We start from the raw sequence: 57671 nt of genomic DNA, 5'->3' as shown, positions 1-57671 counted from the left end.
AGAAATTACTCGGTTGACTCATGGCAATGAAGAGTTTGGTGAGGCGCATTGGATATTCGGGCAACGCAGATGGCAGCCAGTCGGCGATGGTTTGATCATTGCCGTAGCGACCCGGGATGATCGAGATGTGCTGGTAACAGTGGATAGCAGCGGCAATAATAGCAACGGCCATAACTGTATGGTACTGGATCAAGGATTTTCGGCATGTAGCCACTTACAGATAGTTGATGCCAATGAGCTATTATTCATTGCACACTATTCAGACCGTTGCGCTGAAATTGTCAGTTTAAGCATTCCGTCCGGAAACATTCGGCAATCGCTCCTGCATTGCTCTAATAAGCGACATCCATGTAGCGAGAAGACTTTGCCGATAATGTTATCGGGCGCTGATTCTGATGGTCATGGCGGTCACGGCCAGGGCCACAGTGAACCCAGGTTAATCAAATTTCCAACCGTGGAGAGGGGCGCAGAGAGAGCCGCAGAGATAGATATGGCTTATGGCTATTTCTATCCGCCCTATAACCCAATGTATTGCGCCCCTGAAAACACATTGCCACCGCTGATGATCGTTATCCATGGCGGCCCTACAAGCAGAGCGACCTCAGAGTATTCGAGCCTGAAGCAATATTTTTGCTCCCTGGGATTCGCGCTCCTGGATATCAATCATCGTGGCAGCACGGGACTGGGCAGAAAATACCGGCAATCGCTGTTGGGGAATTGGGGGGAATTCGATGCCGACGATATTGCCAGCGCAATTGATTTCGTAGGCAGTAAAAAATGGATCGACAAGGATCTTGTGTTTATCCGCGGCAGCAGTGCCGGCGGGTACGCCGTGCTTCGAGCGTTGACCAGATTTCCCCATCGGTTCGCCGGCGGCGCATGTTATTATGGCATTGGAAATTTAGTTGCATTAAGCCATAGCACCCACAAATTTGAATCGAAATATACCGACCGACTGGTTGGTGAAAGATTCGACCCCGAAACATCCATGAATCCTGAAAGTCGGTTTATGGCACGCTCCCCAATTTTTCAGATTGATAAATTGTCCAGCCCGCTTATCTTGTTTCAAGGCGCACAAGACAAGGTTGTTCCGCCCGGCTTGTCCCGTGAGGTGGTTGAGCGACTGAAAACAAAAGGTATAAAACATAGCTATACAGAATATCCAGGAGAAGGGCATGGTTTTCGTCAAACTCAAACAAGGATGGACGCATTACGCAAGGAAACCGCGTTTTTTGCTAAAATAATCAGGCGCGCGCAATCAAACAGCAAAAAAGATAATTTTGCATAGGTTCGGCATCCCTGATGAAAATATCGCTGCAGGATATTTCCTCCGGCTGCCGCTGGAATAACCAAAGTTTATAGCGATGTATTTTCACTCTCTATTTTCTTTCTGGGCAATATGGGATAATGACTAAAATTAATACGCGCGGTTAGAGAGCATTCATGGTAACCATTTTAATTCTTTTGTTATTGGTGTTTGGGTTTTTATGGCTAAAGCTGCCATTTAAAAACTGGCTGATTACGGCCTTAGGTGTACTGTTGGTAACGATGATATTCGGCATTACCAATTTATTCTTTTCACTGATATTCATCGTTATTTTCTTGGCGATGATGGGCTTGCTGTATTTCGCGCCCGGAGCCAGAAAGCAGTTTGTCAGCGCCAGATTATTTGGCCTGGTAAAGCAGAGGATGCCGCCGATTTCTCAAACAGAACGAGACGCAATCGATGCCGGAACGGTGTGGTGGGACGCGGAATTATTTTCGGGAAATCCAAATTGGGAAGTCCTGTTTGGGGCCAAAACACCCAGTCTCACTGAACCGGAGCAGGCGTTTATGGATGGCCCCGTTGAAAGGCTATGCGCCATGACCGATGATTGGCAGATTACTCACGAGTTGAATGACCTGCCGGACACCGTTTGGGACTTTATTAAAAATAATAATTTTTTCGGGCTTAATGCTGCAAAGGAATATGGCGGTTTGGCGTTCTCTGCATATGCTCAGTCTTGCATCGTGCAAAAACTGGCGACTCGGAGCGGCACCGTTGCAGTGACGGTTATGGTGCCGAATTCTCTCGGCCCCGCGGAGTTGTTGCTGCACTATGGCACCGACCAGCAGAAGGCATACTACTTGCCGCGTTTGGCAAGCGGCGAAGAAGTCCCGTGTTTTGGACTCACTAATCCCTGGGCCGGGTCCGATGCCGTGGGTATGCCGGATTGTGGCGTGGTGTGCAAGGGTAAATACAAGGGTAAGTCGGTGTTGGGATTTCGGGTTAATTGGGAAAAACGATATATCACCCTTGGCCCGGTTGCAACATTGTTGGGACTGGCATTTAAAGCCTACGACCCCGATCATTTATTGGGGTCTGAGCGGGAGCTCGGCATTACCTGTGCGCTGGTGCCGACCAAGACCAAAGGGGTGTCTATTGGAAGCCGGCATCTGCCGCTGAATGGGTCGTTCCAAAATGGCCCAAACTGGGGCAAGGACGTGTTTATTCCGATGCAATGGATTATCGGGGGTCAGGAAAAAGTGGGTCAAGGCTGGCGCATGCTGATGGAATCCCTGGCCGCGGGAAGGGGAATATCCTTGCCGGCGGCCGCGGCTGGTGCGGCAAAGGTGTCGGCGCGGACCAGTGGCGCCTATGCCCGAATTCGTGAACAATTTGGTATCGAAATCGGCAATTTTGAAGGCATTGAAGAAGTGCTTGCTCGAATTGGCGGGCTGACTTATTTGCTGGATAGCGGCAGGATACTGATGACTACCGCCTTGTCATTAGGACAAAAACCGGCGGTGATGTCCGCTATGGTCAAGCAGCAATGCACGGATTTATCGCGCAAGGTGGTGAATGATGCCATGGACTTGCATGGCGGCAAGGGGGTCTGTATGGGTCCGGGAAACTATTTGGCTAGAATTTACCAGCAAATTCCGATTGGAATCACGGTCGAAGGCGCCAATATTTTAACCCGCAGTTTGATTATATTTGGGCAGGGTTCGATGCGCTGCCATCCGTATCTGCTGAAAGAGATTCAAGCGGCATCCATGCAGGATGAGGCCGAGGGTCTTGAGCGATTTGATGCTGCCATGGTCAGTCATATCGAACATGTCGCGAGTAATAAAATGCGCTCTTTTGGTTATGGCTTAAGCCGCGGTTGGTTGGCGACAGGGACTGGTCGTGGCTTGATTAAAAAGCATTCCCGAACTATTGAGCACTTGAGTGCCTCTTTTGCCTGGCTCGCCGATATAACCCTGTTTTCGTTAGGGGGAAACTTAAAACGAAAAGAAATGCTATCGGGAAGATTCGCCGATGTCATGAGCAACCTCTATTTGGCGTCCGCGACCTTGAAACGATTCAAGGACAATGGCGAACCGGAAAACGATGCGCCATTAGCGGACTGGGCTTGCCAATACGCCTTGTATCGGGCGCAACAGGCGTTGGACGGCATATTGCGTAATTATCCCAATCAGGCTTTTGGAAAACTACTGAGATTGGCAGTTTTTCCCGGCGGTCGGTATTTGCATATGCCGACAGACAATCTGTCCCGCGCCGTATCAGATTTGTTGCAAACGCCGGGTGCTGCGCGAGATCGACTCACCCATGACATGTATATCCCAACTGACCCGGATGATATTATTGCTCAACTTGAGTCCGCATTTGAATTAATGGTGGAAACCAGGGTTTTACGAAGGCGATTAAAAAAATCCGGGCACGAGCCGCTCGAAACACAAGACTACGCCGATTGGCTGAAACAATTAGTGCAACAAAAAGTCATTGCCAAACAGGAATCGTCATTACTGAGCCAGACCCGCGCCTTGGTCAGAAAAGTGATTGATGTTGATGACTTTGATTGAAGAAAATCCACTATCGCAGGCACCTGGCGGCAACAGTGCCATCTTGTTCGGAGTGCGCCCCCGCAACAGATAATTTCCTGCCTCCAAATTGCGGCTTGCGCCGCCGTCCTGCCGTCATTATCGGGCTTGACCAGATAATCCAGTGAAATACAGGCGGCGCGAGCCACACTATTATAAAAGCAAGAACATTGAGGTTGGAGTAGGTGAGCGGTAAAACCCTTTATTTAAGCCAAATATTCGCTGTTTCTCGCTAAAATTAACTTTTTTTAATATTCATGCAAGAAAAGTGGTAAAAACGCTTGCAATATTGATAATTATCGGTATAGTCGCCCCCGTAATAGCAAATTACCGCTATTCATTGTTAAATTAAATTTAATTTTATCTTAATAACAGCCTTAACAGAGGACTATTTATGAACAAGAAACTAATCGCGGCGATTGCCGCAACGACTATGGCGGGGGCAGTTGGATTTGCCTCCGTCGCAGCCGCCACCGAATTCAACTGGTATGGCAGCCTCCGAGCGGGTGTTGTCTCTAGCGACGACGACAAGGCTAACAGCAACAGACGATTGGACCTCGGCGCAACAGGCAAAGACGGCAGCGTCGGCGGTCAGGGCCTATACAGCCGTATTGGCATCAAGGCTAAAAGTGATTTCGGCAACGGCTCGTCCGCTGGCTTGCATCTGGAACGTGGCGTGGGCAAAAGTTCGCTTAGCACTCGTCACTCCAATGTTTGGATCGGCGGCGGCTGGGGCAAACTCACTTTCGGTCAGCAAGGCAACCCCTATCGCAACGCCCGCAACTGGGACCAAAGCTGGTTCCTCGGCGGTCAATTTGGCTTCAACGACGGCGGTACCCGCATTGAAGGCTTGCGATATGACTTAGCCACCGGGCCTTTCAGTTTGTCGATTATGGCGACCGCTAACGATAATGAAGATAAACTGTCAGATGCGGAAACCACAACTATCCATTACTACACCAACGAACCTTTTTTCTCCCCCGCTGCTCTTCGTGTGGTGGATATGCAGAAAGATGCGCCTCTTTTCATATCGGGAACAACGGATGCAGACGGCAAGTTTACGCCTGGTGACACGCAAACCGCCTGCACCATGATAGGCGATGAATGCGCTATCGCATATACGCTCGTTGACGCGGATACCAATGGCATTAGTAGGCCCGTACTTCCGTCGAAACTAACTCGCGCCCGCACCGATGTCGCCAAAGGTGGCAAGTCGACCGTTAAACGCGAGGACGGCATCGATAGTTGGATTCTGGCGTTCGGCTATGACTTTGGCCCTGTGAATCTGAATGTAGCGCATCGCATCGACAACACCAATATTACTGCTGTTAGTGTTGGAGAACTTGATGCCGCGGGCAGAAGCAGCGACAATACCGCTATTGGCCTTAACGGCTCGGCCGGGCCATTCGGTTGGTATGTCTCGTATCAGATGAGTTCTGACAATGCGAAGGCCTTCAAGAATGATGTGGACTCCTTGGGTGGATACGCCAGTTTTGCTCTCTCCGACAATGACAAACTGTATCTCTATCATGTCAGCCACGATGCAGATCGGCAAACGTGGGAGAGGGATGACAAAACATTCAAGGTTTCGCTTGGCACCGATGTTACCGAGACCATTCTCGGCTACTCACACTCGTTCGGCGGTGGTGTCTCATTCATTGGAGAATACCTGCAGATCGACAAAGGCCTGCCTTCTGGTACAAAAGGTAGCGATCCAAATGTTCTGGCTCTGGCGCTCAAAGTGGATTTCTAATCCTCCTTTCAATCTTTTCCAGAACAGGGCATCCTTCGGGATGCCCTTTTTTTGCCCGCCCAATTGTAAAAAACAGAGGTTTGCAGGGTGGGCGTAGCCCACCAACAGAGCGGAGATGCGAAAGCAATCCGGTCCTTGTCGCCAGTCAGCATCTTGCTTGCAATACGGGAGGAGAGCATTGTCCGGGCTCAGACACAAATGAGACTATTAAGATCGGAAGCGGGACTTTAGTCCCGCCATCTTGGGGCTTAGCCATAAATGAGACTATTAAGCTTGGAAATGGGACTTTAGTCCTGCAATCTGCAATGGCTTTGCGAGGCTGAAGCCGCGCCATTATTCTGTATTGCATTGGCAATGAAAACATGCTTTACTTACCACAGTAAGAATAACCGAACACAACTCGAGCAAACATGGACGCACAACCGATGAACTCACTCGCATTCGACGCCCACAAAGCCGTAAAATCGTTGAAGAAAGCCGGGGTTGCGGATTGTCATGTTGTACAACTGCTCGAAAAAGAGGTAAATTATCCTGGGAGTACGAAAATTGGGTAAAATAGGCAACGAAATTAACCATCCCAACTACTTTCCCGAACGCAGGATCTTGAGAATTGGCTATAATAGCCGGATGATAATAGTTAACCTTTAGACCGCCACCCATAGACCACCCGAGAGGAACCACTATGGCTATCCATGCCATTATTTTGCAAAACGAGAACAGCGAAGTAGCCGAGAGGATTGCAGAGCATTACCGGTTCAACTATCCAGTCAACGAAAAGTGCTTTCTTGTTCATACCGACGATATTTCGGAAAAAGTGGCTGACACTGTAGGCTTTGGAGGCGAGAATAAAATTGAGAATGCGGTTGGCGCCGTTTTTAAATTGAATGGCACCTACTCAGGCTTTGCCTCATCCGGACTTTGGGAGTGGCTGGAGATGGAGAAACCGCAATGAACCAGAGGAATCAATCGCCTGACTTGAGTTTGGTCGCTCCGTCGCCCGCTACGGCGGCCTCCAGTAGCGGCAGTAATGGTGGCGGGACGGATGCAAGGTTGGCGGGCATTGAGTCTCGCCTATCCGTGTTGGAAACACACATGGAGTATTTGGCAACCAAAACAGATGTTGCGAAAATCGAGACGCTGATTGCGGACAGAGAGTCGAAACTTGTCCGCTATTTGTTTGGGATATTGTTAGCCGCAATAGGGGGGTTGGCTGTCGCCGTAATCCGAACTTTTTTCTGAAGTTTTTCGGCGCCAACCCCGCCCCGCCGCGCCCCGGCCGTCATTATCGGGCTTGACCAGATAATCCAGTCAAACACCCGCGGCGCAAGCCGCGCCATTATTCCGTATTGCATTCGCCGTGAAAACATGCTTTACTTGCCGCAGTACCGATAAGCAAACACACAACTCGATCAAACATGGAAGCGCAACCGATGAATTCACTTGCATTCGACACCCACAAAGCCGTAAAGGCACTCACCCAAGCTGGCGCCGCTGAGCCCCTGGCTGAAGCCGTTGTCTATAGCATCGTTGGCGCCATGGGCAAAAGTCCGGTCACATATGACACGCATAAGGCCGTGGACTCGCTCAAGGAAGCCGGGGCCAGTGATGCCCTGGCCGATGCCGTGGTCGCCACCATCGTGACCGCCCTGTTTGGAGTACCTATGCCGGGAGATGAACCCGAAGATGAATATCCTTGGAAAAAACGATCTTGAACAGCGCATGGTCGCGCGCATGATAATTAGCCTGGGACGATAATTATCGCCGCCGCTGGTGTCGTTAGCGGTATCCAAATTTATTGTTTTCGTTGGCTGGTTTGCGGTTTTACAGGATAGCGGTTTTTGCTGTTCCGGTTGCTTGTTTTTTCCTACGTTATTTTATTCCTGACGTTTTGCTATTCCGGTGGTCTTTGCCGGGGGTGGGTTTTCGCATTTTGTTGTAGGGACAGGTCGCGATCTGCCCCTGCATTTTAATGGATGTAGCGAGGGGATTAGAAATCCACTTTGAGCGCCAAATGTATCTGAACTTATACATGCCGGATAATGGTGCGGCTTGCGCCGCGGGTGTTTGACTGGATTATCGGGTCAAGCCCGATAATGACGGCGGGGGTTGGTGGGGCGGGGTTAGCCGCAATCGCGGCAATGGCGAGAAAGGATGGCGAGGGGCAGGGTGCGGAGGACGAAAAAAAGCCGGAGCGGAAGCCCCGGCTTTTTAATGGGTAAAGCGAGGATGATTAGAAATCCACTTTGAAAAATGCTAGGAATGTGTCCGAGTCGGCAGAGAAGTTGCTCTCGTTGTCCACGCTCACATACTCAACGATGAAACTTGTGCTTGGGCCAATTTTGTACGAATAGCCAAGCAAGAGGGCATCTTTGTCGAGCAAGCCGACGTTGGTACCATCAACTTCACCGCCCCCATCTACGTTGGAATCTTCATATTCCAGATAGATGTAATTGCTCTCGCCCAAACCGAGACCCAGGAACACGCCGACAGTCTCTGCATCTTGCGGTGCAAATACGCTCGCAATCGCATTGGTAGTCGCAGGAACAGTACCAGCAGTACGGGTAACAGCAGGGCGATTCACGTTGTCATCGTTCTCTTCGTAGGCAACATACCAGTCAAAGGGTCCGATTGCTCCGTTAACACTGATTACGCTGTTGTCGTAACTTTCGCCCGGCAGGTTGTGTGCCTGCTCATTGGTGCGGAAGCCGATGTTGACGGTTGCCACATCGCTGATTTTGAAGTGGGCGGTGCCGATAAACGAGTCGACCCCGTCTTCGTCTGAGATTTTAGATCCGGTTATCGTGCTGGAATTGGCACCGTGAATATCAGCATCATTAACATCGTTGACTTTAACAACCCAACCGTCTATCGCACTGTCTGCATCGTCCGCCGTCGCCATCAAGCTAAAACTGAATGGACCGCCGAAGTTGCTATCGTAGCGAATACCATTTGTACGGCTTCCGCCGTCCCCGTAGCGGTTGTTGCCACCAATCCACCAAGACTGATCCCAGTTGGCGGCGTTGCGGTAGGGGTTGCCTTGCTGACCGAGGGTGAGTTTGCCCCAGCCGCCTTTGAGCCAAACATTCTGATGACGAACCGAGAAAGTGTCGCTCGTGCTGATTGCTCTTTCGATGTGGAAACCAGCGGATGAGCCGTTACCGAGGTCTTCGGAGCCTTTAATGCCGAAACGGCTACCCGCTTTGTCAGTACCGAAGTCCAAAGCGTCACGACCCGCGCTTTTTTTTATGGTGATCATCGGCGCATCTGGTCTGATTACACTGATTACATTGCCATCAACTAGCAATGCGTTTTGTGTGTCGATTACGTCCACATCATCAACGCTCTTTTGATAGACACCGGCACGGAGACTGCCATAGACGTTGAATTCCATGGCGGCTGCGACGGAAGCAAATCCGATAGCCCCCGCCATAGTCGTTGCGGCAATCGCCGTGATTAGTTTCTTGTTCATAAATAGTCCTCTGTTAAGGCTGTTACCGAGGACTTGTTTACGAAAAGGCAGGAAACGGCTGAATTCGATTCCTTGAAATGCAGCCCATCCAAAGGTCGCGGCTTGCGCCGCAGGTGCTTGACTGATTATCGGGTCAAGCCTGATAATGACGGAGAAAGAACAACACATTCACCGTCATCCCACGCTATAGTCTCAAACTGCAATCTCCCATAAACTTCCTTAATTCAACATCAACCCGAGCGCCAAAGGTGGACTTATACAGGGGCAAGCAACTGCCCCTTTTTTATGTATAATCCGCTTTCGTTGTTTCACTGCTCATTGGGCAAATCTAAAATCAATTTAATGAGAATTGACTCAATATGAAATTTAGTAAAATCGGCGCGGTTGTTATCGGACTACTGTTCAGTGGTGGTGTCTATGCCGAATGCGTATCGGATGTCAATAAAGGCGGAAACCTGCCGAGAAAAAGCAATCCGTCAATCGGCTATCGCTATGGCGAGCAGCATGGGCATTGGGTTGAGCGTTATGCAGGTGGCGGTTGGGGAGAAGGTCCGATGGTTGATGGCAAGGCGAATGGCGATATATGGTTGGATATAGATTATGACAATGGCAAAATAATCGGCACCGACATCATTACCGATTGATGGATGGCAAGCGGAGGTTTGTGGGTTACGAGGACAAGGAAAATCCCGATAAATATGCAAAGTCTAATGAATATCGCTGGATTAAGTAACTCACCGGGCGGCTTTGCTCCCGCGCGCTTAACCCCCATCCTAAATTGAACAGGTCGGCGCAAATCGCTGGCGCGATTGGCGCCGACATAAGGGGCAGTAATTTCGGCGAAGCCGAAAAACTGCCCCTAAAAGTCGGGTTGATTGGCGGCGGGTTGATTGGCTCAGCCTGGGCAGCTCGATTACTGATCAATGGCATTGACGTTCACCTTTACGACCCGGCAGAAGGCGTGGAACGTCGAATCAATGATGTAATCAATAATGCGATACGCGCTTATCGCAAGATGACCCTGGCGCCGGTTGCGGTTAACGGGACGCTTACGCTGGTTGATTCGGTGCAACAAGCCGTTACCGGGATGGATTTTATTCAGGAAAGCGGGCCCGAGCGCATCGATATCAAGAAAGCGCTGATGCAGGAGATTTGTGGTTACGCCGATGCGGATGTCATCATCGCTTCATCTTCTTCTGGATTGTTGCCCAGTGAAATGCAGGAAGGGGTAAATCATCCACAAAGGCTGATCGTTGGCCATCCGTTTAATCCGGTGTACTTAATGCCATTAGTTGAAATAGTCGGCGGCGACCAAACTACGGATGGAGTCAAGCAGGCAGCCGCTAAATTCTATCAAAATATCGGTATGCACCCGCTGATTGTAAAACGGGAAATCGAGGCCTTTCTGGCGGACCGGATGATGGAGGCGTTATGGCGGGAAGCGCTGCACTTGCTCAATGAAGGCATCGCGACGGTGGATGAACTCGATCAGGCGATTTGTTATGGAGCAGGTATTCGTTGGTCTTTTATGGGGCCGTTTGAGACATTTCGGATTGCCGGCGGGGAAGGGGGCATGCGGCATTTTATGGCGCAATTCGGGCCAAGTTTGAAATGGCCATGGACTCGATTTGACGGCCCCGATCTGACCGACCAGCTGCTTGATACAATCGTGCAACAATCCGATAATCAAGCGGCAGGCCGCTCTATACTCGAACTTGAAAGGAAACGCGATGATTGTATTGTTTCCGTGCTCCAGGCACTGCGCTCGAATGACTATGCGGCCGGAAAGACGCTTAAACGTTATGAGGAAAAACTATACGAAGCCTCTCATCAAGCGGTGATGTCCGAGTCTGATGCCGGAGTCCATGACGTGCGGCAACCGTTAAAACTGCATACTGACTCGGTGCAGCCTGAATGGACTGATTACAACAATCACATGACCGAAAGCCGCTACCTCCAGGTTTTTGGTGATGCATCGGACGCGCTGTTTAGATACATCGGCATCAATCAGGACTATCATGCTCAAGGGTTTAGTTACTATACTGCGGAAACCCATATTAATTATATCCGTGAAGCAGCTGTGGGTCAGCCGCTGTACGTGACCACACAAATTCTTGGTGTCGACCAAAAACGCTTGCACATTTTTCATTCCATGCATCTGGGTGGAGACCTGAGTGAAGACCTGAACGGAGGCGACACGCTATTGGCCACCACCGAACAAATGCTGCTGCATGTAAACACGCACCAAGGGCGGGTTTGCCCGGCGCGCACGGATGTTGCCGAGCGAGTCGCAAAACTTGTCTCAGCCCAAGCGGATTTGAACAGGCCGATTCAGGCCGGTCGGTCGATTGGCACAAAATAATAACCGTGACCATAACCATGACCATAGCGGCGAAATGAAACCTTTCATTGACAAATCGGTTCTGGTTACTGCTGGTGCGGGCGGTATCGGCAGATATATCGCATCATCATTTGCCAATGCGGGTGCGCAGGTACACATTGTCGATCTCGATAAAAACGCGCTGGCAACATTAAAATCGGATTTGGCAAGTTCGGACTTTCCCGATGCGCTGGTTACGCAGGCGGATGTTTCAAAACAGGATCAAGTCGAGCGAATTTTTTCCAGGCACTTTGAACAATTTGGCGGCATTGATGTGCTGGTAAATTGCGCGGGAATCGCGGGCCCCACGGCAATGGTTGAAAATGTGCTTCTGAACGACTGGCAGGATTGTTTCGGGGTAAACCTCGATGCCACCTTTATGTGCTCGCAAAAAGCCATACCGGCAATGAAACAAAAACGGGCTGGAAGTATTATCAACATTTCGTCCACGGCAGGCTGGCATGGCTATCCCTTGCGCGCCGCCTATTGTTCAGCGAAGTGGGCGGTGATCGGCTTCACCAAGTCTTTGGCTATGGAGCTGGGCCAATACGGCATTACCGCAAACGCCATTTGCCCGGGCAGTGTGGAGGGTGAGCGCATGGATCGGGTGATTGCGGCGGAAGCCAAAGAAAAAGCGATTTCGGAACAGGAGGTGCGTAGAAACTATACCCGAAGCTGTTCGATGCGAACTTTTATATCGGCTCAGGATATCGCTGATATGGCAATTTTTCTCGGCTCCGAACAGGCCTCGAAAGTAACCGGACAAATTATGAATGTGGACGGGCATCTGGAAAATTATAGCGGCCTGGACGATCTGAGTATTGATGATTAAATTATTGAAAATAGCGAGGCATCGCATAGATGAATTTTGACCACACCGAAGAGCAATTACGATTAATCGAAACCGCCAAACGTTTTGTCGAGGAAGAACTCTATCCCTACGAAGAAGAAGTTGAGAAAAGCGGCGAAGTCCGAGCAGAATTGAGACGGCAAATTATTGATCGATCTCTTGAGATCGGGCTTTACGCTGCCAATATGCCCGAGCATTTGGGCGGCGGTGGTCTTGATGCGCTTTCAATGTGTATGCTTGACCGTGAGTTGGGCCGGGCGAACATGGCGCTGCAATATACCGTCGGCCGGCCCAGTAATATATTACAGGCCTGTGTTGGCGAACAGCGGGAGAAATATCTTTTTCCATGTATTAAAGGCGAGAAAACGGATTGCCTGGCGATGACCGAACCCGGCGCCGGGTCTGATTTGCGGTCGATGTCCTGTAAAGCGGAACGGGATGGAGATGATTTTGTGATTAATGGCACGAAGCATTTTATCAGTCACGCTGATGTCGCCGATTTCGTGATTTTATTTGCCGCTACCGGTGTTGAACCAATAATAGATAAAAGCCGGCATAGAGGGCCTCGGAAGAAAATCACCGCCTTTTTGGTGGATATGGGGACACCAGGATTTATGCTGCGAAAAGGATACGATAATGTCTCGCATCGTGGTTATCACAACTGTATTCTGGAATTTGATAACTGTCGGTTATCGTCGAGCCAGGTTTTAGGAGAAGTAGATCAAGGATTTGAGATTGCCAATGACTGGCTCGGCAATACCCGCCTGCAGGTGGCGGCGATTTGCCTGGGCCGTTGCGATCGAGCATTCGAACTGGCCTGTGAATATGCCGCCACACGTAAGCAATTCAATCAAACAATCGGCAAATTTCAAGGGGTTGGTTTTAAACTGGCGGATATGGAACTGCGCAGACGCGCCGCGCAACTAATCACCTACCAGGCTGCGGCAAAGGCAAATGCCAATTCAAATACAAATGCGGCGATGAGCGATATGGACGCCGCGTTGGCAAAACTGTCAGCAACAGAAGCTTTGGCGTTTATTGCCGATGAGGCGATCCAGATTTATGGAGGTATGGGTTTGATGTCCGATTTACCACTGGAGCGAATCTGGCGAGATGCCAGAGTGGAGCGGATTTGGGAGGGCACCAGCGAGATTCAACGATTGATCATTTCCCGGTCATTATTGCGACCGCTGGAAAATCAATAAGGAGACCTCAAATTTATAAACGAGGTGAAGTTAATACTCAATGCCACGCTTCAAGAATAACTAAGCGGGGAATAACTAAACGGGGAATAACGAATTGGTGGCGGTCGATCAACAACGTCTGAGACGTTGTCTCAATCCTGAATCTATCGCCGTTGTCGGTGGAAAAGAAGCCGATCGCGTAGTCGAACAGTGCCTGAAACTTGGCTTTGCAGGGAATATCTGGCCGATTAACCCGCGGCGCGAGACCATGCAGGGATTACCCTGTTTTAATTCTCTGGCGCAGTTGCTCGGCGAATTTCCGGCCGCGCCGGATGTGACTTTTGTGGCGATTCCTGCGCACTCGAGCATTGAAATAATTGAAAAATTAAATATTGCCGGCGGCGGAGGGGCTATTTGCTATTCGGCGGGGTTTCGGGAAGTAGGCGATGACGGTCTTGAACGACACCATAAATTACTTAAGGCGGCCGCGGGTATGCCGGTGTTTGGCCCAAACTGTCACGGTTATATCAACACCTTGTCGGGCGCGGCATTATGGCCCGATCAACATGGATTGACTCGAAATAAATCCGGCGTGGCGATTTTTTCATGCAGCGGTAACGTCGGCATTAATTTCACCCTGCAGCAACGTGGTTTGCCGATAGCCTGGTTGGTGACGGTCGGCAATCAAGCGGTGATGGGCATTGAAGAGGGCATTGCCGCCGCTTTGGACAACGACAAAATTACCGCCATTGGCATCCATATCGAGGGCTTGAATAATTTGCCGTTGTTTGTTGATCTTGCGCACCGGGCGCACCTGAAAGGCATTCCAATGATCGCGTTAAAAACCGGCAAATCAGTTATTGGCGCCAGGACCACGATGAGCCATACTGCCACCTTGGCTGGGGAAAACGGACTTTATACCGCGTTATTTGTACGTCTGGGAATAGGGCAGGTAGATACCATCGAAGAGTTTCTGGAGGCGTTGAAACTGGTTACAGTAACCGGGCCACTTGCAGGAAATAGCATTTCTTCAATGAGTTGCTCAGGCGGCGAGGCGGCGTTGATTGCCGATTTAGCCGCCGCTAGAGATATTCATTTTCCAAAAGTCGAATCTGAGCACAAGAAAAAATTGCAGGCGACACTGAATGAATATGTAAACGTGGACAACCCCCTAGATTACCACACCTTTATATGGGGCGACCGGGAACGGTTGACGGCAACATTTTCGGCAATGATGGGCGGCAGGTATGACTTGAATCTGCTTATCATAGATGTTCCGCATATAACCGGTTGCGATAGCGAAGAATGGAAATTAGCCATACAGGCGTTTATCGACGCCAGCAGGCACACTGGAAGTAATGCGGCTGTGGTGTCTTCCATGTCGGAAACATTGACCGATTCGGTGCGGGAAACATTGATCGAAAACGGCATCGCGCCGCTGCAAGGAATGCAGCAGGCTTTGGCCGCCATTGAAGCGGTTTGTCATATCGGCATGACCTGGGGCAGGGGGTGGCTACGGCCGAAAATTCAAGTCAGCGCCACTGCGGTTGAAGCGCATCAGGTTTATGGGCTGGATGAATATCAAGCCAAGCAGTTGTTAAAGCAAGCTGGCGTAGCGGTACCCGTATCATCGCTGGCGTCCAACCAATCCGAGGCATGCCGGGCGGCGGCGGAAATTGGTTATCCGATAGCACTCAAAGCGGTGACGCCGGAGATTGTGCATAAATCGGAATTGAATGCTGTCGTTGTCGGCATCGACTCAGCGCAACAGCTTAAACAAGAGGCCGAGCGATTACTGAAAATTTCAGAATCATTGCTTGTTGAGGAAATGGTAAGCGATGCCGTTGCAGAATTATTGCTCGGCGTGAGTTGTGATGCCCAATTTGGCCACTACTTGGTAGTCGGGTTTGGCGGCACGCTGGTTGAGTTGATCGGTGATCGTGAAATTTTGTTGTTGCCGATTTGTCGGGATGATGTTATTCGTGCATTAAAAAAATTAAAAACCTGGCCGTTGTTAAATGGTTTTCGAGGCAGGAATCTGGCTGATGTGGATAAAGTTGTTGATACGGTGCTTGCCATCGCTAATCTTGTGGAACAAAAGAAGGATGAAATTGTGGAACTGGAGATAAATCCGCTCATGGTAAAAGGCAAGAACAAGGGCGTAACGGCAGCCGATGCTCTGGTTCGAATGCGTATTTTGCACTAAATTTGATGAGGAAATTTAATTAGCGAAGCCCCGAATGTTGACATGAATAATGCCACCCTAATTGGTTGATAGCCTGCGGCGCAGATTACGGCGCTCAAACCATCGAAAGAAAGCGATGATGATTCCTGATAGACAGATATATATTCCCGCTACCAGCAGCAACGGTTCGTATATTCGGTAAGTTTCCTGGCGTACCATGCTGCCGACGCCATAGACATCAAATACCGTAATGGTCGCAGCAAGCGGTGTCGACTTCAGGGTTAAAATAAATTCGCCCGCTAGTGTGGGTAATACATTTTGGATTGCGCGAGGAAACCAGATCCGTCGCAACAAGGTGAAAGGATTCATGCCGAACGCACGCGCCGCCTCAAGCTCGCCCTTGTTGACGCTTTTAAATGCGCCACGCATCACTTCTCCAGAATAACCGGCCACGCTCAGTGAAAATGCAAAAATGGCATAGGGAAAGGCATCCCGCAACACCGGCCAAATGAAACTTTCACGGATGCCCGGGATAGAGGGAAACACAGAACCGAGCCCATAGTAAATCAACCAAAGTTGAATCAATAGCGGCGTTCCGCGTATCACCGCACAGAATCCCCGTGCCAACCATGCCAGTACTGTTGGTCCTGCAACTTGTACCAAACCGATCGGTGTCGCCAGACTCATGCCCAGGACGATGGAGATCACCAGTAATTTAATGGTTATCCATAACCCTTCGATAAATCTCGGAGTGTACTCAGCGATCCAATACCATTCCATACCCATACAGTCCTATGACAAGTCAGGTTGGCCACGCCGGTAATGGCGTTCCAATAATCTAAAAATGAAGCTCGACATGAGACTCACGCAGAGATAGAGAAACGCAGCCGCCAAATAAAACATCAAGTACTCTTTGGTCGCACCAGCAGCCTGCCTGGTCTCAAGGGCAAGTTCACTGAATCCCACAACCGCCAAAAGCGCAGTATCCTTGGTTACAATCAACCACAAGTTAGCAAGCCCCGGCAGGGCAAGCGGCACCATGGCCGGGATGATGATTCTGCGGTGAGTGACCATCCATGACATGCCGCAAGCTTTGGCGGCTTCTATCTGGCCGAGCGGCACCGCAACAATAGCGCCTCGAATGACTTCAATAATATACGCGCCTTGAACAAACCCAAGCACATAAATGCCCGCTGTCAATCCACTGATGTCAACCCGTTCAAATCCGAAAGACTCTAACAGTTGGTTGAGCAAGTCAGTGCCAGCGTAGTACAGGAGTAATATAAGCACCAACTCGGGTACCGCACGAACCAGGGTGGTATAGATTTCAAGAGACCAACGAAGGGTGCGGCCGCCATATATTTTTCCGAGCGCACCGCTCAGCCCGATTAACAATCCAAGCGTATAAGCGCCGAATGCGATTTGCAGGGTCATCCCTAAACCGCGCAACAGATTGCCGCCCCATCCAGGCGGTGAAAATTCAAGCAACTCCATTCCTAATGACTCAAGCATATTGCCTTGTTTTCGCTACATGGCTATCGCTTAGTAGAGCAATGCAGGAGCAATTGCCAATGATTCTCTGCTGGACTGAACTTGCCGTGGATTGAACCTGAAGACCTGCCGAGTCGGAACGAACATGCCAAAATGAGCGCTATTGCGTTCCGACCAGACTAACTTATGCACCCTGATTACTCTGCACCATAAATGTCGAAGTTGAAGTAGTTCTTCGAGATTTTTTGGAAAGTTCCGTCAGCGCGAATCTTGGCGATAGCCTCATTGAATCTTGCTTTCAGCTCGGTATCTTCCTTACGCATTCCGCCACCAACACCGGGGCCAAATACAGCAACGTCCTTTAGTTCCCCGGCGACTTCGCAGCAAGCGCCACTGTCGCTGGCCAAAAACGGTTGCAGAGCAAGGGAATCACCTACCACGGCGTCAATACGACCGGCAACCAGATCCTGATTATGCTCATCGAAAGTTTGGTAAGTTTTAATGCTTGCGGCTGAATCATCAAAATGCTTGGATACAAAGTTTGCGTGGATGGTGGAAACCTGAACACCAATAATCTTGCCGCTGACGCTGGCCGGGCTGCCATCGATGCCTGAGCCTTTGGGCGTAACGATTACTGCCGGGGTGTTGTAGTACTTGTCGGAAAAATCGATGGTTTTCATGCGCTCTTCTGTAATCGACATGGAGGACACGATCACATCGAATTTTTTCGTCATCAGTGCGGGGATTATGCCGTCCCATGCAACTTCAACCCATTCGCATTGTTCTCCCATGGCTACGCAAATGGCATTCGCAATTTCAATCTCCCAGCCTTTCCATGTGCCCGATGCGTCTTTTTCAGCAAAAGGTGGGTAAGGTTCGGCGGCAACACCCAGTTTCAGGGCATAAGCGTTAGTGCTAAACATGCACATTGCAATGCTTGCCGCTATGATTAATTTAGTAAATTTCTTCATTGTCTTTCTCCGCATTTTGGTTTTAATAATCGTTAGTTAAATGAACCTAGCTAACGGATCGAACGAATTTACGACAGCGCTCGCTCTTGGCTTCCCTGAACACTTTCTGAGGAGACCCCTGTTCTTCAACACGCCCGCCGTGCAAGAATATCACATGGGATGAAACGTTGCTGGCAAAATTCATTTCATGGGTCACCATAATCATGGTACGACCTTCTTCGGCCAGTTCCTTTATGACCTTAAGAACCTCCCCCACCAACTCGGGGTCCAGAGCGGATGTGGGCTCATCGAAAAGCAACGCACTGGGCTCAACAGCGAGTGCCCTGGCAATAGCGACCCGTTGTTGTTGGCCACCAGACAACACTGCCGGATATTGATTCCGTTTTTCCCACAGTCCAACCTTATTCAGAATGACTTCGGCGCGTTCCTGAGCTTCAGATTTTTTGATCTTCAAAACGTGAACGGGCGCTTCCATGATATTTTGCATTACCGTCATATGCTGCCAAAGATTGAAGCCTTGAAACACCATGCCAAGTTGTGTGCGAATCCGCTCAATTTGCCGCCTGTTTGCGGGCACCATATCGCCAGTTTTATCGGCTTTAAAGTCTATCGCTTCACCATTTATCTCGATGCTGCCCGAGGTCGGATTCTCCAGCAGGTTCAGACACCTTAAAAAGGTGCTCTTGCCAGAACCGCTGGCGCCGATAATAGATACGATATCGCCTTCATGGGCTGTCATCGACACGCCTTTGATAACTTCAAGCGCACCGAAGGACTTATGAAGATCATCGACTTTGATAGTTGGGATTGAGATGGCTGCGTCATTCATAATGTAATTTGGCATAATGAAATTTGGTTATGATTATTATTCTGATTGGTCAAACAGCAAAGGCCGGAGCAGTATAACCGTATTGCTCCCGGGATGTCACTGACTGTCTGGTTCACTGCCTATGAAATAAAATCGGGAAATTTGAGCGAGTTGTTGATAATGCCCATCGTTCCAATCTTGCTCCAGCATAAGCGGGTGCGAGTACTAGATCGCCGTTCCCGCTTTTTATAATGCCGCGGCTTAGGCCGGATGGTTTGATTGGATTATCGGGTCACGCCCGATAATGACCGGTTAATACAGGTTCGTCATTGCCGAAGCCTTTTCCGACAGGTAGCCAGCCGCTCTTGCAAACCGTACGTGAAAGTTTCCCCTCACACGGTTCAAGTTTTTCAAAAAGGGGGATGAATCCGGCATCCACAGAGAAAACGCCTTGGTGGTTTAGCCGCCGCAAAGCTGTCATTCGCAAATTCGGACTGTTTCTAATCGTTTGAGGCGAGGATATTTATATGGGAGCCAACAAAATAGTTCAGAATTTATAAAAAGACTGCCCCAATTGATTGAAACAAAGGTCGTGAATAAGGTAGAATCCATGACCTTAATGCGGGGTGGAGCAGTCTGGCAGCTCGTCGGGCTCATAACCCGAAGGTCGTAGGTTCAAATCCTGCCCCCGCTACCATATTTGGCTGGCATTTTTTACTGGCGGATTTTGACCAGTATGGTACGACCCCGCAGTTTGCGGGGTTTTACTTTTAGGGTAGCCATTGAATGATTTGTGTTGCATGGGCCGATGGCTCATTTTTTGTGTGTTTTTGTAAGGTGAATGTGCATGATGCGTGGTGCAGCCGGAAAATTGAAAGCGGTGCTTGAACCCCCGGTGGAAAACCTGGGTTATGAGTTGTTGCACCTGGAGTTGTTGCACCTGGAGATGACTCACCAGGGCAAACATACCGTATTACGTGTTTATATCGATGCGCCAGGCGGTATTCAGGTACATGATTGTGCAGCGGTAAGTCGGCAGCTCAGCGCAGTATTGGACATTGAAGATCCCTTAAACGATGCCTATTTGTTAGAAGTATCCTCACCCGGATTGGAGCGGCCTTTGGTAAAGCCGGACCATTTCAAACGATTTGTGGGAAATAAAGCCAGAATTGTAATGGCAACCCACATTTTTGGACGGCGGCGATTTACCGGCCAGATGGTTGAAGCTGGCGATCAAGCGGTTGTGCTGGAAGTTGATGGTGAGAGTTACGATCTGCCCTATAGCGATATGGAGTCGGCTCAATTGCAACCGATTTGAATGTTACGTGGATGTTGATAAATTATGGCGATTACAAGTAATGACATTTTATTGATGGCGGAAAGTGTTTCCCAAGAGAAAGATCTTGACAAAGAGATTATTTTTAGTGCCATAGAAGCGGCATTGGCCACCGCCACCAGGAAGTGGCACCCAGGCGATATTGACGCGCGTGTGAGCATCCATCAGGATACCGGAGAGTATGATTCCTACCGGGTTTGGGAAGTTATCGCAGATGAAGCCGAAGTGGAGTTCCCGGACCAGCAAATTCCGCTGAGCGAAGCTCGGGAAAGCGACCCGGAACTTAATGTGGAAGACCTGATAGAAGAGCCAATAGAAAAGGTGGAGTTTGGGCGAATCTCGGCTCAGGCCGCCAAGCAAGTGATGTGGCAAAAACTCAGGGAGGCTGAAAGAAACCAGATTGCGAAACGCTATCAGGACAAATTCGGAATGCTGGTTTCAGGCACCGTAAAACGTCTTGACCACGGTAATGTTATAGTCGATTTAGGCGATGCAGAAGCGTTGTTGCTGAAAAATGGAATGATTCCCAGAGAAGGACTTAGACCCGGCGACCGCATCCGTGCCTTGTTAAAGGAAATAGATTCGGAAGCACGCGGTCCGCAATTAATTCTTACCCGGTTATCGCCGCAGTTTTTGATTGAATTATTTAAACTGGAAGTGCCGGAAGCGGGCGAGGGTCTGATTGAAATTCTGGGCGCTGCCCGAGACCCCGGTTCCCGAGCAAAAATAGCAGTTCGAAGCAATGATCAAAACATTGATCCAGTCGGTGCCTGCGTCGGTATTCGAGGGTCGAGGGTTCAGAGTGTTTCTAATGAAATCGCCGGGGAACGGGTTGATATTATCGTTTGGTCCGAAAATATTGCTGAGTTTGTTATTCAGGCGCTCGCACCAGCCGAAGTTGAATCAATATTTGTTGATGAAGACCTGAAATCAATGGATGTGGTGGTCACTGAGGAGAATTTATCCCGCGCTATTGGACGTGGCGGTCAAAATGTGCGGTTGGCATCTGAATTGACCGGCTGGGAACTAAATTTAATGACCGATAAGGATGCGCTGGAAAAACAAGACCTTGAACAACAGAATCTGGTGCAAAAGTTCATGAGCCAACTCGATATTGACGAAAATATTGCCAAAATTCTTGCCCAGGAAGGATTTAACGCACTGGAAGAAATCGCCTATGTCCCAAAACAGGAGTTGATGGATATCGAGGAGTTTGATGAAACGTTGGTAGATGAATTGAGAAATCGTGCCCAGGATAACTTGCTGACCCACGCCATTGCCAGCCAAGAACAGAAAGAGCCTAGCGCGGACCTGTTGGGGATGGAAGGCATGGACGAGGAAACCGCTCGCGCATTGGCGCTCGGCGGTGTGCGTACCATGGAAGACTTGGCGGATTGCGCTTTGGATGAGGTTCTGGAAATTATCGACCTCGAGGAACAGCGTGCAAAGGATTTGATAATGACTGCTCGCGCACCGTGGTTTGAATAATAATATTATTGAATATTAACAATATAGAGCCAATATGTCACAAATTACTATAAGTAATTTTGCCAAGCAGATCGGTATCAGTATCGACAAACTGCTCAATCAACTTGCGCAGGCGGGAATCTCAGGCAAGGTCAAGACAGACTTGCTTGTGGATGACGAAAAAATAAAACTATTGCAGTATCTGAAGGGTGATGCAAGCCAGAAACAAGAGTCCAACGAGCGTATCTCACTGAACCGAAAAACCATCGGTCAAATCAAGCAGACTTCCAGAACCGGGGCCGCGCATACAGTGCATATCGAGGTCAAAAAACGCCGCACATTCGTAAAACGCGGTGTATTGGAAGCACAACAGGCAGAGGCGCAAGCAAAAACCGCGGCGTTGGAAGCGGAACAAAAACGCATAATGGAAGAACAGAAACAAAAATCCAGACAGGCGAAAGAGCAAGCGAAACAGGCTGAACAGGAGCGATTGCGTGTTGAGCAAGAAGCGCTCGAAAAATCTAAGCTGCAAGAATCTCAAGGACCGACCGACGAACTTCAGGCTGATGCGCGGTCCAGCACCGAAGATGATTCCAGGAAGGAGGCCGCGGAACTTGCAGAATCCGCTGAGGGGGGGGCGGCAACTTCTGAAATTAGCACAAAGCAAACAACCGTTCAGTCCGCTTCCGAGATGCCGCCCGCGCCTGAAAGCACGGCTAACAAACAAGATGACAAACCGAAAAAAGGAAGGAAAGGCAAACGCGGCAAGCCGGGTTCAAATGAACGGGCCGGGCGTAAGGAACTGCATGCCACTAAACGCAGAAAAGATAGAGCTCGACGTCAACCGCTTAGAAAACCAGGTAATATTTCCTCATCAATAGCGGATCAGCATGCTTTTGAAAAACCCACAGAGCCGGTAATTCACGAAGTGCATGTGCCTGAAACCATAACGGTTGGTGAATTGGCTCAGGCCATGTCCATCAAGGCAGGGGAAGTTATTAAAGCCATGATGGGTATGGGTTCCATGGTAACGATTAATCAGATTCTTGATCAGGATACAGCGATATTACTGGTCGAAGAGATGGGGCATATTGCTCAAGCCGCGGATGCAGATGACCCTGAAGCGTTTATAGTCCAGCACGGCACCACAGAACAGCTACCTCGAGCGCCAGTGGTAACAGTAATGGGACACGTTGATCACGGCAAAACGTCTCTTTTAGATTATCTCCGAAAAACTAAAGTCGCAGCCAGTGAAGCAGGCGGCATCACCCAGCATATTGGCGCCTATAAAGTTAAGGTAAATGAGCAGGAAATTTGTTTTCTTGATACGCCTGGTCACGAGGCATTTTCAGCAATGCGGGCCCGGGGGGCTAAAGCAACAGACTTGATTATACTGGTCGTGGCCGCAGATGACGGCGTGAAACCGCAGACTATTGAAGCGATAAATCACGCCAAAGCCGCGGAAGTGCCTGTCATTGTGGCAATCAATAAAATCGACAAAGAGCAAGCAGACCCGGAACGGGTAAAACAAGAGCTGGCAAATCACGAAGTTATCGCGGAAGCATGGGGTGGTGATGTATTAATGAGCGAAGTATCCGCAATTACCGGCCAGGGTACGGATGAATTACTCGAATCCGTATTATTGCAAGCCGAAGTTGCGGACTTAAAAGCGCACCCTGCGGGAAATGCGACTGGGCTGGTTGTTGAGGCCCGACTGGACAAGGGCAGGGGGCCAGTTGCTACGGTACTTGTCCAGCAAGGCAGCCTTAAACCGGGAGATATTGTACTGGCTGGCCGCGAAACTGGTCGGGTAAGAGTTTTAATTGATGATCAGGGTCGAAAAGTAAGCCAGGCGGGACCATCAACACCAGTCGAGATTCAGGGTCTAACCGGTGTTCCGGTTGCGGGAGATGATCTGGTGGTCGTGAGTAGCGAGAGAAAGGCGCGTGAAATAGCACTCAACCGACAAGGTAAATCCAAGGAGCAAAAGCTCGCCCAGCAACAAAAAGCAAAACTGGAAAGCATGTTTAATCGCATGGAAGAGGGCGAGGCAAAGACTTTGAATGTTCTGATTAAGGCCGATGTCCACGGCTCAGTAGAAGCTTTGCGGGATTCGTTAGAAAAACTTTCTGTGGACGAGGTTAATGTAAACGTTATTCACGGCATGGTGGGCGGAATTAACGAATCTGATGTGAACCTGGCCCTGGCTGCGGATGCTATTATGATTGGTTTTAATGTGCGGGCAGATGCGATGGCGCGTAAGTTAATCGACAATAATGAGAGCGGTGTTTTCTATCACAATGTTATTTACGATGTTGTTGATACCATAAAAGCGACTATGACCGGGATGCTGTCTAAAATTTCTAAAGAAGAACATGTTGGATTGATTGAAGTACGTGATATTTTCCGAGCCCCCAAAATTGGCGCGATTGCCGGATGTTTCGTTTCGGAAGGGGCAGTAAAACGACATCTTCCAGTGCGGGTGCTACGAGATAATATGGTAATTTTTGAAGGCGCCATCAATTCGCTTCGGCGATTTAAGGAGGATGTGGCTGAAGTAAAAAATGGTTACGAATGTGGTATCGGCATTAAGGATTACAACGATATTAAGATCGGAGACCAAATCGAAGTATTTGAAATTGTTCAAACGGCTCAGAAACTATAAACTCACAATAGAGCCCGGAATCAGGGCTTCGGAAATTGCAACGATAATCCACTTGGACAGCCAGCCTTATGGCGCACTCAGCAGAGAGCGTGTTCAGTTAGCCGTCATTTAGCCTGAAACGATGTTTGACACAGACAGAACCCGACGAGTTGCAGAGCTTATAAAACGCCAGCTCTCGATGCTGATTATCAGGGAGTTGGATGATGACCGAATCAATTCTGTTTCAGTTACCGGGGTGACGGTAAGCCGGGATTTGAAGCAATCGACCATCTATGTATCCACCATAGATAAAACACTGGAACCCAGCCAAATAGAACAATTATTGAACAATTCCTCCAAATATTTACGGCATTTATTGAGTCAGCAAATTGCGTTGAGAATGACGCCGAAATTAGTCTTTAAATACGATCACAGCATCCAGCGCGGCGTCGAACTGACACAGCTGATAGATAGGCTGAATAAGAACAATGCCGCCTAGAAGACGGCAACACGGGGAGCCTGTAAATGGCATGTTATTGCTTGACAAGCTCAACGGCCTGTCTTCAAACCAGGCATTACAAAAGGCGAAACGACTACTTAATGCACAAAAGGCCGGCCATACCGGAAGCCTTGACCCAATCGCCACCGGGTTGCTTCCTCTTTGTTTTGGTCATGCGACCAAAATTTCAGGGATGTTTTTAAATGCTGATAAATGCTACCAGGTTAAAATTCAATTGGGCGTAAAAACAGATAGCGGTGATTGCGATGGAGCTGTTATCGATCAGTCTAAGGTTAATATCGCCCTGCCTGCCTTACCGCAGATCGAAAAAGCCCTGGAACAATTTCGAGGTCAGATTGATCAAATTCCCCCGATGTATTGCGCGCTTAAATGCAATGGCCAGCCGCTCTATAAACTCGCACGGCAGGGCATCGAGGTACATCGGCAACCGCGCCGGGTCACGGTTTATGACTTGTCAATTATCGATTTCCAGAAAGATTTTGTAACTCTGAGGGTATCGTGTTCCAAGGGGTTTTATATTCGAAGTTTAGCGATGGATCTTGGTGAAGCGCTGGGATGCGGCGGCCATGTTAGTGCGTTACGGAGAGTCAGGGTCGGGACATTCACCATTGACCAGACAGTTACCCTCGAGCAATTAGAGGTTTTGGAATCCTCGCAACACAGACAGCGGCTTTTGCTACCCACTGATCATGTGCTTGTTCACCTTCCAAAAGTGGATTTGACTGCAAAAACAGCTCATTATTTTTGTCATGGTCAGTCGGTACGGGCATTAAAGTTACCCAAACCTGGAATGGCGAGAATATATGCTGAAGACAATTCATTTCTTGGCTTAGGAGAAGTCATTACCGATGGGACGGTCTCGCCGAAACGATTATTTGTTTAATGCGTGTAGGGGATAATCGCCTGCCGATAATCGCCTGGCCGACGAAAAGGCATCGATTACAGAGATTCAAAAAACCAGTGATTTAAAAAAGCGGTGGGGTATGACGAAATTTGGCTCCCCAGGACAGACTCGAACTGCCGACAAGGTGATTAACAGTCACCTGCTCTACCGACTGAGCTACTGGGGAACGAAGGAAGCGGATACTAATTGTCCAGCCCGCTTTGGTCAAGTCATTCCAGCAGTCATTCCGGAAAAATCACCTGAATCCGTCCCGGATAAAACTCAGATACAAATAATATTCTTTTTAACCGCGCGTACTCGGCTAAAATCGAGGGATGACGACCTCGGAAAATTATAAACTGGTCAGCGAATTTAATCCAGCGGGAGATCAACCCGAAGCGATCAATGCGCTAATAGACGGCGTTGAAAACGGCGAAGCATTCCAGACATTGTTAGGGGTAACAGGGTCAGGCAAGACCTTCACCATGGCGAATATTATTGCCGAGACTGGTCGCCCGGCACTGATTCTTGCCCACAATAAAACCCTTGCCGCTCAACTATATTCGGAGATGCGGGATTTTTTCCCGGAAAATTCCGTTGAATACTTTGTTTCATACTACGACTATTATCAGCCCGAAGCCTATGTTCCGAGCTCGGATACCTATATCGAAAAGGACGCGTCGGTCAATGATCACATTGATCAAATGCGACTTTCCGCGACCAAGGCATTATTGGAAAGACGCGATGTAGTCATCGTCGGAACGGTGTCCGCAATCTATGGCTTGGGTGACCCGGCGGCTTACCACGGCATGATTTTGCACTTGAAGAAAGCGGATCAAATCGATCAAAGGGCAATACTGCGGCGACTGGCTGAATTGCAATACATTCGTAATGATCTGGAATTGAGGCGCGGCACTTTTCGGGTGCGCGGCGATGTGATTGATGTTTATCCAGCGGAATCGGAACATCTGGCAATACGAATTGGATTATTTGGCGATGAAGTTGAAAATCTTTCCAAATTTGATCCCCTGACCGGACGGGTAGAAGAGCATATCAATCGGGTAACGGTTTATCCGAAAAGCCATTATGTCACCGCCAGGGAAACCATTCTCGGTATTCTCGAAGACATAAAACTGGAGCTGCAGGAACGGCTGGCGCAGTTGCGCGATGCGGGAAAACTGGTCGAAGCCCAGCGCCTCGAACAACGAACTTTATACGACCTGGAAATGATGCATGAACTGGGATATTGCAATGGCATCGAAAATTACTCTCGTTACCTGTCGGGGCGTAGTGCCGGAATGCCGCCGCCGACATTGATGGATTACATGCCGGATAGCGCCATCGTGTTCATCGACGAGAGCCATGCCACCATTCCCCAACTTGGTGCGATGTACAAAGGAGACCGCTCAAGGAAGGAAACTCTGGTTGAATATGGTTTTCGATTGCCATCGGCATTGGACAACCGGCCGCTGCGATTTGATGAATTCGAAAACCTGCTGCCGCAGGCGGTATTTGTTTCTGCGACGCCAGGACCATATGAAGAGACTCGTTCACCGGGCGTGGTGGAGCAGGTGGTGCGGCCGACGGGTTTGCTGGACCCCGAATTGGAAATACGCCCGGTCGAATCCCAGGTTGACGACTTGCTTTCCGAAATAAATAAACGGGTTGCATTGAACGAGCGGGTTTTGGTCACCACCTTGACCAAGCGCATGGCCGAAGATTTAACTGAGTATTATCATGAACATAATGTGCGGGTGCGTTATCTGCATTCGGATATCGACACCATAGAGCGGGTCGAGATTATTCGGGATTTAAGGAAAGGCGTATTCGATGTGTTGGTCGGCATTAATTTGCTTAGGGAAGGATTGGACCTGCCCGAAGTTTCCCTGGTAGCGATACTTGATGCCGACAAGGAAGGATTCTTGCGGTCGACGCGCTCGCTGATTCAAACTATTGGTCGGGCCGCCAGAAATATAAATGGGCGAGTCATTTTATATGCGGATAAGGAAACCAATTCGATTCAGCAAGCGGTGCAGGAAACGGACAGGCGGCGGCAAAAACAACGCGCTTACAATGAGATAAACAAAATTGTACCTAAATCCATTATCAAACCGGTTAAGGATATTATCGATGGCGTGACCGCAAACGATTCATCGTGGAATGATATGCCAGATCGGGACAAGGTTGCCGAAGATGCCGAAGAGTATTATCGACAGTCGCCCAAAGCACTCGGTAAATTACTGAGCAAGCTGGAAAAGGAAATGTACGCCTATGCTAGAAACCTGGAATTTGAAGCGGCCGCTTCGGTGCGCGACCGCATCAACCGAATACGAAAAGCGCAAGTTTTAGAAGGAGCGGACACTTCGCCATGAATCTTGTGGCGACGAATTTTCGGTTTTCCGCGGCTCAAATCAAGCGCACGCCTTCGGCTTCGAGCATGGTTATGAGTTTTATCAACGGCAACCCAAGCAAGGTATTGGGATCATTCCCGCTTAACCGTTGCAACATTGCAATTCCAATTCCTTCGGCTTTTAAACTGCCACAACTGTTATACGGTCGCGCGGCTTTGAGGTAATTGTGTATTTGCTCATCGTCTAGTTTTCGATACGCCACTTCAAAAGTATCGACCTCGGACTGAAGGTTGCCGGTTTTCGAATTCAGCAGGGCAATGCCGGTATAAAGCGTGAGCGTCGCGTCCGATGAGTTTTTTAACTGCGCCGTCGCATCGCTATGATTCTTTGGCTTGCCCATTATTTTGCCATCCAACTCGGCAACTTGATCAGAGCCAATTACCAATGCGTTAGGGAATTGCTGGGCGCAGGTTTTTGACACCGCTAAGGCTTTTGATGCAGCAAGGCGTTCCACTAACTCGTGTGGCGATTCCCCAATGTATGGACTTTCATCAATATCAGGGGAAACCGTCGCAAATTCAATTTGCAATCGAGCAAGAATTTGTTTTCTGGGGAGTGAAGACGACGCAAGAATAATCTGCGGAAACATAGCGGCGAACCTAGCGAGGGAAATTGCAATATCTAAAATGGCGGGCCCGGAGGGACTCGAACCCCCGACCACCTGGTTCGAAGCCAGGTACTCTATCCAGCTGAGCTACGGGCCCATGATTATCTTGTACAACACTTTTACGGGTTAGTCGAGTTTATTGCGTAATAAATCGTTTACTTGTTTGGGATTGGCTTTACCGCCGCTTTGTTTCATAACCTGGCCTACAAAAAATCCAAATATTTTTTGGTTGCCTGCTTTATACTGATCAACCTGAGCCGAATTTTCCTGCAGGATGTTATCGACGATGGCTTCGATTGCGCCAGTATTGGTAATTTGTTTTAAGCTATTTTCATCAATCACCTGGTCCACAGATTTCTCGGATTCCCATAATAACGTCAATACTTGTTTCGCGATTTTGCCGGAAATGGTGTCATCGTTTATTCGATCAAGCAGGTTGGCCATGCGAATACTATCTACAGGAGAGTCTCCGATTTCCATTGCAGAGCAGTTCAGGGCGGCACTAAGCTCGCCAAGTATCCAGTTGGCAACGGTCTTGGAATCCGCTGATGTTTGTGAACATACATTTTCAAAGTAATCTGCGGTGTCCCGATCGTTGGTTAAATGCGCCGCATCGATGGACGACAAATGATATTCGCGTTCAAGTCTGGATTTACGCGCGTCGGGTAATTCGGGAAGCTGCTTACGAATCTGGTCGATAAAATCATCGTCCAGAATCATTTCGGGCAAATCCGGATCGGGGAAATAACGGTAGTCGTGGGCTTCTTCTTTGGAGCGTATTGACCGAGTTTCATTTTTATCCGAATCATATAAACGTGTTTCCTGAACGATCTCGCCGCCATCTTCCAGAATATCTGTTTGCCGGTCAATTTCAAACTCAATGGCTTTTTCCACGAATCGAAAGGAGTTAATATTTTTCAGCTCGGCTCTGGTTCCCAATTCGGTTTGACCCCTGGGTCGCATGGACACGTTGGCATCGCAGCGAAACGAGCCTTCCTGCATATTGCCATCGGAAATATCCAGATAGCGCACCAGCGAATGTATTTTACGCAGGTAGGCGACGGCTTCCGCAGCAGAGCGCAGGTCCGGTTCGGAAACAATTTCAAGCAGGGGGATGCCAGCGCGATTAAGATCAATACCGGTCATGTCGTGAAAGTCTTGATGCAAAGATTTTCCCGCATCTTCCTCAAGATGAGCGCGGGTAATGCCGATAACTTTGCAGCCGTTGCCGGTTTCAATTTCAATCTTGCCTTTGCCGACTATGGGAACTTCAAACTGGCTAATTTGATAGCCTTTGGGCAAATCCGGGTAAAAGTAGTTTTTGCGGGTAAAAATAGAGCGTTTATTAATGTGGGCACCGATTCCAAGTCCAAACCTTACCGCTAATCGTGCGGCTTCCCGGTTCATGACCGGTAATACGCCGGGCAGGGCAATGCTTACATCGCAGGCCTGAGTATTGGGTTGTGCCCCATATGCGGTGGACGCTGCGCTAAAAATTTTGCTTTTGGTGAGAAGTTGAACATGAATTTCGAGTCCGATTACCGTTTCCCATTCCATGATCAATCAGACCCTCCGGACCCGCTTGGCGCGTTTGGAATGCCTGGAATTTTTAAGTGCCAATTCGTTTGTTGTTGAAACTGATGGGCAACCGTCAGCAGGGTTGATTCATCCAGGTATTTGCCGATTAACTGTAACCCTATGGGTAAATTTTTGTCATCGAACCCTGCTGGAATTGACATTGCCGGGAGACCTGCCAGGTTTGCGGCATTGGTGAAAATATCATTTAAATACATCGCCACTGGATCATCATTTTTTTCGCCAATGACAAATGCGGTGTCTGGCGTAGTTGGGCCAGCAATTAGATCGCATTTTTCAAATGCGCGACTAAAATCATCAGCAATCATTCTGCGCAGTTTTTGCGCTTTTATGTAGTAAGCATCGTAATAACCTGAAGATAATACATAGGTGCCGATCATGATTCTACGTTTCACTTCGGCGCCAAATCCTTCAGCCCGGGTCTTTTCATACATGTCATTGAGGTCGGTGTAATTTTCAGTCCGGTACCCATAACGCACGCCATCGAATCGAGACAGGTTAGAAGAAGCTTCTGCGGGCGCAATGACGTAGTAGCAGGGAATACCGACTTCGCTATTCGGTAATTCAACCTCCACGGTTTTCGCACCCAGGGCTTCCAATTCCCGGATTGCCTGCTGAATAGCATTTGCAATGTCTCGGTCCACACCATCACCGAAAAATTCTTTCGGCAATCCGATGGTTTTTCCGCGTATGGATTGTTCCAGGACCTTGCCATAGTCTGGAACGGGCTGTTGCAAAGAAGTCGAATCGCGCTGATCAAACCCTGACATTGCCTGTAAAACCATTGCCGCATCCTGAGCATTTCCGGCAACCAGCCCACCTTGATCCAACGACGAGGCAAATGCCACCATGCCATATCGAGAAACACGACCATAACTGGGCTTAATTCCGGTCAGGCCACAAAAAGCCGCGGGCTGACGAATCGAGCCACCGGTATCTGTGGCTGTGGCAACCGGCGCTAATCTTGCGCTCACCGCAGCGGCTGATCCGCCTGAGCTGCCGCCCGGCACGCGCTGGACATCCCATGGATTTTTTACCGCGCCGTAATAACTGGTTTCATTTGACGAACCCATGGCGAACTCATCCATATTTGTTTTACCCAGCATCACCATGCCTTGTTGTTTCAATTTTTCCACAACCGTTGCATCGTAGGGTGATACAAAATTGCTAAGAATTTTCGACCCGCAAGTGGTTAATACCCCTTTAGTGCAAAACAAATCCTTATGCGCCATAGGAATTCCAGTTAGCGCGTGTGCCTCATTATGGTGTAACATTTGGTCGGCATGCTGCGCCTGCTCAAGAGCCAATTCTTCGGTTACGGTAATAAATGCATTAAGATCCTTGGCCGAATCAATACGTTTTAAATAGTGCTGAGTCAATTCGACGCTGGAATACGCTTTGTTGCGAAGTGCGGCACTGTGTTCGCTGAGGCAGTGTGAGTGCATAATAATTTTAGTCGATGACCTTGGGCACCAGATAAAGTCCGTTTTCGGTGGCCGGCGCAACGGTTTGATAGGCTTTTCTAAGATTCGTGGCAGTCACTTCATCCGCGCGCAACCTTAACGCTGCGTTCTGGAGATGGTCATGGGGATGGGACATCGGCTCAATATCGCTGGTATCGATGGTATTCATTTGTTCGACCAGATCCAGAACCCGGGATAATTGAGTCGCATAAAATTCAGCCTGTTCACTGCTGGTTTTTAACCGCGCAAGACTGGCGATATGGGTGATTTCTTTCGGTGTTAGAGACATAAATTTAAAAATAAGGGTCTTAACTAGTTAAGACCAAAAAATAATTACCAGCATTTTACCTGTAAAAATGCAACAACTTAACATAGGATTGTGTGGTTGAATAGTGCGGGTTGGATTGTTAAGCTAGGCAGGTTATTTTCTCGGCAAAAAACCGCATTTCCACCTTCAAATTAAATGAAAAACAATGCTAAAACGCCTATCAGGCTTCTTCTCGAATGATCTCGCCATTGATCTTGGTACCGCGAATACCCTGATTTACGTCAGAAACAAAGGAATAATCCTCGACGAACCCTCAGTGGTCGCTATTAAGAGCCCGACCATAGGGGGCGGCGGCAAAACTGTACTGGCGATTGGTCAGGATGCGAAACGAATGTTGGGTCGGACTCCTGGTTTTATTCAAGCCATTAGACCACTGAAAGACGGTGTCATCGCGGACTTCAATGTGACCGAAGATATGCTCAAATATTTTGTTCGCAAGGCTCAGGAAACCAAGCTCTTTGCCAGTCCAAGAATTATTATATGTGTGCCGTGCGGATCTACTCAGGTGGAAAGAAGGGCGATCCGGGAATCGGCAACCAGTGCGGGCGCCCGGGAAGTTTATCTCATTGAAGAACCGATGGCGGTAGCGATTGGCGCCAATCTTCCGGTGGCGGAGCCAACCGGATCAATGGTTGTTGATGTCGGCGGAGGCACCACCGAGGTCGGTATTGTGTCATTGGGGGGAATGGTCTATTCAAACTCGTTGCGAGTTGCTGGAGATTCCTTTGACGAATCAATCGTAAACTATGTACGCCGTCGTCATGGTTTGCTGATCGGGGATGTAACTGCGGAGCGAATAAAACAAACCATCGCAACGGCGTGGTCGGAATCTGAACATATGGAAATGGAAATCAAGGGGCGGGACATTTCAGAAGGCCTGTCGAGAAGCCTGGTGATCACCAGCGAAGAAATCTACGAATCGATTAACGATTCATTAGAACAAATTGTCCGGGTTATCCGCGAGGCGCTCGAAAAGACGCCACCGGAACTGATCGCGGATATTGGCGAAAAAGGCATGGTTGTCGCTGGGGGAGGGGCGTTGTTACGTGATATAGATAGACGATTCATGCAGGATACGGGTTTGCCGGTGATTATTGCGGAACAGCCTTTGACCTGCGTGGTTCGAGGTTGTGGTCGAGCCTTGGAAGAAATGGATGCAATCGGTGACGTGTTCACTGGCGATGGCTGACCATCGGCTCTATTAATTGTGGGAATCTGTTTTTGCTCATGATTTTTTATTTAGGCATTAGTAAAAAATGATGTTATTGCGAATATCATTAATTTACAGTTGAGCGAAATATTTATAAAAGCCATTAACGCCCGTACATTTCTAAAAAATGACTGCTTCAAAAAATCACCACACAATAATTTTACCTTATACATGTATATTTTAAAGGAAACGGCACGAGCCAAAACGAAACACCTGACCTAAATACAAAGACGTTTATGCCCTATCCAAAAAATAGACAACAAAAGGGTGCAAGCTGAATGGCAATAGAAAGTAACCATCGCTTATCCGCGCTCCATTGACATGGGTTATAACGGCATGAATTATAATAGCAGATTCCCGCTGTTTCGTTTTTTTCTGCTTTTGGTGCTCTCTATGGGGGTAATGATTATTGACCATCGAAGCGAATTGTTAAAACCGATACATACCGCTAGTACAGTTGTTAACATCTTCTTTGAATCGGTTATCGCCATTCCGAAAAATACATTTTCATTATTGAATCGTTATTATCCTGACGACCGCATGCATCAGCGTTTTGTCGAACTACAACAAAAGCAATCAATACTGGAAGCCCGGCTACAACGCTATGATGCCCTGGAAAAAGAAAATCAACGGCTGTCTAAATTACTGTCGGCATCAAAACGTTTTGCCAATGAAATGCTTTTTACGGAAGTTATTGGACGCGATCTCGAACCATTTAGTCACAGAATCGTTATAAACAGTGGTATCGAAGCAGGTGTTTACCTCGGTCAACCCGCCATCACCCCGCAAGGGGTGCTCGGCCAAGTGTCCAAGGTCGGTTATCGCCGCAGCGTGGTGACACTGATAACCGACCCGAGCCATGGGCTATCCGTACAGATTCAACGCAATGGTTTACGTACCATTATTCAGGGTTCTGGAAAATCTAATCAAGTGACCGTTCCATTTTTAGAGAACCCGGCTGATATTCAAACGGGAGATCTGCTGGTTACTTCGGGACTGGGTGGACGTTTCCCGGCAGGTTATAAAGTCGCCGAGGTATCCGATATCGTAAAAGATGCGAATCAGGCATTTCTAATTATTACCGCGCGAACTATGGCTCAAACAGGCTTCGCCAAGGAAGCGCTTTTACTGCGCAACAATGCTAGCGGCAACAATGATAGAAGCAACAATGATAGAAGCAACAACAATCTTCTGACAAATCCGAAACTGCTACATTCAGGCGCCTCGGGTGAATCAGGTGGATAGGACGCCTTCTGCAAAAGCACCATTTTGGATCATTCTGGCCACCTTTGTGATCGCCTTGTTGTTAAATATGGTGCCATACCCGCAATGGATGAAGTATGCCAAACCAGATTGGGTTATGCTGGTTTTGTTTTATTGGTGTTTGGCTGTGCCGCATCGCATCGGCATAGGCTGTGGCTGGCTTGCTGGTATTGCGCTGGATATATTGTATTACTCGTTATTGGGCCAGCATGCCGTCGGCAAAGCATTTGTTGCGCTGATAGCCGTTTCTACGCATCGACGAGTCCCGCTGTATGATTTGTGGCAGCAATGCATACTGGTATTTATCGTCGCCTCAATCGATATTGGATTTACCATATGGGTTTATCAGTTGACCGCAAACACAGAGATTCGCCTGGTATTCTGGCAGTCTGCTTTGACATCCTGTTTAATTTGGCCAGTTGTGTATAACGTACTGCGTGTATTGCGGCATAGAACCGGGATAAGCTAATGATTCGGATCCGTGATTATCCGCTGGAGAGAAAAGTTGTTCAGGGGCGCATAATTTTTGTATTTGGCTTGATAACAATATTGGTTATTCTGCTGGTTCTGCGACTGGGCTATTTACAAATATACCAGCATCAAGAGTTCATCACCTTGGCGCAAAATAATCGCATTGATTTTTCTCCATTGCCGCCGGTGAGAGGATTAATTTATGACAGAAATGGTGAAGTGCTTGCTCAAAACATTCGGGGATTCAATCTGGATATATTGCCGGATGAGGTGCAAGACCTCGATAATCTGTTAAGCCAATTAGGACAGCTTATCGAGCTCACCGATGTTCACCTCAAACAATTCAAAAAACTTCTCAAACAACGTCCTTCTTTCGAATGGCAAACACTAAAGGCTAATCTCAACCAACAAGAAGCCGCCATATTGGCGGTGAACCAGCATAGATACCCCGGAGCGGAATTGCAGGCACGTCTGCAACGACACTACCCGAAAGGGGAACTGATTGCACATATCGTCGGTTACGTAGGTCGAATAAGTCCGGCGGATCTGGAAAATATCGACAATCAGGCTTACCGGGGGATGGAATACATCGGTAAAACTGGAATCGAAGCGTATTACGAATCGATCTTACTGGGTAAATCCGGGATAGAGCAGGTGGAAACCAACGCCCATGGCCGGATTGTTCGTCGTCTGCAACAGACAACTCCAGATACGGGCAAGACTATTCACCTCAGTTTGGATATCAAGCTACAGCAGAAAAGCATCGAAGCATTGGCAGGATTTGAAGGGTCGATAGTCGCGATTGAACCGGAATCGGGTGAGGTTCTCGCCTTCGCCAGCGCGCCCGGATACGATCCGAATCTATTTGTAAATGGAATTAGTGAAGCCGACTACGCAAGTTTACGTGCCTCAGAGCGTAAACCGTTGGTGAATCGCGCGATTTATGGACGTTACGCCCCAGGGTCAACCATCAAGGGGTTTATATCTCTGGTGGGCATGGAAAATGGTATTGACCACAGTAAGACCGTTTTTTGCCCTGGATGGTATAGTTTGCCGGGGCTTAAACATCGTTATCGTTGCTGGAAAAAATCGGGACATGGTCTTATGGATGGTTACAACGCGATCGTCCAATCCTGCGATGTGTATTTCTACACATTGGCGAGACAATTGGGTATCGACAGGATGTATGAAGGGATGACCCGATTCGGATTTGGAAAACCAACCGGGATTGATATGCGTGAGGAACCTTCCGGTTTAATGCCATCCAGAGAGTGGAAACGCCGCGTTCGGAATCAAGCTTGGTATCCGGGTGAGACAATAATTACCGGAATTGGGCAGGGGTATATGTTAGTTACGCCTCTACAACTGGCCAATACCACGGCAGTTCTGGCAAATAGAGGCAAGAAAGTCACGCCAAGGTTTTTATCTGCCATACAACATCCTCAAACTCAGGTCAAGCAAGACATTGCGCCAGAAATAACGGGGATTGAAAAACTTGGTGATGATCGATTCTATGAAGCAGTTATAAATAGTATGCGAGATGTGGTTCATGGCGCACGAGGGACGGCAAGAACAATTAATCGGGGTATTCAATATGAAATGGCGGGAAAGACCGGCACCGCTCAGGTTAAAAGTGTCGCTCAAAATCAGGAATACGATAAAAAGAATGTTGAGAAAAAATTCAGGGACCATTCGTTGTTTATTGGTTTTGCCCCGTTGAACGATCCGAAAATTGCCATCGCTGTTGTGGTTGAGCACGCCGGCAGTGGAAGCCAAACCGCCGCTCCAATCGCCAGGAAGCTAATTGATTATTATCTGATTGACCGATTAGAATTATTTGACAAGCAGGAGCCAGACTCCCAAAGCTTGACCAGCCAAGGATAGGCCGGCCAGAGCTGGAAAATACCGGATTGTTGTTTCACAAATGCGCCAGACTGATAATCCTTCGTATATTGATTTACCACTATTAACAGTGGTTCTGATGCTGTGTGCTTTGAGTCTGATAGTGTTATACAGCGCTACAGGAGAGAATCTTGAGCAACTTGTCAGACGCAGCATACATGTGGGTTTTGCATTGGCGGTCATGTTGGTTTTCACACGCATTCGAACCTCGATACTGTTGCGCTGGTCACCCAATGTTTACGCTGTAGGATTAGGGTTGTTATTCATGGTATTGGCTATCGGGGTCATCGGCAAGGGCGCGCAGCGTTGGATTGATTTGAGTGTTTTTCGATTTCAACCGGCCGAGATGATGAAAATTGCAGTGCCTATGATGGTGGCGTGGACCGTAGCACGATCGACGCTGCCGCCCAATCCGCTTTTTATAATACTGTCTATATTTATCGTACTCATTCCCACAGCGCTGGTGATTCTGCAACCCGATTTAGGCACTGGATTGTTAATTGCATTAACGGGAATTATGATGATATTTTTAGCGGGAATAGGGTGGAAATTTATCGTAACCGCGTTGCTTTCCCTAGCAGTCATTGTTCCGGCAATGTGGGTTTTTGTGCTGCACGACTATCAACGCAGCCGTGTTTTTACCCTATTCGATCCCTGGGCTGATCCGTTGGGAGTGGGCTATCATATTATTCAGTCAATAATCGCAATCGGTTCTGGTGGGGTGCAGGGAAAAGGGTGGCTTTCCGGTACTCAGTCGCAACTTGAATTCATTCCCGAACAACGTACCGACTTTATATTTGCAGTGTACGCGGAAGAATTTGGTTTAATCGGGGTTATTGTATTATTGATGCTTTATTTATTTTTAGTGTTTCGAGGATTATTGATCGCCTTTCATGCCCGCGACACGTATTCTCGCTTGCTTGCCGGGGGGCTATCTACAACATTCTTTTTCTATGTATTTGTCAATATTGGTATGGTGTCTGGAATCTTGCCGGTTGTTGGTATTCCCTTGCCGTTGATGAGTTATGGCGGCACTTCTATGGTAACGCTGATGATTGGATTGGGGATTTTGATGAGCATAGCGCGAGATAGCAAATCTCGGGGTTGGCGACGATGAATTATTTTGATCGGCATTGTAACCCCTGTGATGCGGGCAAATACTCGACCAAACCACAGAAAATTGTATTTTCCGCACTGCTATTTTCCGCAATGGTCTTTTTGGTTAGGCCATCGGTTTCGTTGGCGGTGGACATCGATCAATATCCAGTGCTGGTCAAGTTAGTCGAGGAAATGACGGACCAGGATGGCTATCCAAGGGAGCAATTAAACCGGGTTTTAAAACAGGCAAACATCCAACAAACAACGATTGACCTGATGAATCGGCGAATTGAAGCCTTGCCCTGGTATAAGTACCGGAAAATATTTTTAAATCAAAACCGAATCGAGAAAGGCGTAAAATTTTGGAACGAAAATCGACTCACGCTGGACCGGGCATACCAAAAGTTTGGGGTGCCTCAGGCTGTGATTGTGGCATTAATCGGGATAGAAACGGATTATGGGACATACATGGGTAACAAAAGAGTATTGGATAGCCTGGTTACGCTGTCGGCAGAATACCCGAGGCGAAGCACGTTCTTTACTTCAGAATTACGAACATTTTTGAATATTACCCGAAAAGAGAACATTGACCCGGCGTCAGTCATGGGCTCATTTGCCGGGGCTATCGGTATTCCACAATTTATGCCGACAAGTTATGCGGCGTATTCGGTTGACTTCAATGGCAATAACCAAAGAGACCTGGTCAATGAAACCGATGATGCCATTGGTAGTGTCGCCAATTATTTAAAATCTCATGGCTGGAATCATATCCAGCCAATCTATGCGAGCGTTACCGGCCCGTTATCTGAGTCCGCCATAAAGTTGATTAGAGGCAACGCAAAACTTGTGCATACGCCTAAACAGTTGATTGCGGCGGGGGTAAAATTCGATGCCGACCGCAGTAGCGACAAGATTGCGCTTATGTCGTTACAGGAACGGCAGGGGAATCGTTATATAGTGGGATTTAGAAACTTCTACACCATTACGCGCTACAACCCCAGTGTCAATTACGCTATGGCGACTGCCGAGCTTGCGGATTCGATTGTGAGAGCCAGAAACAACGACTAAAAAATCCATGGCCATGACCATCAAATCAAGTTTTGTTTGGTTAGCGTTTATTTTAGTATTGGCGGGTTGCTCCAGTGGTTTCTCTGGTGGTTTCGTTGGCGGTGCGGTTAAGAAATCCGATTCTGGCGGTTTTTATGGCGGTGACAGCGCACCGGCTAACAAACAGCGGGACTTCGACTCAATTCCAGATGCTATCCCGAAACATGAACCATTGAGCCGAACGGGAAACAAACCCTACACCGCGTTAGGCAAAGCTTTCAAACCCTTAAACTCATCGAATGGATATGTTAAAAAAGGTATCGCATCCTGGTACGGGACAAAATTTCACGGCAGACGGACATCGAGTGGAGAGACTTACGATATGTGGAGCATGACCGCGGCGCATCCTATATTGCCCTTGCCGACCTACGTAGAAGTGACTAACCTGGACACCGGTAAGAAAATTGTTGTTAAAGTGAATGACCGAGGACCATTTCTGCATAATCGAATTATTGATTTATCCTATGCCGCAGCACATAAATTGGGCATAGCAAATCATGGTACAGGTCGCGTTGAGATTAGAGCGCTCAATCCCGATAACTATTTTGGGCCGGATGATTTTGCTGAATCCGGCTCCATTGTCGGATCTATGGATACAGTAGAAAGTTCTCAGCCGAGTAGTGTGGCGGGCGAGTATTTTATTCAAGTTGGCGTGTATTCTGAATTTGGTAATGCCCGGTCGATGAGAAATATGCTTCGTCAGAAAGGACATCCAATTTACCCGAACGCAGAGCAGGAAAATAAAGCCCAAGGGGTGCCTTATAAAGTTAAGGTTGGCCCGTTCCAAACAGTTAATGCGGCATCGGAAGTAAAACGTACTCTGGAACAACTGCTCGGTCAGGCACTTATGCTGATAAAATAAATTGCGGGTTCGTTGCGCTCACGAAAAAATTGCAGGAGCAATTTTTCACGCAATCTCCGAAGGGGTGAGGCTCAAGGACGAGACCAATAAGAATCGCTCAGGGCGATTTGCAACCGTTCCTTATGGAGGTGTTGACAGTCGGCTTATGAACAACAAATATAGGCAGCCTGAATTAATCAGTTTCCGTTATAATCAAGCACCGTATCCAAATCGTTTAAGCATGCGCCTTTTAATCTGTTTCATAAGTTTTCTGTTTTTTCATCCCCTGAGTGCTTATAGTGCTTTGGAGGATATCCCCGATGCGGTCAAATCCAAAATCTCGATTCCGGATATTGAAGCAAGAAGCTGGCTAGTGGCAGATTTTGAAACAGGCTGGATGCTGGCCGGTAAAAATGCGGATCAAAGAATCGAACCGGCGAGTTTGACCAAGCTGATGACCAGCTATCTTGTCTTTGATGCACTGCGCAATAATGAAATAACCATGGAGGATATGGTCCATATCAGTAAGAAGGCGTGGAGAACCGGTGGTTCGAAAATGTTTATCCGGGTTGATACTCAGGTCAGTGTTTTAGATTTAATTCAAGGCCTGGTCGTCCAATCGGGTAACGATGCCGGGGTGGCGCTAGCGGAGCACATTAGCGGCTCGGAACAGGGCTTCGCATCGCGGATGAATTTGATGGCGGCAGAATTGGGCATGACCAACACAAATTTTACTAATAGCAGCGGAATTCCAGAGGACAATCATTATAGTACAGCAGAAGATATGACGTTACTTTCCATGGCGTTGATTCGAGAATTTCCCGAACTGTATCGTTATTATTCTCAAAGCGAATTCACTTATAATGGCATTACCCAACAAAACAGAAATATTTTATTGGGTCGAGACCCCACCGTTGACGGCATTAAAACCGGATATACGAAAAACGCCGGCTATTGTTTAATTGGCACCGCGCTGCGTGATGGAATTCGCCTGGTGGCAACCGTTACCGGATCGAGCGGCACAATCACACGAGCAGATCAGGTGCAATCACTCTTGCAATACGGATATGGCGCTTACGAAGGATTAATCGCCTACCAACCGGGCGCTGAGATCAAATCTTTGCCATTATGGTTTGGAGAAACTTCACAGGCCAGTATAGGCGTTCAAAAAAAGCTGGGCATCATTTTTCCGAGAGGGCAATCAGATAAACTGTCCGCTACCCTGGAGTTGCCTGCGAGCCTTGAAGCACCCATCGCAGCCGGTACGCCGGTTGGATATATACAAGTAAAATACGACCAACAACCCATATACAGAACGAGTTTGCAGGTCAACGAAAGTTATGCCGAAGGGCCCTGGCATAAGCGCATACTGGATTCTATAAAACAATTTATATATTAAACCCTGCATTTATTCTGACCGTCCCGGATATGGCTTAATTAAAGATGGCTTAATTCGATATGAATCAATTATAAAAATGCCCCGAAAAACGCTCCGAAAAATACCGATGACAGAAGGCCTGGCCTTTCCCTGCATGATTGATATCAAGGTGTTTTTGCATGCGAGCGCAAACAATCCGAAATGGGTAAAAAAATTACTATTGCAATCAATCGCAATAACAGATTTGAAAGAAATATCGATAAAGGAGAGCAAAAGCGCTAGGTATCATTCGTTAAGTTGTCGTGTTCACGCGCAAGATAAAAACCTGATGGATGAGGTATTTGCACGACTATCATCTCACCCCGATATTTTAATGGTGCTTTAATGGCATCGGTAATGCCTGTGATCATTCGTCATCGAGGGATTTGTGACTATCAGGAAATATGGGATGAAATGATTGAGTTCACTCGAAATCGTGGTGCAGATACTGATGACGAAATCTGGTTGTTGCAGCATTGTCCGGTATACACTCAAGGCACAAGTTCTTATGAGTTTCCCGAAGCGGAGGCCGAAGCGGATGGCAAGGCAATTCCGGTAATCCATGCTGATCGCGGCGGACAAATAACCTATCACGGCCCCGGCCAACTGATTGCTTACCTGTTAATGGATATAAAACGACTTAAAACTGGCCCAAAATCATTTGTTAATCAGGTCGAGAAGTTAATCATGGATTTTCTTGCTCGTTATGGTATCTGCGGACACCGAAAACCGGGCGCGCCTGGGGTCTATGTTGCGGATGAAAAAATTGCCGCGCTCGGGTTAAGAATATCCAGGGGATGTTGTTACCATGGTTTAAGTATCAACATCAATATGGATTTGTCCCCTTATGAGTGGATCAATCCATGCGGTTACGTCGGGTTGAGAGTCACCCAGTTAAAGCATCACGCCAGAAATATATCATTCGACCGGGTTAGCCGGGAATTTGCCGAAATCCTGCCCGTTCTTTGTACTCAACCGGTTAGTATGGAATAACTTTAATTTATTCTCTTAAAATATTGTAATTTAACAATATTTTATATTTTCTGTTTGCGTTCTTGCCGTGTTTTTGTCCATGTTCTTGCTTGCGCCAGCCGCTCAACAGTACCCACGTCTATCCACAATGTTTGGTGGAGTTGACCAGAAATTTCACCCTTGCGTATCGGTTGGTCGAAAACCTGGGTTAATTCACATTTTTCGATATCAAGCGCTTCGAACATTGTTTTGCGATACAGACCGATGCCTGTAAATGTAACCGTGGTTTGTGCTGGACTAGAAGGATGTTGCACCAGGCAGTTATTGCTTAAACAATAGTCCCCATTTGGATTGTGGGCGGGATTCGGCGCCAATACCAAGTGCGCTTTGGCGGTGTCTGGCATTTGAATTTGTGAAAAATCACAATCGGTGAAAATATCACTATTAATGACCAAAAACGGTTCTTCCTTAAAATAATCCAAGGCGTTAATGATTCCGCCCGCAGTGCCTAACGCCCGGTTTGATTCTATCGAATAACTGAGTTTTAAACCGAAACGGCTTCCATCACCCAGAAATTCCATAATTTTTTCACCAAGATAGGCAACATTTATCACCACATGGTTGACATCCATAGCAGATAGTCGCACTAAGTGATGTTCAATCAAAGTACGCCCACCAATCGGCACTAAAGGTTTAGGGACTGCGTCGGTGATCGGCCTTAACCTTTCACCTCGCCCAGCCGCCAAAATCATGGCTTCCATATCACATCAAGTCATGTCATTTCTTATTGATCAAGGGATTGGATTATAAACGCCCAAAACCCTATAATCCTGACTAAATCGAGCCCATCCAAGAAATAAAAAATATGCAAAAATGCGTCCGAACAAATTCAAAAATCACATACTGGCTTCCATCGCTGCTGTTATGACTACGGTGCCGGCGCTGGATGTGTATGCACAATCAAGTATTTCGGCAGATATTCCGGCAGATATTTCGACCGTAGGATTCGCAGGAATCGATATCTGTAAACCCGGCAGAATAGATGTTCCTCTGGCATTAAAAGAAGCCCCCGCTGGCGACCAAAGCGAGTTACCCATCCGCATGGAAGCGGATCAATTGGAAGCCGAATCGCCCGGCCTGATTAAGAACGGCCGGAGTAAGAATGGCCTGATCAAGTTGTCGGGCAAGGCTCAGGTCGTTCAGGGAAACCGCGGTGTGTACGCAGACGAAATTACTTATGATCAGGATACCGATCAAGCGACCGCCAGTGGCAACATCAAATTTTACACTTCCAGAGGCGATGAAGTGCTTGCTGATTCACTGGATTTGGAGGTGCCTGCGTTTACAGGATCCGCTCAAAACGCACGTATTAAATTTGCCCATGGATTCGATGGATCGCCGCACCATACAGAAAGACAGCACGAAGATTATGTTGAAGATTATTCTATGCTGGCGCCATTTAGAAACAAGGTTTCGCAAACCGAAGCGCCAGAAGAAATCATGGATGACAATACTTATGTCCGCGCCCGAGCAACCGCCGATACGATTGAGTTTGAAGGCGCAGACTATGAGCGGTTGCACAACGCCACATTTTCCAGTTGCGAACCAGGCAACGATGACGTGTTGTTAATTGCCAGGGAAATTGAACTGGATCATGCCGCCGGTATTGGAACTGCAAAGTCGATGAAGGTGAAATTTAAGAATGTCCCGATTTTTTATTTTCCGCGCGTTTCATTTCCGATTAACAACCAGCGAAAAACCGGATTTTTATTTCCGAGCATCGGTCACGAGAGAGAGTCTGGAGCAATTCTCGAAGTTCCTTATTACCTGAATATCGCCCCGAACCATGATGCGACTGTTATCCCCAGAATTTTAAGCAAACGCGGCGTGCAGCTATACGGGGAATATCGTTACTTGACACAAAAATCTGAAGGCAGTGTACAAGCGGAAGTTCTTCCTTCAGATGATGTATTCAACGATGATCGATACGCATGGCGTTATGATCATAAGCAAGATTTTAATGATAGATGGAATGTGGATGTTGATTTACAGACCGTGTCGGACAACAACTATTTAAAGGATTTTACCAGCGATGTCGGCGTTACTTCATCGAGTTATGTCCCTCGACGCGCGAGTTTATTTTACCGCGGCCCTAATCTATTTTTTAAAGCCAGCGCATCCGCATACGAACCGGCTAACAGCGACATTGTGGCGCGTCCCTATGATAGATTACCGCGGCTAAACCTGGATCTAAAGCAGCAGGACCTGGGCCGATTCAAATATGGCATGAGTTCTGAATTCACCTATTTTGAGCACGATGACAGTAAACCGGGGTCAGCAACCCGACTTAGGATCAATCCATATGTCAGCTTGCCCATTGACCGTATTTATGGCTATGTAACCCCTAAGCTATCATTACAAACGATCAGTTACTCGCTGAACAACAGTGCTACTGGCGAGGATTTTCCGGATGATTCTCCGTCGGTTACTGTGCCGATAGCAAGCGTTGATAGCGGCTTATTTTTTGGACGAGTGTTTCAACAAAACGACAGCGTGTTTTTGCAAACACTGGAACCCAGATTGTTGTACCTCAACATTCCAGAGAAACGCGAACAAGAGGATTTTCTAAACTTTGACAGCGGCAGCGGAAGCAACAGCAGTTTTGGACATTTCTTTCGGGGGAATCGATTTTTCGGCGGTGATCGCGTTGGCGATACCCACCAAATTACCTTAGGATTAACCAGCAGAATCATTAACCAAGACGATGGACGGCAAAGGTTGAATATCAGTGTGGGGCAAATATTTTTTCTCGAAGATCGCAAGGTTGGACTGCCTGATAAGACGCTTGATGAGACAATACCTGAAACCGGGCATCGCTCCGATTTTTTCACAGAAGCCACAGCGAGTGTGACTGAAGATTGGAATATTCGTGGATTTGCTCGGGTGGGTAGCGAATCGAACGATTTGGAATTCGCCCGGATTTCTACGCAATATTATCGTAGCAGTCGAAGAAATGCCTCAATCGGTTATAGCCGAACCAAACATTCATCGGAGCAGGCAAGCCTGAAATTTGAAACTCCGGTTGGCCGACGATGGCAGATAAATGCGAAGGCGCGTTATTCAATTCGGGAAAGTGAAACCCGGTCATCTGAAATTGGATTGACATATGACGGATGTTGCTGGGCCATCAGACTACTCGCCCAGCACTATTTAGATGGATCGGGTAACTTTAAAAATCGTTTTATAATCACATTTGAACTGGATGACCTGGGAAGGATTCGTTCTGGTCTTTAAAACCCGCATATAAAACTTGTTACGATGAAATTTATTATGAAGACCACGAGGTCACAATTTGCACTCGCTCCAGCGATAACCCTGACGGCAGCCCTGACGATAACCTTAACGATATTGTTTTCATCTTATGCTGATGCAAGCACCGTCGCACTGGATGAAGTTATTGCGATTGTGAATGACGAAGCAATCACCCGCTCGGAATACCAAACACGTTATAAACGACAGCAACTCGAGACCAACCAGGGTATCGAACAGATTCCCGAACAAATTAACGGTGAAATTCTTGAGCTGCTAATCGACGAACGTATCCAGACTCAGGCGGCACAGGCGAGTGGAATCTCAATTAGCCGCGCTGAAATAGAAAGCGCGATGGCCAATATAGCTGCACAAAACAATTTTTCACACGAGCAGTTAATCACTGAGTTGGAAAACCAGGGTATTTCCGAAATTCAGTTTTTACGCAGCATTACAGAGCAAAGATTAATTCAGCGGCTAGTCGATATTTCGGTTAATTCCAGAGTAACCGTAAGCGAGCAGGAAATTGATTATTACCTGCAAGCGCACAAAGAACGCTATATGCCTGACCAAACTTATGAGATATCCCATCTATATGTATCCACTTCCGGAAAATCGGAAGCCGAAATCGAAAGTGAATCTAAAAATGTAAATCACGTTTATCAGGGTCTGCTACAGGGACAATCTTTTTCCAATGCCGTTAAAGATTTTTCCGATGGCGAGAACAAGGAAGATGGCGGATATATGGGTTGGAGAAAAGAACGCCAACTTCCCGAATTGTTCCTTACCGCGTTACGCCAAACACCTGTTGGTGGTATTACCGAGATTATGAAAAGTGTAAATGGATTTCATATTATTAAGTTACATGCAAAGGAAGGAGACCTGAAAATTGTGACACAACAACTTGTGCGACATATTCTTGTACAGCCACAACGAAGTAATTTAACCGATCAGGAAGCGATAGACATGCTCAATGATGTATCAAATAAAATCAGGAAGGGGGGTGATTTCGAAGCATTTGCGCGACTGATCTCAGATGACACAGCCACCGCACCTCAGGGCGGTTCCCTCGGTTGGATTAGCCCCGGAGATATGCCCCCGATGTTTGAGCAAGCAACATTAAATCTCCCCTTGAATCAATTGAGCGATCCGATGCAATCCAGATTCGGTTACCATCTTATCGAAGTCCTTGGTCGCAGGGAAAAAGACATCAGCCGGGATATAGCGAGAAATAGTGCGCAGAGGGAACTGTTCAGACGCAAGGCTGCGGAACGTTATCAAAATTGGTTTGGTCGATTACGAGAGGGCGCGTACATTGAATACGTGTCAAGCAATTAAAATGCTGGATAAAATCAGCCAGGCGATACAATCTGCGCTGCCGCCGGAACTCACAGCTGAAGTTAAAAGTAATATTGATGCGGTGGTAAAAAGTAATTTTGAAAAAATGAATCTGGTAACGCGGGAACAAATGGAGATTCAGGAAAAAATTTTAATACGCACAAGACAGCGGATTATTGAACTTGAAAAGCAAGTGAAGGAAATGGAAGCCAGATTAAAGGCGCTTTGAATAATTCAGTTTTCTTAAATACATAATTTTGTGTTATAAGCCTAGCTTATGACTCATCAGGTCCCCTGATGCAGTAGGATGTAGTTAATTTACAGAAACAAGGAGATAAGGAATGTCACTCGCCATCGTTAATAGCCGTGCTCAGGTGGGTACGTCGGCCCCAGAGGTTTTCGTCGAAGTTCACTTGGCGCGCGGCCTGCCAAGATTTTCTATCGTTGGTTTGCCGGAAATGGTTGTGAAAGAAAGTCGCGATCGGGTTCGAGCCGCAATTATTAATTCCAATTTTGAATTTCCGTATAAACGTGTCTCAGTCAACCTGGCGCCAGCCGACCTGCCAAAGGAGGGTGGTAGATTTGATTTGCCGATTGCGCTTGGCGTGTTGGCTGCCACCAACCAAATTCCAAAATCCGCACTGCGCGACAAGGTGTTTCTGGGAGAGCTGGCATTTAGCGGCGAGCTGAGAGATATAGGCGGAAGTTTGATTGCCGCACTTTCATTAAAAGGCTCCACCGAGTCGCTTATTCTGCCGGAAACATGTGCGGCTCAAGCGGCATTAGTTCAGGGAGTTAATGTATATGGCGTCGGTAGTTTACTGAAGTTGAGCAGTATTCTTAACGGTCTGGATGCGTTTTCAGAGGCCGCGCCGGTTGAAATTCCAGAGCAAACCAAGTACCCGGACATGTCTGAGGTAATTGGGCAAACGTTTTCAAAGTTCGCTTTGGAAGTTGCTGCATCCGGTGCCCACAGTGTCTTGATGATGGGCTCTCCGGGAACCGGTAAAACCATGATCGCAAGCCGGCTGCCCGGGATACTGCCGGAAATGAGCGAGCAAGAAGCTTTAGAGACTGCTGCGATTAATTCATTGGTTGATAAGGATTGGGGACCAGAAAATTGGCGTTGCCGACCATTTCGCGCACCCCATCATAGCGCTTCCGGTGCTGCATTAATCGGTGGCGGGACAATCCCTAAACCTGGCGAAATTTCTCAGGCTCACAATGGCGTGCTTTTTCTGGATGAGTTGACAGAATTTGACCGCAGGTCGTTGGAGCTGCTTCGGGAACCGTTGGAATCTGGGCATATCAACATTTCCCGGGCGGCGATGCAATTGAAATTTTTGTCACGTTTCATATTTGTAGGCGCGGCAAATCCTTGTAAATGTGGGTATCTTGGGGACTCATCCGGGAAATGCAAATGTACGCCGGATCAGATTCAACGCTATTTGTCCAAATTATCGGGTCCTCTGTTAGACCGTATTGATATTCAGTTGTACGTTCCGAAGGTTCCTCATTATGAATTGCGCCGACCAGGCATGAACATGGAAAGCAGCGCGGATATCAGGGAAAGAGTCATTGCTGCTCGTGCAATCCAACACAATCGGCAGGGGAAATTGAATAGCCAGTTGTCAACCAAGGAAATCGGATACTATTGCGAGCTGGATGACAATGGTTATGGTCTTCTGGACAAGGTGATATTACAGTTCAATATGTCAGCCAGAGGCTACCACCGTATTCTGAAACTATCTCGAACCGTCGCCGATATGAAAAATTCTTCCCGGATATCAGAGGCGCATTTATCCACCGCAATTAAGATGCGATGTATGGACCGAAATTTAAACTAATACGCTATCAACCAGGAATTGACAGATAAAGCAATTTTTAATTTTATTCGCATATTTTCTATTTTGTCAAGATACTCATGTTTGATGGGGATAGGTACCTTTTGTGAATTAATTTCAAACACACCAGGATTGCCGCCCACAGCTTGCCACGCTATATTGGCAAGGGTCTCAGTGATGTGTTCTTGAAGATTCCCTTTGGCCGCCCTTATAACCCCGCCATATGCCCTGTCTTCGGCATTGCGAGCATTTGTATCAACGCCCCTTACAAATAGTATAGTGTCATAGTTTTAAATTGAGACCTTTGCATAATTACCGGAAGTGGGACTTTAGTCCCGCCATCAGCAATCATCTTGCGCGGCTAAAGCCGCACTTCCGGTAATTATGCAAAGGTCTCAATTTATATCCTGCAACTGTTTTTCTAAGTCCATTTCAGAATCCCGCCGCTATCTATAATCCTTTGCTTGGCAGTTTTGCAATACTCAGCCGAGCAATCAATTCCGATATAATTACGCCCGAAGTGATGCGCGGTCAGCGTAGTGGTACCGACACCATTGAACGGATCTAAAACGATATCGCCTCTGAAACTAAACAGTTTCAATGCGCGCAACACAAGTTTTTCGGGGAACATCGCCGGGTGACCATATTTTTTCATGTCGCGTTCGGGGGCGATAGACCATTTTGCATTGACCCAGCTTTTGAATTCGTCATCGTTGATATCAATGTCTTCTTTATTGCCCGGTTTCTTCAAATCGCCCTTGCAAAAAATCTCCAGGAACTCCCAAGTGTATTTAAGGTACGGGCTGGAAGGGCTTTTCCAACTTCCCCATGCGGTGTATTTGCAATTATAATTATTCTTCTCCCATAAAATTTCGCCCTTCCAAATCAGCCCCTTGTCCAAAAAGAATTTGCTGATAATATGATGCGTCGGAATATAATCCGAAAACAACGGTTGCACATTCACAATAATTCTGCCTCTGTATTTTACCACCCGCACACATTCATCAAAAACTGAAAAAAGTTTGTCGAAGTATGCGCGCCAATCGTCGGTGTCCTCATGCTCGCTATAGTCCAGTCCGAAATTGTACGGCGGCGAAGTAATCACAATATCAACGCAATTATCCGGCAGACGCCGCAGAACTTCCGCACTATCGCCGGTGATGATTTTATTATTATATTTGCCAGGCAGAGCGTTGTTTGTACGCGGAAAGTCCTTTGCGAAAGTCTCATAACCAAGCCGCTGTTTTTCTTTCTTTTTTCTATCCTTCACCTTGCGTTCATCGTTATATCCATCATAAACGCGCTTGCCGCCACGAAGACCATAGCTGCGGTTTTTTTTATTCGACTTCGGTTTAGTTAAATTTGCCTGAGTTAAACTATTCTTGGTCGCGGTGTCGCTCATATTTTTTACGCATGATTTTTATCTCTATTCAGCCTGCTGCCCGGTAGCCAAGACCGTGGAGACGCACAGGCAGCATAGACCCTCTGTGAGGTGTTGGAAATCCGCCGCCCGAGTATGCCACATACCGTGCTTTAGCTATTTTCCGATTATAACCTGAATAGCCGGTGTTCAATGCTCGTGTTCAAAGCTCAGGTTGGATATTGCGCGCCAGCCAATTTGCAAGATTCTCTTTCTCATGGTCAGTGAACAGCAGACCAAGTTTAGTGCGTCGCCACAGAATATCTTCTGTCGTGGTTGCCCATTCCTGGGAAATTAAATACCTCAACTCGGCTTCGTACAGCTGATGACCAAAGTGCTCGCCCAGATCTGCCGACGATAAAATATCTTTGAGCAACCAATCCGTTTTCGTGCCATATCGGCCAACATAGGCGCTTATAATCTCGGGCGCCAGAAATTTGTATCGGGATTCCATATTGCGGGAAAGCGCTTTAATTGTTTTGAACTTGATATCTCCGCCGGGTAATTTGGATGTGGCTGTCCAGGCGCCCGCTCTGCAGTCAGATAGCGCGGGCAAATATGGCTTGAGCGCCTCCAGAACAGATTCTGAAAGCTTTCGATAAGTCGTTAACTTACCGCCGTAAATGGTTATTAATGGGCAGTTTGGATTCAAACTATCCACTTTTATTTTATAGTCGCGGGAGATTTCCCAGGCTTTAGCGCTGCCGTCATCGTAGAGTGGGCGTACACCGGCATAGCTGGATACCACATCCTCGTCAGAGAGGCGATGGTCAAAATAATCATTCACAGTCTCGCACAGATAACAGATTTCGGGTTGGGAAATTTCCGCATCACCCGGATCACCGGAATACTGCCGCTCAGTGGTACCGATAATCACATAGCGTTGCTGAAAAGGAATCACGAACACAATCCGTTGGTCATCGTTTTGCAACAGGTAGGCGTAGTCATGGGCGAACCATTTTGGAACAATGATGTGGCTGCCCTGGAGCAATTTTATCCTGTCGCCGGTCGCTTTTATTTGAGCAGGATTGATGCAGTCGGTTATAAACCGGGATAGCCAGGGCCCGGTTGCGTTGATCAGAGCCTTGGCGCGTAATCCCTCATGAGCGCCGTCTTTATCCAGGGTAATAGACCAATAACTATCGTGCCGGTCGACTGCGATACAACGACTTCGAGGAAGGATTTTCGCACCACGTTGCCTGGCATCCTGAGCATTGGCAATCACCAAACGTGCATCATCGACCCAGCAATCGCTATACGTAAACCCAAATTTGTAATCCGGTTTTAAATCGTGCCTCAGTTCGTGATGTAGTTTGATGGATCGACTTCGGGGCAGGGAACTGCGCCTTTTGAGCCGATCGTAAATGAATAAGCCGAGGCGTAACATCCATCGCGGGCGAAGGCCAGGGTGATGGGGCAAAATAAATTCAATCGGCTTTATCAGGTGCGGCGCCGCATCCAATAATATTTCCCTTTCTTTCAGGGATTCACGTATCAGTTTGAATTCATAATGCTCGAGATATCGCAGCCCACCATGAATTAACTTTGAGCTGGCCGATGAGGTGCCTGAGCCGAGATCATTTTGTTCGCATAAAACAACATTCAATCCCCGTCCAGCGGCATCACGAGCAATCCCGCAACCGTTAATGCCGCCGCCGATGACACATAAGTCAAATATTTCATTACCATTAGTTGAAATCGTCACGGTTGATTTAAGCGGGTTGATTTAAGCAGGTTAATGCAAACACCGCTTTAATATATTCCCGCTTCCAGACCGGCCGCCATGGTCGTCCCCAAAGTCTCGCATTGACTCAGAAATGAGGGCTGAAAATCACCTTTCATCACCAATGGCGGCTGTATAAATTTCCATTTAAGACCGACTAAAATGCGCTCAACGCTGGTTTTTGCACCTTGCCCATCCAGTCCGCCTTTTACGAAAAGGGCGACCGGCTTACCGTCGGTAAGTTCGAGACAAGGGTAGTAAATACGTTCCAGAAAATCCTTGATTGCGCCGCTCATATAGCCAAAATTTTCAGTGGTGCCGAGGATGATGCCATCGCACCACAAAACGTCATCGGCATCCGCGTCCCAAGCAATCAACGCACGCACCGTGGTATCTTCAAGGTCTCCATTTTCACACCCTTTGACAACAGCATTTTGCAGTCTTTTTGTGTTTTCCGAAGGGCAGTTAGAGACGACCAGCACGTTAGACATCGTAAAACTTATAGTAAAATTTGAGGTCTTGAATTTTCATTGCGGTTGGTATATTCGATAACGTGATTGTAAGATATTCTTGAACATTTAACCCGCTCTTTTACCCGGCAGATGTTGAAAACGACCGGGTCAGATAGGCATCCAACTCAAAGGGCAAGGATTGATAGTGACCTTTTTCCTTTTTTGATAATATAATGACGGTTGGTATTTATCGCGAACAAAAGGCAGTCATCGACAATTTAAACACCCAAGTAAATCTGGATTAGTTACTGTTCCAGGAAAATTAGATGATGACATAGCAATTGGAACAAGAAACAGTGTTTTTAAACAAGCGAGGCTAAAACAATGAAATATTTAAGGGTCTTGACTAGTTAAGAGGTCTTTTTCTTAACTCTTTAAGCAAAATCTCGTAGAGATTTTGCCCTCTATGATTAAACCTGAATTCACATTCTTTGAGGTGTAATTCAAACACATTTTTATTCATTCCTCTAAATTTGGATAACCTTGTTTTAGCATATCCCCAAAATGATTCCATGCCATTAATATGTGAACTGCCTCTGGCAGACTCATTAGCGCCATGATGCACTCTAAAGTGCTTTTTATAACCAAAATCAACAAGCCCATTATAACCTCGCCAACCATCAGAATGAATCACGCTTTCTATGCTTGTCTTACCCTTTATTATGCTCTGCAGCGTTGCTGCAGAGCAATCAGGCACAATCTCAGTATAAACCTTATCCGCTCGTTTTAATAAGCCAAACACGATGGTTTTGCCTCTGGCGCCACGACCGCGGACGCCTTTAACCCTTCTTGCACCGAAATAAGATTCATCCACTTCAATCTGCCCCGCTAGCGGGGCGGATTGAATCTTGGATAATTCCACAATCCTGACTCTAATGAGCATTAGGATCTTGTTAACAGTATTTCTATTTAAATAGGTAAAGCTAACAATTTGCTGCGCTGTTAAATCAGCACAAAAACACCTTAAAACCTCTCTAAATTTCTTCTCCGTAATTCGGGAACGATTGTAATACTTGTTTTTCCTTTTCATGACTAGTACTTTAAGCAATTCTTAGTTGCTTAACTAGTCAAGACCCATATTTAATTGTGATTGAAGAAACCAAAACCGGATTTTCTGCTTATTCTCCAGATGTGGACGGTTGTATTACAACGGGTAAAACAAAACAAGAAGTGGAGAATAATATGCAGGAAGCCATGGAGTTTCATGTAGAAGGATTATTGCTGGAAAATCAAAAAATGCCACGCTCACACACCTACTCAAATTACTTAGAAGTAAGTGCGACAGCATAACCAATCATTCCCTCGAGTGGGCTTCGACTGTTTGGGATGTTCACCGTCGGCGGTCTGCCGTCGGCTTGGATTAGAACTGTCGCACGAATCGCAAATCCACCCGCTTGCGCCGATAATTATCCAGGGCAGAATTGGATTGTTGCCGTTCTCGCGTCGCAATAATCTGCGGGCTGAAACCGAACATGGTCAATCCCCGGTTCAGCAAAAACAGGCGCAAAGTGCGCTTGCTGTCAACTCGGCGCTCATTTGAGAACGGCGCATTGAGTCCGTGCCGCTGCTGCGACCATTCCAGGTTGCCGCCTACAGTCCAGCCTTTGGGCAGAATCACGCCCAGGCCGATATTGGCGCGGCGACTGCGGTTATGGATGCCGCTTCTGATGCGTTCTTGGGAAAGGCCAATTCCCGCGCTACCTTGCAGTAGCGGCGAAAATAGATAGGTGCCGCCTAGTGCGTAGTCCACATCGCTATCGTCCGCCGCGGGTGTTTGCCGATAACGGGTTTTCTTCCAGGACATTTGTCCGTTGATGCCGAGTTTTTGCGTGAGTCGGTGGCGAGCGTTAAAGCGCAAACCAAACTCTTTGCTGTGGCGATTGCGGGCCACCCATCTTTGGGCGGCGATAACTTGCAAACTGGCCTCGCTACGCTGTGATGCCAACCAGCGCGGGCCGCTACGAAGCAGCAGATAGGTCTGGTCGAATTCATGGCCGCCGTATTCGCTACGGGTCGCGTCGGCACCAAAGCGCCAACGCCACTGCTCGCCCAGCGGGGTTTGATATTCACTGCCAACTGAAACGGACAGGCCGGTGTCCGCGCGTGGACGGGATTGCTCATTCACCACAAAAGGCAAGCCGAAAAGATAAATGGTTTCGGTATCCGAGCCATTGTTGATGTTGTCGTTTTGTTCGATGTTGACGGACAAATAACCGCTCCATCGGCGTCTGGCGCGAATGGTGTGCAGAAAACGGCGGATATTGGCGGCCATTGCTGATGCCGGGTTGCCCGCCAAAACGCGCTCGAAATGCTGCCGCGACAAATCATCGTCGCCTTTGAGAAAAAACGCCCGCGCCAGTTCCAGGCGCACCCGCGTCAACTGCGGATGCTCAATGAGAATGGCGCGCAGGGCGGCGATGGCTTCGCTCAGCAAGGTGGTTTTTTGGTCTTTGTCTTCGGTCCGCACGGCGACGGCGATGGCCGACAAGCCGATGAGAAAACGGATATCGGTGATGTCGGCGCGGGCCGGGTCGGTCAGCGGGCGCAGAATTTTCAATGCCGCTTGGTGGCGGCCGCTTTCAATCAGCGTCCGCGCCTGATTGACCCGCGCATCCTGCGACAAGTGCGAGTCGGAATGCACCAGCGGACAAAACAACGCCCAAAACAATGCCGCCGCAAACGGTGCGCGCAAGAGGCGTGTCATGGGAAAAACGGGCAACCGAATGGTTGCCCGTTTTCACCAAGTTGTTACTTTTTAACGCTGCGCGCCAAATGCGCCAAGCACATCATTGCGCTCAAAAACTCCGCCGACCTCTTCATGATCGGGGCCATAGAATTCACCCTGGATCTGATTTGTGCCTGACCCTGTAGCGAAGGCGCCGCCGGTGACGGCAATATCATCCCAACTCATGTCGCCACGAGTGCTGCCTGAATCAAGGTCATAGATATTGGTGAATCGGATATCAACATCCGGGTTGGCAAAGTTATCAATGTCGATTTCAGCATCGCCCTGAATTCCATTGCCACGCGATGCGGTATCGCTAACATCACCGCCTACCATCACGCCGGTCCAGGTGGCGCCGCCAGTGGCTGCGGGATTCGTGCCTGGGGCATTGCCTATTGATACACCATAACCAACTGTAAAGGGATCAGCCATAGGGGCGGTTTGTTCCGATGCTTGGACGAAGAAGAAACTGTGATCTAGCCAACCGCCATAGCCGAGAGTATCGGTTTGGCCTCCACTTACTCCGCTTGTTGGCTGTCGCGCCCGTCCCTGCACAAGGGAAACGCCGCGATCGGTCATAACCGATTGATATTCGTTGTCTGTGGTGCTGGCGAAATCTAAATCTGCAAGGGCGATTGTTAATGACTCCCCGCCGCCGCTCGTGGTGCAGGAGCCCCCGGTACATGTTGTCGCAACGCGGGTTGTCGTTCCGTCAGCGAAGAAGAAATGATTATCGCCGATCAGCAAAGAATTAGCCGCTTGATGCAATGTGTTCAAACGTGTGCCAATCTGCGCGGGAGTTTGATCAAGGGCAGCGCCGCCGACCAGTGCTCGCGCCGAAGCGGGGTCGAGTGGGAACGCTGGAAGGTTGGAGGCGCTACTGCCGCTACTGCCGCCGCCGCATCCGCTCAGCAGTAACGCGAAGGCGGCGGACCATAAAAGCGTGGAGAAATATTTTGCGCCATCGCGCAAAGAGATATTGTTTTTCATTTTCTACTCCAGTTGCATAGAGTTGTTTGTTTCCGGCTAGGCGCCGGGCCTGCAACCAACAGCACAAGAGCGAAGTCGTCTCGCCTATTCCCCAAAGCAAGTGATCAAGCCTGCTCTGATTTTAGGTATTGTATTGAGCAAGAGACCCGACAAAGCGGAACCTCGTGCTGTAGTTGCGAGCGGGATGGCAGAATATCAGATACCTTTGGCACCCTGAGGTAACGCTTGACAATTAAGTATGATTAAATATCAGACGAAAAGGTCATCCACTCAAAGGGGGATTCTCATACCCCCCTTTTTTTATTGAGGTATCACTATGTACGGTAATGACATCAATGAAATGCTTTGTCTTATGGACAAAGCCTTTAGAGACTTTGAAAAAGGAATGCCTAACAAACCAGAATTATTAGAACTTTCTTTTGGTAAGGCATATCGTTTCACGAAAAAAGACATTAGAGAAGCCATGATTCAAAAATTAGCCCGCGTGCAGAGTCTCGTTCGTGGAGCGCAACTTCTATTTAGGAATGGCTTCGCTCAAGAACAGGGAATATTACAACGCGCTATAGATGAAACTAATGAGGACATTTTATTCTTAGTGGATGCGGTTACTAACGGCACCATCACTAAACTTCATCAAGAATTTCTAGATTATTTTTGGGAAGAAGAAATTGACGAATCTGGAAACCTCATCGAATCACAGCAAAAGCGTCCGATGACTCCGCGTAGGAAAATTCGAGCATACCTCGCAAAAATGGGAAGTGTTGAACCTGATAAAATCCCAATAGCAGACATAACAAGAAGTCTAAGTAGGTTTTATTCAGGCTTTGTTCATGGGGGATCCCCGCATATTATGGATATGTATGTGGGCGACCCTCCGTATTTTCATACCAACGGCATGCTGGATACTTCAAGGATTAGCGATTACGCTTTTGATTTATGGTGTTGTACTTTCCGTAGCTATTGTTCACACATATCAGTAGGAAAGGCCGTGGGCGCGGAGATACACGTAAAAATTCTAACGAAACACAAACAAAGGTTCGAGCAAAATATGCCGCAGAGGTTAAAAATCAGAAGCGGCACGCCGCAAGCAGAATCTGAAAGAGCATGAGAAAAGTGAAGGGTAGGGCGCTAAAAAACCGCCACAAGGAAAAATCAAACCGTGGTGTTAGCCCTATATTGAACCCTCAGTGCCTTTTGCCGTTATACTTCCCGCACTAAATTCATGGGTGTCGCCGATTTTTGCTCCTCGGCAATTGCTCCTGCATTGCTCTAATAAGTAACTTCCATGTAACGATGCAAAATCGGCATACGACCGCCAC

The 57671-nt window shown here is 47.9% G+C and carries 50 protein-coding genes, 3 tRNA genes and 1 pseudogene (1 of these 54 running past the window's edge); 36 read left to right on the top strand and 18 right to left on the bottom strand.

All coding sequences use genetic code 11. From position 1 onward, the window contains the following. The 7 genes from ACPXXB_RS08000 to ACPXXB_RS07970 form a co-directional block, all read left to right on the top strand. Positions 1–1288, top strand: partial view of an alpha/beta hydrolase family protein gene (locus tag ACPXXB_RS08000; RefSeq protein WP_423906338.1) — the 3' portion only. Its footprint begins 878 nt before the window's first position; only the last 1288 of its 2166 coding nucleotides appear in the window; its start codon lies off the left edge, out of view; its stop codon occupies positions 1286–1288. A gap of 155 nt (positions 1289–1443) precedes the next feature. Further along, positions 1444–3846: an acyl-CoA dehydrogenase gene (locus ACPXXB_RS07995; protein WP_423906336.1), complete on the top strand. Its 2403-nt coding sequence runs from the start codon at positions 1444–1446 to the stop codon at positions 3844–3846. Positions 3847–4258: 412 nt separating this feature from the next. Then, on the top strand, positions 4259–5617 hold the full coding sequence (locus tag ACPXXB_RS07990) for a porin (RefSeq protein WP_423906335.1): 1359 nt from the start codon (positions 4259–4261) through the stop codon (positions 5615–5617). A 425-nt stretch (positions 5618–6042) separates the two neighbouring features. Beyond that, a complete protein-coding gene (locus ACPXXB_RS07985; protein ID WP_423906332.1) occupies positions 6043–6171 on the top strand; it encodes a hypothetical protein in 129 nt (42 codons plus the stop codon). A 128-nt stretch (positions 6172–6299) separates the two neighbouring features. Continuing rightward, a complete protein-coding gene (locus ACPXXB_RS07980) occupies positions 6300–6569 on the top strand; it encodes a hypothetical protein (RefSeq protein ID WP_423906331.1) in 270 nt (89 codons plus the stop codon). After that, positions 6566–6856 (top strand): hypothetical protein, encoded by a 291-nt coding sequence (locus ACPXXB_RS07975; protein WP_423906330.1) that lies wholly within the window; start codon positions 6566–6568, stop codon positions 6854–6856. The genes ACPXXB_RS07980 and ACPXXB_RS07975 overlap by 4 nt, the downstream gene beginning before the upstream one ends. Positions 6857–7047: 191 nt before the next feature. Beyond that, complete coding sequence (locus ACPXXB_RS07970) at positions 7048–7329, top strand: hypothetical protein (protein WP_423906327.1); 282 nt, start codon at positions 7048–7050, stop codon at positions 7327–7329. A 518-nt stretch (positions 7330–7847) separates the two neighbouring features. Here ACPXXB_RS07970 and ACPXXB_RS07965 read toward each other — a convergent pair. Further along, entirely contained in the window at positions 7848–9086 is a 1239-nt protein-coding gene (locus ACPXXB_RS07965) for a porin (RefSeq protein ID WP_423906325.1), read from the bottom strand. Between the two features lie 359 nt (positions 9087–9445). Here ACPXXB_RS07965 and ACPXXB_RS07960 point away from each other — a divergent pair, with 359 nt between their 5' ends. The 5 genes from ACPXXB_RS07960 to ACPXXB_RS07940 all read left to right on the top strand — a co-directional run bounded on the left by ACPXXB_RS07960 (position 9446) and on the right by ACPXXB_RS07940 (position 15706). After that, the gene (locus ACPXXB_RS07960) at positions 9446–9730 is read left to right on the top strand and encodes a hypothetical protein (RefSeq protein WP_423906322.1); all 285 of its coding nucleotides are present in this window, start codon (positions 9446–9448) and stop codon (positions 9728–9730) included. A gap of 209 nt (positions 9731–9939) precedes the next feature. Next, a complete protein-coding gene (locus ACPXXB_RS07955) occupies positions 9940–11448 on the top strand; it encodes a carnitine 3-dehydrogenase (RefSeq protein ID WP_423911063.1) in 1509 nt (502 codons plus the stop codon). Between the two features lie 34 nt (positions 11449–11482). Next, entirely contained in the window at positions 11483–12298 is an 816-nt protein-coding gene (locus tag ACPXXB_RS07950) for an SDR family oxidoreductase (RefSeq protein WP_423906319.1), read from the top strand. 29 nt (positions 12299–12327) lie between these two features. Next, positions 12328–13521 carry an acyl-CoA dehydrogenase family protein gene (locus ACPXXB_RS07945; RefSeq protein WP_423906316.1) on the top strand — a complete coding sequence of 398 codons (1194 nt, stop codon included), beginning with the start codon at positions 12328–12330 and terminating at the stop codon, positions 13519–13521. Between the two features lie 97 nt (positions 13522–13618). Next, on the top strand, positions 13619–15706 hold the full coding sequence (locus ACPXXB_RS07940; protein ID WP_423906314.1) for an acetate--CoA ligase family protein: 2088 nt from the start codon (positions 13619–13621) through the stop codon (positions 15704–15706). A 57-nt stretch (positions 15707–15763) separates the two neighbouring features. Here the strand turns inward: ACPXXB_RS07940 and ACPXXB_RS07935 are convergent, their stop codons facing one another. The 4 genes from ACPXXB_RS07935 to ACPXXB_RS07920 form a co-directional block, all read right to left on the bottom strand. After that, positions 15764–16465 (bottom strand): ABC transporter permease, encoded by a 702-nt coding sequence (locus tag ACPXXB_RS07935; protein WP_423906311.1) that lies wholly within the window; start codon positions 16463–16465, stop codon positions 15764–15766. Between the two features lie 12 nt (positions 16466–16477). Next, positions 16478–17197, bottom strand: coding sequence for an ABC transporter permease (locus ACPXXB_RS07930; protein WP_423906309.1), 720 nt, complete (start codon positions 17195–17197; stop codon positions 16478–16480). A gap of 176 nt (positions 17198–17373) precedes the next feature. Continuing rightward, a complete protein-coding gene (locus ACPXXB_RS07925) occupies positions 17374–18147 on the bottom strand; it encodes a transporter substrate-binding domain-containing protein (RefSeq protein ID WP_423906307.1) in 774 nt (257 codons plus the stop codon). A 46-nt stretch (positions 18148–18193) separates the two neighbouring features. Beyond that, positions 18194–18991 (bottom strand): ABC transporter ATP-binding protein, encoded by a 798-nt coding sequence (locus tag ACPXXB_RS07920; protein ID WP_423906304.1) that lies wholly within the window; start codon positions 18989–18991, stop codon positions 18194–18196. 584 nt (positions 18992–19575) lie between these two features. On the opposite strand from ACPXXB_RS07920, the gene ACPXXB_RS07915 reads away from it, so the two are divergent. From ACPXXB_RS07915 to truB, 6 genes are all read left to right on the top strand, one after another. Continuing rightward, positions 19576–19652: transfer RNA gene (locus ACPXXB_RS07915), tRNA-Met, on the top strand. 150 nt (positions 19653–19802) lie between these two features. After that, positions 19803–20273 (top strand): ribosome maturation factor RimP, encoded by a 471-nt coding sequence (gene rimP, locus ACPXXB_RS07910; RefSeq protein WP_423906301.1) that lies wholly within the window; start codon positions 19803–19805, stop codon positions 20271–20273. A 24-nt stretch (positions 20274–20297) separates the two neighbouring features. Next, entirely contained in the window at positions 20298–21779 is a 1482-nt protein-coding gene (gene nusA, locus ACPXXB_RS07905) for a transcription termination factor NusA (protein ID WP_423906298.1), read from the top strand. 34 nt (positions 21780–21813) lie between these two features. Beyond that, positions 21814–24423 carry a translation initiation factor IF-2 gene (infB, locus tag ACPXXB_RS07900; protein ID WP_423906295.1) on the top strand — a complete coding sequence of 870 codons (2610 nt, stop codon included), beginning with the start codon at positions 21814–21816 and terminating at the stop codon, positions 24421–24423. A 121-nt stretch (positions 24424–24544) separates the two neighbouring features. Then, positions 24545–24901 carry a 30S ribosome-binding factor RbfA gene (gene rbfA, locus ACPXXB_RS07895; protein ID WP_423906293.1) on the top strand — a complete coding sequence of 119 codons (357 nt, stop codon included), beginning with the start codon at positions 24545–24547 and terminating at the stop codon, positions 24899–24901. Then, positions 24891–25805, top strand: coding sequence for a tRNA pseudouridine(55) synthase TruB (truB, locus tag ACPXXB_RS07890; RefSeq protein WP_423906291.1), 915 nt, complete (start codon positions 24891–24893; stop codon positions 25803–25805). Before rbfA ends, truB begins: the two co-directional genes overlap by 11 nt. 111 nt (positions 25806–25916) lie before the next feature. Here the strand turns inward: truB and ACPXXB_RS07885 are convergent. After that, positions 25917–25992, bottom strand: a tRNA-Asn gene (locus ACPXXB_RS07885). Between the two features lie 148 nt (positions 25993–26140). Between ACPXXB_RS07885 and uvrB the strand changes: the two genes are divergently transcribed. Then, positions 26141–28177, top strand: coding sequence for an excinuclease ABC subunit UvrB (uvrB, locus tag ACPXXB_RS07880; RefSeq protein WP_423906288.1), 2037 nt, complete (start codon positions 26141–26143; stop codon positions 28175–28177). A 34-nt stretch (positions 28178–28211) separates the two neighbouring features. Here uvrB and ACPXXB_RS07875 read toward each other — a convergent pair whose 3' ends face one another. The 5 genes from ACPXXB_RS07875 to gatC form a co-directional block, all read right to left on the bottom strand. Then, positions 28212–28805: a Maf family protein gene (locus tag ACPXXB_RS07875; protein ID WP_423906286.1), complete on the bottom strand. Its 594-nt coding sequence runs from the start codon at positions 28803–28805 to the stop codon at positions 28212–28214. A 38-nt stretch (positions 28806–28843) separates the two neighbouring features. Further along, positions 28844–28920, bottom strand: a tRNA-Arg gene (locus tag ACPXXB_RS07870). 29 nt (positions 28921–28949) lie between these two features. After that, positions 28950–30380: an Asp-tRNA(Asn)/Glu-tRNA(Gln) amidotransferase subunit GatB gene (gatB, locus tag ACPXXB_RS07865; protein WP_423906283.1), complete on the bottom strand. Its 1431-nt coding sequence runs from the start codon at positions 30378–30380 to the stop codon at positions 28950–28952. Between the two features lie 2 nt (positions 30381–30382). Further along, complete coding sequence (gatA, locus tag ACPXXB_RS07860) at positions 30383–31864, bottom strand: Asp-tRNA(Asn)/Glu-tRNA(Gln) amidotransferase subunit GatA (protein ID WP_423906280.1); 1482 nt, start codon at positions 31862–31864, stop codon at positions 30383–30385. A gap of 7 nt (positions 31865–31871) precedes the next feature. Continuing rightward, complete coding sequence (gatC, locus tag ACPXXB_RS07855) at positions 31872–32171, bottom strand: Asp-tRNA(Asn)/Glu-tRNA(Gln) amidotransferase subunit GatC (RefSeq protein ID WP_423906277.1); 300 nt, start codon at positions 32169–32171, stop codon at positions 31872–31874. A 184-nt stretch (positions 32172–32355) separates the two neighbouring features. Between gatC and ACPXXB_RS07850 the strand changes: the two genes are divergently transcribed. The 10 genes from ACPXXB_RS07850 to lipB all read left to right on the top strand — a co-directional run bounded on the left by ACPXXB_RS07850 (position 32356) and on the right by lipB (position 42512). Next, complete coding sequence (locus ACPXXB_RS07850) at positions 32356–33399, top strand: rod shape-determining protein (protein ID WP_423906275.1); 1044 nt, start codon at positions 32356–32358, stop codon at positions 33397–33399. 357 nt (positions 33400–33756) lie between these two features. Further along, positions 33757–34665, top strand: coding sequence for a rod shape-determining protein MreC (mreC, locus tag ACPXXB_RS07845; protein WP_423906273.1), 909 nt, complete (start codon positions 33757–33759; stop codon positions 34663–34665). Then, entirely contained in the window at positions 34649–35152 is a 504-nt protein-coding gene (gene mreD, locus ACPXXB_RS07840; protein ID WP_423906270.1) for a rod shape-determining protein MreD, read from the top strand. The genes mreC and mreD overlap by 17 nt, the downstream gene beginning before the upstream one ends. Then, positions 35152–37038, top strand: a complete 1887-nt coding sequence (gene mrdA, locus ACPXXB_RS07835; protein ID WP_423906267.1) for a penicillin-binding protein 2 — start codon at positions 35152–35154, stop codon at positions 37036–37038. The genes mreD and mrdA overlap by 1 nt, the downstream gene beginning before the upstream one ends. A 40-nt stretch (positions 37039–37078) precedes the next feature. Further along, on the top strand, positions 37079–38173 hold the full coding sequence (gene rodA / locus ACPXXB_RS07830; protein ID WP_423906264.1) for a rod shape-determining protein RodA: 1095 nt from the start codon (positions 37079–37081) through the stop codon (positions 38171–38173). Continuing rightward, positions 38170–39222 carry a lytic murein transglycosylase B gene (mltB, locus tag ACPXXB_RS07825; RefSeq protein WP_423906261.1) on the top strand — a complete coding sequence of 351 codons (1053 nt, stop codon included), beginning with the start codon at positions 38170–38172 and terminating at the stop codon, positions 39220–39222. Before rodA ends, mltB begins: the two co-directional genes overlap by 4 nt. 13 nt (positions 39223–39235) lie before the next feature. Then, entirely contained in the window at positions 39236–40123 is an 888-nt protein-coding gene (locus ACPXXB_RS07820; RefSeq protein ID WP_423906258.1) for a septal ring lytic transglycosylase RlpA family protein, read from the top strand. Positions 40124–40343: 220 nt separating this feature from the next. Beyond that, entirely contained in the window at positions 40344–41501 is a 1158-nt protein-coding gene (locus ACPXXB_RS07815; protein ID WP_423906255.1) for a D-alanyl-D-alanine carboxypeptidase family protein, read from the top strand. A gap of 106 nt (positions 41502–41607) precedes the next feature. Continuing rightward, positions 41608–41865 (top strand): YbeD family protein, encoded by a 258-nt coding sequence (locus tag ACPXXB_RS07810; protein ID WP_423906253.1) that lies wholly within the window; start codon positions 41608–41610, stop codon positions 41863–41865. Positions 41866–41876: 11 nt separating this feature from the next. Continuing rightward, positions 41877–42512 (top strand): lipoyl(octanoyl) transferase LipB, encoded by a 636-nt coding sequence (gene lipB / locus ACPXXB_RS07805; protein WP_423906251.1) that lies wholly within the window; start codon positions 41877–41879, stop codon positions 42510–42512. Between the two features lie 41 nt (positions 42513–42553). Here lipB and murU read toward each other — a convergent pair whose 3' ends face one another. Next, positions 42554–43252 (bottom strand): N-acetylmuramate alpha-1-phosphate uridylyltransferase MurU, encoded by a 699-nt coding sequence (gene murU, locus ACPXXB_RS07800; protein ID WP_423906248.1) that lies wholly within the window; start codon positions 43250–43252, stop codon positions 42554–42556. Positions 43253–43364: 112 nt separating this feature from the next. Here murU and ACPXXB_RS07795 point away from each other — a divergent pair, with 112 nt between their 5' ends. The 4 genes from ACPXXB_RS07795 to ACPXXB_RS07780 all read left to right on the top strand — a co-directional run bounded on the left by ACPXXB_RS07795 (position 43365) and on the right by ACPXXB_RS07780 (position 48985). Continuing rightward, positions 43365–45785: an LPS-assembly protein LptD gene (locus ACPXXB_RS07795; protein ID WP_423906245.1), complete on the top strand. Its 2421-nt coding sequence runs from the start codon at positions 43365–43367 to the stop codon at positions 45783–45785. A gap of 24 nt (positions 45786–45809) precedes the next feature. Continuing rightward, the gene (locus ACPXXB_RS07790; RefSeq protein WP_423906243.1) at positions 45810–47138 is read left to right on the top strand and encodes a peptidylprolyl isomerase; all 1329 of its coding nucleotides are present in this window, start codon (positions 45810–45812) and stop codon (positions 47136–47138) included. Then, positions 47116–47367 (top strand): accessory factor UbiK family protein, encoded by a 252-nt coding sequence (locus ACPXXB_RS07785; protein WP_423906240.1) that lies wholly within the window; start codon positions 47116–47118, stop codon positions 47365–47367. Before ACPXXB_RS07790 ends, ACPXXB_RS07785 begins: the two co-directional genes overlap by 23 nt. A gap of 112 nt (positions 47368–47479) precedes the next feature. Continuing rightward, positions 47480–48985 carry a YifB family Mg chelatase-like AAA ATPase gene (locus tag ACPXXB_RS07780; RefSeq protein WP_423906237.1) on the top strand — a complete coding sequence of 502 codons (1506 nt, stop codon included), beginning with the start codon at positions 47480–47482 and terminating at the stop codon, positions 48983–48985. 418 nt (positions 48986–49403) lie between these two features. Here ACPXXB_RS07780 and ACPXXB_RS07775 read toward each other — a convergent pair whose 3' ends face one another. The 3 genes from ACPXXB_RS07775 to ACPXXB_RS07765 all read right to left on the bottom strand — a co-directional run bounded on the left by ACPXXB_RS07775 (position 49404) and on the right by ACPXXB_RS07765 (position 52616). Further along, positions 49404–50384, bottom strand: a complete 981-nt coding sequence (locus tag ACPXXB_RS07775; RefSeq protein ID WP_423906234.1) for a DNA-methyltransferase — start codon at positions 50382–50384, stop codon at positions 49404–49406. A 181-nt stretch (positions 50385–50565) separates the two neighbouring features. Further along, entirely contained in the window at positions 50566–52107 is a 1542-nt protein-coding gene (gene glpD, locus ACPXXB_RS07770) for a glycerol-3-phosphate dehydrogenase (protein WP_423906232.1), read from the bottom strand. A 47-nt stretch (positions 52108–52154) separates the two neighbouring features. Continuing rightward, a complete protein-coding gene (locus tag ACPXXB_RS07765; RefSeq protein ID WP_423906229.1) occupies positions 52155–52616 on the bottom strand; it encodes a flavodoxin family protein in 462 nt (153 codons plus the stop codon). Positions 52617–52812: 196 nt separating this feature from the next. Between ACPXXB_RS07765 and ACPXXB_RS07760 the strand changes: the two are divergent. After that, positions 52813–52965 (top strand): annotated as a pseudogene (locus tag ACPXXB_RS07760) (type II toxin-antitoxin system HicA family toxin); the annotation flags it as partial. Positions 52966–52983: 18 nt separating this feature from the next. On the opposite strand, the gene ACPXXB_RS07755 reads toward ACPXXB_RS07760, so the two are convergent. Beyond that, positions 52984–53667 (bottom strand): IS1595 family transposase, encoded by a 684-nt coding sequence (locus ACPXXB_RS07755; RefSeq protein WP_423906226.1) that lies wholly within the window; start codon positions 53665–53667, stop codon positions 52984–52986. Between the two features lie 56 nt (positions 53668–53723). Between ACPXXB_RS07755 and ACPXXB_RS07750 the strand changes: the two genes are divergently transcribed. Then, positions 53724–53927, top strand: a complete 204-nt coding sequence (locus ACPXXB_RS07750) for a type II toxin-antitoxin system HicB family antitoxin (RefSeq protein ID WP_423906223.1) — start codon at positions 53724–53726, stop codon at positions 53925–53927. A gap of 70 nt (positions 53928–53997) precedes the next feature. Here ACPXXB_RS07750 and ACPXXB_RS07745 read toward each other — a convergent pair whose 3' ends face one another. Both ACPXXB_RS07745 and ACPXXB_RS07740 read right to left on the bottom strand, forming a co-directional pair. Then, entirely contained in the window at positions 53998–55341 is a 1344-nt protein-coding gene (locus ACPXXB_RS07745; RefSeq protein ID WP_423906221.1) for a surface lipoprotein assembly modifier, read from the bottom strand. Between the two features lie 51 nt (positions 55342–55392). Further along, positions 55393–56352 carry a transferrin-binding protein-like solute binding protein gene (locus tag ACPXXB_RS07740; RefSeq protein WP_423906218.1) on the bottom strand — a complete coding sequence of 320 codons (960 nt, stop codon included), beginning with the start codon at positions 56350–56352 and terminating at the stop codon, positions 55393–55395. Between the two features lie 316 nt (positions 56353–56668). On the opposite strand from ACPXXB_RS07740, the gene ACPXXB_RS07735 reads away from it, so the two are divergent. Continuing rightward, positions 56669–57460 carry a hypothetical protein gene (locus ACPXXB_RS07735; protein ID WP_423906217.1) on the top strand — a complete coding sequence of 264 codons (792 nt, stop codon included), beginning with the start codon at positions 56669–56671 and terminating at the stop codon, positions 57458–57460. The last annotated feature ends 211 nt before the right edge of the window (positions 57461–57671 follow it).

It is taken from the genome of Candidatus Spongiihabitans sp., assembly GCF_965237845.1.
Taxonomy (GTDB): domain Bacteria; phylum Pseudomonadota; class Gammaproteobacteria; order Arenicellales; family Poriferihabitantaceae; genus Spongiihabitans.
Note: the sequence above shows the minus strand (reverse complement) of the source record. Positions and strands in the feature narration are given on the sequence as shown.

Excerpts from the sequence above, each read along its gene's own strand:
- ACPXXB_RS07995 (WP_423906336.1), top strand. The coding sequence starts at position 1,444 with ATGGTAACCATTTTAATTCTTTTGTTATTGGTGTTTGGGTTTTTATGG.
- ACPXXB_RS07990 (WP_423906335.1), top strand. The coding sequence starts at position 4,259 with ATGAACAAGAAACTAATCGCGGCGATTGCCGCAACGACTATGGCGGGG.
- ACPXXB_RS07985 (WP_423906332.1), top strand. The coding sequence starts at position 6,043 with ATGAACTCACTCGCATTCGACGCCCACAAAGCCGTAAAATCGTTGAAG.
- ACPXXB_RS07980 (WP_423906331.1), top strand. The coding sequence starts at position 6,300 with ATGGCTATCCATGCCATTATTTTGCAAAACGAGAACAGCGAAGTAGCC.
- ACPXXB_RS07975 (WP_423906330.1), top strand. The coding sequence starts at position 6,566 with ATGAACCAGAGGAATCAATCGCCTGACTTGAGTTTGGTCGCTCCGTCG.
- ACPXXB_RS07970 (WP_423906327.1), top strand. The coding sequence starts at position 7,048 with ATGAATTCACTTGCATTCGACACCCACAAAGCCGTAAAGGCACTCACC.
- ACPXXB_RS07965 (WP_423906325.1), bottom strand. The coding sequence starts at position 9,086 with ATGAACAAGAAACTAATCACGGCGATTGCCGCAACGACTATGGCGGGG.
- ACPXXB_RS07960 (WP_423906322.1), top strand. The coding sequence starts at position 9,446 with ATGAAATTTAGTAAAATCGGCGCGGTTGTTATCGGACTACTGTTCAGT.
- ACPXXB_RS07950 (WP_423906319.1), top strand. The coding sequence starts at position 11,483 with ATGAAACCTTTCATTGACAAATCGGTTCTGGTTACTGCTGGTGCGGGC.
- ACPXXB_RS07945 (WP_423906316.1), top strand. The coding sequence starts at position 12,328 with ATGAATTTTGACCACACCGAAGAGCAATTACGATTAATCGAAACCGCC.
- ACPXXB_RS07935 (WP_423906311.1), bottom strand. The coding sequence starts at position 16,465 with ATGGAATGGTATTGGATCGCTGAGTACACTCCGAGATTTATCGAAGGG.
- ACPXXB_RS07930 (WP_423906309.1), bottom strand. The coding sequence starts at position 17,197 with ATGCTTGAGTCATTAGGAATGGAGTTGCTTGAATTTTCACCGCCTGGA.
- ACPXXB_RS07925 (WP_423906307.1), bottom strand. The coding sequence starts at position 18,147 with ATGAAGAAATTTACTAAATTAATCATAGCGGCAAGCATTGCAATGTGC.
- ACPXXB_RS07920 (WP_423906304.1), bottom strand. The coding sequence starts at position 18,991 with ATGCCAAATTACATTATGAATGACGCAGCCATCTCAATCCCAACTATC.
- rimP (WP_423906301.1), top strand. The coding sequence starts at position 19,803 with ATGATGCGTGGTGCAGCCGGAAAATTGAAAGCGGTGCTTGAACCCCCG.
- nusA (WP_423906298.1), top strand. The coding sequence starts at position 20,298 with ATGGCGATTACAAGTAATGACATTTTATTGATGGCGGAAAGTGTTTCC.
- infB (WP_423906295.1), top strand. The coding sequence starts at position 21,814 with ATGTCACAAATTACTATAAGTAATTTTGCCAAGCAGATCGGTATCAGT.
- rbfA (WP_423906293.1), top strand. The coding sequence starts at position 24,545 with ATGTTTGACACAGACAGAACCCGACGAGTTGCAGAGCTTATAAAACGC.
- truB (WP_423906291.1), top strand. The coding sequence starts at position 24,891 with ATGCCGCCTAGAAGACGGCAACACGGGGAGCCTGTAAATGGCATGTTA.
- uvrB (WP_423906288.1), top strand. The coding sequence starts at position 26,141 with ATGACGACCTCGGAAAATTATAAACTGGTCAGCGAATTTAATCCAGCG.
- ACPXXB_RS07875 (WP_423906286.1), bottom strand. The coding sequence starts at position 28,805 with ATGTTTCCGCAGATTATTCTTGCGTCGTCTTCACTCCCCAGAAAACAA.
- gatB (WP_423906283.1), bottom strand. The coding sequence starts at position 30,380 with ATGGAATGGGAAACGGTAATCGGACTCGAAATTCATGTTCAACTTCTC.
- gatA (WP_423906280.1), bottom strand. The coding sequence starts at position 31,864 with ATGCACTCACACTGCCTCAGCGAACACAGTGCCGCACTTCGCAACAAA.
- gatC (WP_423906277.1), bottom strand. The coding sequence starts at position 32,171 with ATGTCTCTAACACCGAAAGAAATCACCCATATCGCCAGTCTTGCGCGG.
- ACPXXB_RS07850 (WP_423906275.1), top strand. The coding sequence starts at position 32,356 with ATGCTAAAACGCCTATCAGGCTTCTTCTCGAATGATCTCGCCATTGAT.
- mreC (WP_423906273.1), top strand. The coding sequence starts at position 33,757 with ATGAATTATAATAGCAGATTCCCGCTGTTTCGTTTTTTTCTGCTTTTG.
- mrdA (WP_423906267.1), top strand. The coding sequence starts at position 35,152 with ATGATTCGGATCCGTGATTATCCGCTGGAGAGAAAAGTTGTTCAGGGG.
- rodA (WP_423906264.1), top strand. The coding sequence starts at position 37,079 with ATGCGCCAGACTGATAATCCTTCGTATATTGATTTACCACTATTAACA.
- mltB (WP_423906261.1), top strand. The coding sequence starts at position 38,170 with ATGAATTATTTTGATCGGCATTGTAACCCCTGTGATGCGGGCAAATAC.
- ACPXXB_RS07820 (WP_423906258.1), top strand. The coding sequence starts at position 39,236 with ATGACCATCAAATCAAGTTTTGTTTGGTTAGCGTTTATTTTAGTATTG.
- ACPXXB_RS07815 (WP_423906255.1), top strand. The coding sequence starts at position 40,344 with ATGCGCCTTTTAATCTGTTTCATAAGTTTTCTGTTTTTTCATCCCCTG.
- ACPXXB_RS07810 (WP_423906253.1), top strand. The coding sequence starts at position 41,608 with ATGACAGAAGGCCTGGCCTTTCCCTGCATGATTGATATCAAGGTGTTT.
- lipB (WP_423906251.1), top strand. The coding sequence starts at position 41,877 with ATGCCTGTGATCATTCGTCATCGAGGGATTTGTGACTATCAGGAAATA.
- murU (WP_423906248.1), bottom strand. The coding sequence starts at position 43,252 with ATGGAAGCCATGATTTTGGCGGCTGGGCGAGGTGAAAGGTTAAGGCCG.
- ACPXXB_RS07795 (WP_423906245.1), top strand. The coding sequence starts at position 43,365 with ATGCGTCCGAACAAATTCAAAAATCACATACTGGCTTCCATCGCTGCT.
- ACPXXB_RS07790 (WP_423906243.1), top strand. The coding sequence starts at position 45,810 with ATGAAATTTATTATGAAGACCACGAGGTCACAATTTGCACTCGCTCCA.
- ACPXXB_RS07780 (WP_423906237.1), top strand. The coding sequence starts at position 47,480 with ATGTCACTCGCCATCGTTAATAGCCGTGCTCAGGTGGGTACGTCGGCC.
- ACPXXB_RS07775 (WP_423906234.1), bottom strand. The coding sequence starts at position 50,384 with ATGAGCGACACCGCGACCAAGAATAGTTTAACTCAGGCAAATTTAACT.
- ACPXXB_RS07765 (WP_423906229.1), bottom strand. The coding sequence starts at position 52,616 with ATGTCTAACGTGCTGGTCGTCTCTAACTGCCCTTCGGAAAACACAAAA.
- ACPXXB_RS07755 (WP_423906226.1), bottom strand. The coding sequence starts at position 53,667 with ATGAAAAGGAAAAACAAGTATTACAATCGTTCCCGAATTACGGAGAAG.
- ACPXXB_RS07745 (WP_423906221.1), bottom strand. The coding sequence starts at position 55,341 with ATGACACGCCTCTTGCGCGCACCGTTTGCGGCGGCATTGTTTTGGGCG.
- ACPXXB_RS07740 (WP_423906218.1), bottom strand. The coding sequence starts at position 56,352 with ATGAAAAACAATATCTCTTTGCGCGATGGCGCAAAATATTTCTCCACG.
- ACPXXB_RS07735 (WP_423906217.1), top strand. The coding sequence starts at position 56,669 with ATGTACGGTAATGACATCAATGAAATGCTTTGTCTTATGGACAAAGCC.